The sequence below is a fragment of the Natrialba asiatica DSM 12278 genome, assembly GCF_000337555.1.
Classification (GTDB): Archaea; Halobacteriota; Halobacteria; order Halobacteriales; family Natrialbaceae; genus Natrialba; species Natrialba asiatica.
Window position 1 is genome coordinate 1 of the sequence record NZ_AOIO01000034.1, and the last position, 57,671, is coordinate 57,671.

The 57,671-nt window shown below is 64.5% G+C and carries 54 protein-coding genes (1 of these 54 running past the window's edge); 34 read left to right on the forward strand and 20 right to left on the reverse strand.

The window, feature by feature from the left end; all coding sequences use genetic code 11:
• Positions 1–594 (reverse strand): AMP-binding protein (locus C481_RS14730; protein ID WP_006110058.1); only part of this gene is annotated, 594 nt, incomplete at its 3' end.
• 301 nt (positions 595–895) lie between these two features.
• Here C481_RS14730 and C481_RS14735 point away from each other — a divergent pair.
• The 3 genes from C481_RS14735 (at position 896) to C481_RS14745 (ending at position 6,056) form a co-directional block, all read left to right on the forward strand.
• Positions 896–1,225, forward strand: coding sequence for a DUF7518 family protein (locus tag C481_RS14735; RefSeq protein WP_006110059.1), 330 nt, complete (start codon positions 896–898; stop codon positions 1,223–1,225).
• Between the two features lie 108 nt (positions 1,226–1,333).
• Positions 1,334–4,903 (forward strand): chromosome segregation protein SMC, encoded by a 3,570-nt coding sequence (gene smc / locus C481_RS14740; RefSeq protein ID WP_006110061.1) that lies wholly within the window; start codon positions 1,334–1,336, stop codon positions 4,901–4,903.
• Positions 4,896–6,056, forward strand: coding sequence for a segregation and condensation protein A (locus C481_RS14745; protein ID WP_006110063.1), 1,161 nt, complete (start codon positions 4,896–4,898; stop codon positions 6,054–6,056). The genes smc and C481_RS14745 overlap by 8 nt, the downstream gene beginning before the upstream one ends.
• A 198-nt stretch (positions 6,057–6,254) precedes the next feature.
• On the opposite strand, the gene C481_RS14750 is transcribed toward C481_RS14745, so the two are convergent.
• Positions 6,255–6,887, reverse strand: coding sequence for a DUF7344 domain-containing protein (locus C481_RS14750; RefSeq protein WP_152422191.1), 633 nt, complete (start codon positions 6,885–6,887; stop codon positions 6,255–6,257).
• 96 nt (positions 6,888–6,983) lie between these two features.
• Positions 6,984–7,844, reverse strand: a complete 861-nt coding sequence (mtnP, locus tag C481_RS14755; RefSeq protein ID WP_006110065.1) for an S-methyl-5'-thioadenosine phosphorylase — start codon at positions 7,842–7,844, stop codon at positions 6,984–6,986.
• Between the two features lie 136 nt (positions 7,845–7,980).
• On the opposite strand from mtnP, the gene C481_RS14760 reads away from it, so the two are divergent.
• The 4 genes from C481_RS14760 (at position 7,981) to C481_RS14775 (ending at position 11,695) form a co-directional block, all read left to right on the forward strand.
• Positions 7,981–9,540 (forward strand): MATE family efflux transporter, encoded by a 1,560-nt coding sequence (locus tag C481_RS14760; protein WP_241434691.1) that lies wholly within the window; start codon positions 7,981–7,983, stop codon positions 9,538–9,540.
• A 161-nt stretch (positions 9,541–9,701) separates the two neighbouring features.
• Positions 9,702–10,343, forward strand: a complete 642-nt coding sequence (locus C481_RS14765; protein ID WP_006110067.1) for an ArsR/SmtB family transcription factor — start codon at positions 9,702–9,704, stop codon at positions 10,341–10,343.
• Between the two features lie 85 nt (positions 10,344–10,428).
• Positions 10,429–11,391, forward strand: a complete 963-nt coding sequence (locus tag C481_RS14770; protein ID WP_006110068.1) for a hypothetical protein — start codon at positions 10,429–10,431, stop codon at positions 11,389–11,391.
• Between the two features lie 25 nt (positions 11,392–11,416).
• Complete coding sequence (locus C481_RS14775) at positions 11,417–11,695, forward strand: hypothetical protein (protein ID WP_006110069.1); 279 nt, start codon at positions 11,417–11,419, stop codon at positions 11,693–11,695.
• Between the two features lie 101 nt (positions 11,696–11,796).
• Here the strand turns inward: C481_RS14775 and C481_RS14780 are convergent, their stop codons facing one another.
• Positions 11,797–12,498: a phosphoribosyltransferase gene (locus C481_RS14780; RefSeq protein ID WP_006110070.1), complete on the reverse strand. Its 702-nt coding sequence runs from the start codon at positions 12,496–12,498 to the stop codon at positions 11,797–11,799.
• Positions 12,499–12,633: 135 nt separating this feature from the next.
• Between C481_RS14780 and C481_RS14785 the strand changes: the two genes are divergently transcribed.
• The 6 genes from C481_RS14785 to metG all read left to right on the forward strand — a co-directional run bounded on the left by C481_RS14785 (position 12,634) and on the right by metG (position 22,816).
• Entirely contained in the window at positions 12,634–14,001 is a 1,368-nt protein-coding gene (locus tag C481_RS14785; RefSeq protein ID WP_006110072.1) for a chymotrypsin family serine protease, read from the forward strand.
• A gap of 119 nt (positions 14,002–14,120) precedes the next feature.
• Positions 14,121–15,566, forward strand: coding sequence for a phosphomethylpyrimidine synthase ThiC (gene thiC / locus C481_RS14790; RefSeq protein WP_049904684.1), 1,446 nt, complete (start codon positions 14,121–14,123; stop codon positions 15,564–15,566).
• Positions 15,567–15,632: 66 nt separating this feature from the next.
• On the forward strand, positions 15,633–16,562 hold the full coding sequence (locus tag C481_RS14795; protein ID WP_006110075.1) for a PhzF family phenazine biosynthesis protein: 930 nt from the start codon (positions 15,633–15,635) through the stop codon (positions 16,560–16,562).
• Positions 16,563–16,694: 132 nt separating this feature from the next.
• On the forward strand, positions 16,695–19,049 hold the full coding sequence (ppsA, locus tag C481_RS14800; protein WP_006110077.1) for a phosphoenolpyruvate synthase: 2,355 nt from the start codon (positions 16,695–16,697) through the stop codon (positions 19,047–19,049).
• A gap of 72 nt (positions 19,050–19,121) precedes the next feature.
• On the forward strand, positions 19,122–20,333 hold the full coding sequence (gene mfnA / locus C481_RS14805) for a tyrosine decarboxylase MfnA (protein WP_006110079.1): 1,212 nt from the start codon (positions 19,122–19,124) through the stop codon (positions 20,331–20,333).
• A 347-nt stretch (positions 20,334–20,680) separates the two neighbouring features.
• Positions 20,681–22,816: a methionine--tRNA ligase gene (metG, locus tag C481_RS14810; RefSeq protein WP_006110080.1), complete on the forward strand. Its 2,136-nt coding sequence runs from the start codon at positions 20,681–20,683 to the stop codon at positions 22,814–22,816.
• A gap of 250 nt (positions 22,817–23,066) precedes the next feature.
• Here metG and C481_RS14815 read toward each other — a convergent pair whose 3' ends face one another.
• Positions 23,067–23,279: a GYD domain-containing protein gene (locus tag C481_RS14815; RefSeq protein ID WP_049904685.1), complete on the reverse strand. Its 213-nt coding sequence runs from the start codon at positions 23,277–23,279 to the stop codon at positions 23,067–23,069.
• A gap of 138 nt (positions 23,280–23,417) precedes the next feature.
• On the opposite strand from C481_RS14815, the gene pyk reads away from it, so the two are divergent.
• Both pyk and C481_RS14825 read left to right on the forward strand, forming a co-directional pair.
• Positions 23,418–25,172: a pyruvate kinase gene (gene pyk / locus C481_RS14820; RefSeq protein ID WP_006110082.1), complete on the forward strand. Its 1,755-nt coding sequence runs from the start codon at positions 23,418–23,420 to the stop codon at positions 25,170–25,172.
• A 143-nt stretch (positions 25,173–25,315) separates the two neighbouring features.
• Entirely contained in the window at positions 25,316–25,747 is a 432-nt protein-coding gene (locus C481_RS14825; protein ID WP_006110083.1) for a DUF7312 domain-containing protein, read from the forward strand.
• Between the two features lie 19 nt (positions 25,748–25,766).
• Here the strand turns inward: C481_RS14825 and C481_RS14830 are convergent, their stop codons facing one another.
• Complete coding sequence (locus C481_RS14830; RefSeq protein ID WP_006110084.1) at positions 25,767–26,234, reverse strand: DUF892 family protein; 468 nt, start codon at positions 26,232–26,234, stop codon at positions 25,767–25,769.
• Between the two features lie 145 nt (positions 26,235–26,379).
• Between C481_RS14830 and C481_RS14835 the strand changes: the two genes are divergently transcribed.
• A complete protein-coding gene (locus C481_RS14835) occupies positions 26,380–27,189 on the forward strand; it encodes a hypothetical protein (protein ID WP_006110085.1) in 810 nt (269 codons plus the stop codon).
• Entirely contained in the window at positions 27,186–27,869 is a 684-nt protein-coding gene (locus tag C481_RS14840; protein WP_006110086.1) for a cyclase family protein, read from the forward strand. The genes C481_RS14835 and C481_RS14840 overlap by 4 nt, the downstream gene beginning before the upstream one ends.
• Before the next feature lie 17 nt (positions 27,870–27,886).
• Here C481_RS14840 and C481_RS14845 read toward each other — a convergent pair whose 3' ends face one another.
• The 3 genes from C481_RS14845 to sppA form a co-directional block, all read right to left on the reverse strand.
• Positions 27,887–28,618 carry a diphthine--ammonia ligase gene (locus C481_RS14845; protein WP_006110087.1) on the reverse strand — a complete coding sequence of 244 codons (732 nt, stop codon included), beginning with the start codon at positions 28,616–28,618 and terminating at the stop codon, positions 27,887–27,889.
• Between the two features lie 48 nt (positions 28,619–28,666).
• Positions 28,667–30,121, reverse strand: coding sequence for a DUF373 family protein (locus C481_RS14850; protein ID WP_006110088.1), 1,455 nt, complete (start codon positions 30,119–30,121; stop codon positions 28,667–28,669).
• Between the two features lie 195 nt (positions 30,122–30,316).
• Positions 30,317–31,327: a signal peptide peptidase SppA gene (sppA, locus tag C481_RS14855; protein ID WP_006110089.1), complete on the reverse strand. Its 1,011-nt coding sequence runs from the start codon at positions 31,325–31,327 to the stop codon at positions 30,317–30,319.
• Between the two features lie 381 nt (positions 31,328–31,708).
• On the opposite strand from sppA, the gene C481_RS14860 reads away from it, so the two are divergent.
• Positions 31,709–32,752 (forward strand): hypothetical protein, encoded by a 1,044-nt coding sequence (locus C481_RS14860; RefSeq protein ID WP_006110090.1) that lies wholly within the window; start codon positions 31,709–31,711, stop codon positions 32,750–32,752.
• A 129-nt stretch (positions 32,753–32,881) separates the two neighbouring features.
• Here the strand turns inward: C481_RS14860 and C481_RS14865 are convergent, their stop codons facing one another.
• Positions 32,882–33,763: a coiled-coil protein gene (locus C481_RS14865; protein WP_006110091.1), complete on the reverse strand. Its 882-nt coding sequence runs from the start codon at positions 33,761–33,763 to the stop codon at positions 32,882–32,884.
• A gap of 336 nt (positions 33,764–34,099) precedes the next feature.
• Positions 34,100–35,182: a tubulin/FtsZ family protein gene (locus C481_RS14870; protein ID WP_006110092.1), complete on the reverse strand. Its 1,083-nt coding sequence runs from the start codon at positions 35,180–35,182 to the stop codon at positions 34,100–34,102.
• A 159-nt stretch (positions 35,183–35,341) separates the two neighbouring features.
• Here C481_RS14870 and C481_RS14875 point away from each other — a divergent pair, with 159 nt between their 5' ends.
• The 3 genes from C481_RS14875 to C481_RS14885 all read left to right on the forward strand — a co-directional run bounded on the left by C481_RS14875 (position 35,342) and on the right by C481_RS14885 (position 38,208).
• Entirely contained in the window at positions 35,342–35,767 is a 426-nt protein-coding gene (locus C481_RS14875) for a DUF5791 family protein (protein ID WP_006110093.1), read from the forward strand.
• A gap of 209 nt (positions 35,768–35,976) precedes the next feature.
• Positions 35,977–36,861 (forward strand): SDR family oxidoreductase, encoded by an 885-nt coding sequence (locus C481_RS14880; protein WP_006110094.1) that lies wholly within the window; start codon positions 35,977–35,979, stop codon positions 36,859–36,861.
• Between the two features lie 153 nt (positions 36,862–37,014).
• A complete protein-coding gene (locus tag C481_RS14885; protein WP_006110095.1) occupies positions 37,015–38,208 on the forward strand; it encodes a DHH family phosphoesterase in 1,194 nt (397 codons plus the stop codon).
• A gap of 27 nt (positions 38,209–38,235) precedes the next feature.
• On the opposite strand, the gene C481_RS14890 is transcribed toward C481_RS14885, so the two are convergent.
• From C481_RS14890 to C481_RS22265, 3 genes are all read right to left on the reverse strand, one after another.
• Positions 38,236–39,300 carry a PfkB family carbohydrate kinase gene (locus C481_RS14890; RefSeq protein ID WP_006110096.1) on the reverse strand — a complete coding sequence of 355 codons (1,065 nt, stop codon included), beginning with the start codon at positions 39,298–39,300 and terminating at the stop codon, positions 38,236–38,238.
• Positions 39,297–39,437, reverse strand: coding sequence for a hypothetical protein (locus C481_RS22455; protein ID WP_206537182.1), 141 nt, complete (start codon positions 39,435–39,437; stop codon positions 39,297–39,299). The genes C481_RS14890 and C481_RS22455 overlap by 4 nt, the downstream gene beginning before the upstream one ends.
• A 99-nt stretch (positions 39,438–39,536) precedes the next feature.
• Entirely contained in the window at positions 39,537–39,707 is a 171-nt protein-coding gene (locus C481_RS22265; protein WP_006110097.1) for an HVO_0758 family zinc finger protein, read from the reverse strand.
• Between the two features lie 172 nt (positions 39,708–39,879).
• Here C481_RS22265 and C481_RS14895 point away from each other — a divergent pair, with 172 nt between their 5' ends.
• The 7 genes from C481_RS14895 to C481_RS14925 all read left to right on the forward strand — a co-directional run bounded on the left by C481_RS14895 (position 39,880) and on the right by C481_RS14925 (position 45,652).
• Positions 39,880–41,133: a glycosyltransferase family protein gene (locus C481_RS14895; protein WP_006110098.1), complete on the forward strand. Its 1,254-nt coding sequence runs from the start codon at positions 39,880–39,882 to the stop codon at positions 41,131–41,133.
• An 88-nt stretch (positions 41,134–41,221) separates the two neighbouring features.
• On the forward strand, positions 41,222–41,713 hold the full coding sequence (locus C481_RS14900) for a DUF7109 family protein (protein ID WP_006110099.1): 492 nt from the start codon (positions 41,222–41,224) through the stop codon (positions 41,711–41,713).
• Between the two features lies 1 nt (position 41,714).
• Complete coding sequence (locus tag C481_RS14905) at positions 41,715–42,290, forward strand: NUDIX hydrolase (protein WP_006110100.1); 576 nt, start codon at positions 41,715–41,717, stop codon at positions 42,288–42,290.
• Between the two features lie 247 nt (positions 42,291–42,537).
• Positions 42,538–43,338 carry a DUF7388 family protein gene (locus C481_RS14910; RefSeq protein WP_006110102.1) on the forward strand — a complete coding sequence of 267 codons (801 nt, stop codon included), beginning with the start codon at positions 42,538–42,540 and terminating at the stop codon, positions 43,336–43,338.
• A 62-nt stretch (positions 43,339–43,400) separates the two neighbouring features.
• Positions 43,401–44,165, forward strand: a complete 765-nt coding sequence (locus C481_RS14915) for a creatininase family protein (RefSeq protein WP_006110103.1) — start codon at positions 43,401–43,403, stop codon at positions 44,163–44,165.
• Positions 44,162–45,343: an NAD(P)/FAD-dependent oxidoreductase gene (locus tag C481_RS14920; RefSeq protein WP_006110105.1), complete on the forward strand. Its 1,182-nt coding sequence runs from the start codon at positions 44,162–44,164 to the stop codon at positions 45,341–45,343. Before C481_RS14915 ends, C481_RS14920 begins: the two co-directional genes overlap by 4 nt.
• Positions 45,344–45,409: 66 nt before the next feature.
• Positions 45,410–45,652, forward strand: a complete 243-nt coding sequence (locus tag C481_RS14925) for an Lrp/AsnC family transcriptional regulator (protein WP_049904686.1) — start codon at positions 45,410–45,412, stop codon at positions 45,650–45,652.
• A gap of 118 nt (positions 45,653–45,770) precedes the next feature.
• On the opposite strand, the gene tmk is transcribed toward C481_RS14925, so the two are convergent.
• Positions 45,771–46,364 carry a dTMP kinase gene (gene tmk / locus C481_RS14930; protein WP_006110108.1) on the reverse strand — a complete coding sequence of 198 codons (594 nt, stop codon included), beginning with the start codon at positions 46,362–46,364 and terminating at the stop codon, positions 45,771–45,773.
• Between the two features lie 173 nt (positions 46,365–46,537).
• Here tmk and C481_RS14935 point away from each other — a divergent pair, with 173 nt between their 5' ends.
• The 4 genes from C481_RS14935 (at position 46,538) to cofG (ending at position 50,998) form a co-directional block, all read left to right on the forward strand.
• On the forward strand, positions 46,538–47,467 hold the full coding sequence (locus tag C481_RS14935; RefSeq protein WP_006110109.1) for a complex I NDUFA9 subunit family protein: 930 nt from the start codon (positions 46,538–46,540) through the stop codon (positions 47,465–47,467).
• Positions 47,468–47,650: 183 nt separating this feature from the next.
• On the forward strand, positions 47,651–48,829 hold the full coding sequence (locus C481_RS14940) for a tubulin/FtsZ family protein (RefSeq protein ID WP_006110110.1): 1,179 nt from the start codon (positions 47,651–47,653) through the stop codon (positions 48,827–48,829).
• Positions 48,830–49,065: 236 nt separating this feature from the next.
• On the forward strand, positions 49,066–49,740 hold the full coding sequence (cofC, locus tag C481_RS14945) for a 2-phospho-L-lactate guanylyltransferase (RefSeq protein WP_006110111.1): 675 nt from the start codon (positions 49,066–49,068) through the stop codon (positions 49,738–49,740).
• Positions 49,741–49,801: 61 nt separating this feature from the next.
• On the forward strand, positions 49,802–50,998 hold the full coding sequence (gene cofG, locus C481_RS14950; protein WP_006110113.1) for a 7,8-didemethyl-8-hydroxy-5-deazariboflavin synthase subunit CofG: 1,197 nt from the start codon (positions 49,802–49,804) through the stop codon (positions 50,996–50,998).
• Positions 50,999–51,046: 48 nt separating this feature from the next.
• Here cofG and C481_RS14955 read toward each other — a convergent pair whose 3' ends face one another.
• The 3 genes from C481_RS14955 to cofH form a co-directional block, all read right to left on the reverse strand.
• Positions 51,047–52,081 carry a hypothetical protein gene (locus C481_RS14955; RefSeq protein ID WP_006110114.1) on the reverse strand — a complete coding sequence of 345 codons (1,035 nt, stop codon included), beginning with the start codon at positions 52,079–52,081 and terminating at the stop codon, positions 51,047–51,049.
• Positions 52,078–53,079, reverse strand: a complete 1,002-nt coding sequence (locus C481_RS14960; RefSeq protein ID WP_006110115.1) for a S49 family peptidase — start codon at positions 53,077–53,079, stop codon at positions 52,078–52,080. Before C481_RS14960 ends, C481_RS14955 begins: the two co-directional genes overlap by 4 nt.
• Before the next feature lie 280 nt (positions 53,080–53,359).
• Positions 53,360–54,733, reverse strand: a complete 1,374-nt coding sequence (cofH, locus tag C481_RS14965) for a 7,8-didemethyl-8-hydroxy-5-deazariboflavin synthase subunit CofH (RefSeq protein WP_006110116.1) — start codon at positions 54,731–54,733, stop codon at positions 53,360–53,362.
• 211 nt (positions 54,734–54,944) lie between these two features.
• On the opposite strand from cofH, the gene C481_RS14970 reads away from it, so the two are divergent.
• Positions 54,945–55,964, forward strand: a complete 1,020-nt coding sequence (locus C481_RS14970; RefSeq protein ID WP_006110119.1) for a phosphoribosylaminoimidazolesuccinocarboxamide synthase — start codon at positions 54,945–54,947, stop codon at positions 55,962–55,964.
• 74 nt (positions 55,965–56,038) lie between these two features.
• On the forward strand, positions 56,039–56,245 hold the full coding sequence (locus C481_RS14975; RefSeq protein ID WP_006110120.1) for a hypothetical protein: 207 nt from the start codon (positions 56,039–56,041) through the stop codon (positions 56,243–56,245).
• Positions 56,246–56,437: 192 nt separating this feature from the next.
• Here C481_RS14975 and C481_RS22270 read toward each other — a convergent pair whose 3' ends face one another.
• Positions 56,438–56,611, reverse strand: coding sequence for a DUF7556 family protein (locus tag C481_RS22270; protein WP_006110121.1), 174 nt, complete (start codon positions 56,609–56,611; stop codon positions 56,438–56,440).
• Positions 56,612–56,721: 110 nt separating this feature from the next.
• Positions 56,722–57,671: the 3' portion of a formyltetrahydrofolate deformylase gene (locus C481_RS14980; RefSeq protein ID WP_006110122.1), read on the reverse strand. Its footprint extends 19 nt past the window's final position; only the last 950 of its 969 coding nucleotides appear in the window; its start codon lies beyond the right edge, outside the window; it ends in the stop codon at positions 56,722–56,724.

Genomic DNA, 57,671 nt, shown 5'->3' on the forward strand with positions numbered 1-57,671 from the left:
GCTCAGAGATGTGTATAAGAGACAGCCCGAGAACATGGGCACCGCGATCGCGCCGACCTTGAAACAGCCGTACAGGATCGAGACGACCTCCGGCACCATCGGCATGTAGAGCCCGACCGTCTCACCCGTCTCGATACCCCGCGCTTCGAGCGCGTTCGCCACCTGGTTCGACTGCCGGTGGAGTTCGTGGTACGTGATTTCGCGAACCTCGCCGTCCTCGCCCTCCCAGATGGTCGCAACCTTGTTGCGGCGCTCCTCGTCGACGGCGGCGTGGCGGTCGACGACGTTGTGCGCCACGTTCAGTTCGCCGCCGGGATACCAGTCGGTGAACTGCGGCCCCTCGCCGTCATCTCGGACCGTCTCGTACTCCTCGTAGAACTCGATATCCAGGTAGTCGACGATCTCGTCCCAGAACCAGTCGACGCCCGACGCCTCGACGCCCTCGAGTTCAGTTGTCGTCCGTTCGATCAACGCCTCGTAGTCCTCGATTCCGTGGGTTTGCATGAACTCGGCGACGTTCGTCGAGTCGACGAACGCCTGGCTGGGTTCGTGGACGATCTCGTCAACGTCGTCGAGGCTGGTGTTCGCGGTCATGGTGATGATGACACGCACAGGTTGGCGTCAGCCCCCTATCAAACAACAGGTCGTATCGCGCTGGCTCGCGGACAGTAGTGGCGTCTCCTGGCGTCCAAGCTCCATCTGCCGACAGATCTGTGCGAAGGCGAGTACGGGACCGATAGTAGCCGCTGCAAGTCGGTGCACGCCCGATCGCACGAGGGCTGTACGAGCAGTGTGTCCCCCGTTTCAGGTGTTCCTATAGCCGGCGGCAGTATGTACCAAAACGGGTAGGTGTGTCTGACGTACGTTTATGTGGCAGGCAACAGCCCTAGAACGTATGTCGAATAACCGCGTCGAGCAGCTCGAATCGACGGTCGCAGAACTCGAATCGACCGTAGAGGGCTTGACCGACGAACTCATCGAAGCCAAAGAACGCATCCGCGTTCTCGAAGCCGAACTCGATACGGAGACGCCGACTCGCGTTCCGGAGCGCCGCCAGAACGAAACCGGTACCGGTGCCAGCGCCAGTGCCACCGAACTCGAGGAAACGCCGGAAGCCGCTCCGGAGGAAGTCGAAGAGGCGACGGCCGATGCGGATACGGAAAGCGAGGCCCAATCCGGCGACGAAGCGGAAGACTCAGGTAGCGACGACATTATTGTCGCATAACTGCACGGCGGTTCGCATTCGGGGGGACCGGACTGGCTCGTCGCAGGCCGGTGTCCGCCACGACGCCCCGAGTGCGATCCCCGACGGCACGGAGGGCTCGAGAAGAGAATGTACATCAAGGCAGTCGTTCTGGACAAGTTCAAGAGCTTCGGTCGAAAGACGAAAATTCCGTTCTACGAGGATTTCACCGTCGTCACGGGGCCGAACGGCTCGGGAAAGTCGAACATCATCGACGCCGTTCTCTTCGCACTCGGACTCGCACGGACCCGCGGTATCCGCGCGGAGAAACTCACCGATCTCATCTACAACCCCGGCCACGAAGACGGCGCTGACTCCGGCGGCCCTCGCGAGGCCATCGTCGAAGTTATCCTCGACAACTCGGACGCGACGCTCGATCGGTCGCAGGTCGTCAACGCCGCGGGCAGCGAGGACGTCGGCGATGTCGACGAAATCCGCATCCGTCGCCGCGTCAAGGAAACCGAGGACAACTACTACTCCTACTACTACCTGAACGACCGGGCGGTCAACCTCTCGGACATCCAGGACCTGCTCGCCCAGGCCGGCGTCACGCCGGAGGGGTACAACGTCGTCATGCAGGGCGACGTGACTGAAATCATCAACATGACCCCCCACGCCCGTCGGGAGATCATCGACGAAATCGCTGGCGTCGCCGAGTTCGACGCGAAGAAGGAAGACGCCTTCGAGGAACTCGATATCGTCGAAGAACGCATCGACGAGGCCGAACTCCGCATCGAGGAGAAACGCGACCGCCTCGACCAGCTCGCTGACGAGCGCCGGCAAGCCATGCGCTACCGACGACTCCGCCGCGAGAAAGAGGAGTACGAGGGCTACAAGAAGGCCAGCGAACTCGAGGAAAAGCGCGCCGAACTCGAGACGGCTGCGGCGGCCGTCGACGACCTCGAATCCGATCTCGAGGACCTCCAGCGCGAACTCGACGAGCGCCAGGGGAAAGTCGTCCGCCTCCAGGAGGACCTCGAGGACTTAAACGCCGAAATCGAGCGCAAGGGCGAGGACGAACAGCTCCAGATTAAAAGCGAAATCGAGGAGATCAAAGGCGACATCTCGCGGCTCGAGGACAAAATCGAAGCTAGCGAGGAGCAAATCGAGGCGGCCGAATCGAAGCGGCGCGAAGCCTTCGTCCAGATCGACCGCAAGCAGGAGACGATCGAGGAACTCGACGAGGAGATGCGCGAGCACAAACTCGAAAAGGCCTCGCTCAAGACCGAAATCCAGGAACGCGAGACCGAACGCGACGAACTCGAAGCCGAAATCGACGCCGTCGACACCGAGTTCGACGAACTCAAAGCCGATCTCGCGGCGCGAAAGGACGACCTCGAAGACGCCAAGACCGAGCGCAACGACCTCCAGCGCGAGCAGGATCGACTCCTCGACGAAGCTCGCCGCCGGTCGAACGCGATCAGCGAGAAGGAGACGACGATCGAGGAGCGCCGCGAGGAACTCCCCGAACTCGAAAACCGGCGCAGCGACCTCGAACGCGAACTCGAGAAGGCGACGAAAAATCGTGCGAACATCGCGGAAGTCGTCGACGATCTCAAGGACGAGAAGCGCCGTATTCAGGCCGACATCGACGACGCCGACGACGAACTACAGGCCAAACAACAGGAGTACGCCGAACTCGAAGCCAACGCCGGCGAGAGCGGCGACTCTTCGTTCGGCCGCGCGGTGACCACGATCCTGAACTCGGGGATCAACGGCGTCCACGGCGCGGTGGCGCAATTGGGGAACGTTTCCGGCGAGTTCGCCGTGGCCTGCGAGACGGCGGCGGGCGGCCGACTCGCAAACGTGGTCGTCAACGACGACGTGGTCGGCCAGCAGTGTATCGAACACCTGAAATCGCGCAATGCGGGTCGGGCGACCTTCCTGCCGCTGACCGACATGAGCCAGCGCCGACTTCCGAACGCCCCGAGCGATCCCGGCGTCGTCGACTTCGCGTACAACCTCGTCGACTTCGACGACCAGTTCGCCGGCGTCTTCTCGTACGTCCTCGGCGACACCCTCGTCGTCGAGGACATCGAGACCGCCCGCTCGTACATGGGCGACTACCGGATGGTCACCCTCGACGGCGACTTGGTCGAGAAAAGCGGCGCGATGACAGGCGGCTCCCGGAAGGGCTCGCGCTACTCCTTCACCGGCGGTGGCGAAGGCCAACTCGAGCGCGTCGCCAAACAGATCACGGACCTGCAAGAGGAACGCGAGTCCCTCCGAGAGGACCTCCGGGGCGTCGAGGACCGCCTCGACGACGCCCGCGACCGCAAGACCGACGCCGCAGACGAGGTCCGCTCGATCGAAAGCGAACTCGACTCCCTCGATTCCACCCGCGAGTCCATCGAGAACGAAATCGAAACGCTCGAGGCCGAACTCGACGACCTCCGCGAAGAGCGCGAATCCGTCGACGAGCGGATGAACGAGATCGCCGGCGAGATCGACGAGCAGACGGCCGACATCGAGGCCATCGAGGCCGATATCGACGACCTCGAAGCCGAACTCGCAGACTCGAAGATCCCGGAACTCACCGCCCAGATCGAAGGCCTCGAGAGCGAAATCGACGACCGCGAGGACCGGATCGACGACCTCGACGGCACGCTCAACGAACTCGAACTCGAGAAAGAGTACGCCGAAGACGCCATCGAAGATCTCCACGACGACATCGAGACCGCCCAGAACCGCACGGCCGAACACGAAGAGCGCATCGCAGACTGCGAGGAAACCATCGCCGAGAAACGCGAAACCCTGGAGGCAAAACACGAGGCCGTCGAGGAACTCGAGGCTGAACTCGCCGAGTTGAAAGACGACCGCAGCGACCTCAAAGAGGATCTTTCGGGGGCCCGGACGAAGCGCGACCAACAACAGGACCGCGTCAACGCCGTCGAGAGCAAACTCGAAGACAAACGCGAGCGCGTCGGCGACCTCGAATGGGAGATCGAGAGTCTCGAAGCCGAGGTCGGCGACTACGACCCCGAAGACGTCCCCGACCACGAGACCGTCCTCGAAATGATCGACCACCTCCAAGGCGATATGGCGGCGATGGAGCCCGTCAACATGCTCGCGATCGACGAGTACGACGAGGTCCGCGCCGATCTCGACGAACTCGAAGACGGGAAAGCGACGCTCGTCGAAGAGGCGGAGGGCATTCGAGACCGAATCGAACAGTACGAAACCCAGAAAAAACAGACGTTTATGGGCGCCTACGACGCGATTTCCGGCCAGTTTACGGAGATTTTCGAACAGCTCTCGGAAGGGACCGGCACATTGCACCTCGAGAACGAGGACGATCCGTTCGACGGCGGGCTGACGATGAAGGCCCAGCCCGGCGACAAGCCGATCCAGCGCCTGGACGCGATGTCCGGCGGAGAAAAATCCCTGACGGCGCTGGCCTTCATCTTCGCGATCCAGCGACACAACCCGGCCCCGTTCTACGCGCTCGACGAGGTCGACGCCTTCCTCGACGCCGTCAACGCCGAGCGGATCGGCGAGATGGTCGAAGAACTCGCCGAAAAGGCCCAGTTCGTCGTCGTCTCACACCGCTCGGCGATGCTCGACCGCTCCCAGCGGGCGATCGGCGTGACGATGCAAGACGACAACGTCAGCGCGGTGACGGGGATCGACTTGAGCGAGGGGGTTCCGGCTGATGACTAGCGAGGGCTCCGAGGAACCGACGGCGACCCGGAAGTCCTCGACGGATGCGAGCGGCGAGCGAAACGACTCGCGAGACAGCGACGGGGCCGAAGAGCCCTCGCCGGCACGGGAACCGCCGCCGGACGAGACGGATATCGAGCGAGAGGCCGGACCGGATAACGAGGACGACATCCCCCTCCAGATCGTCGGCCACGACGACCGAGAACGACCCGGAGCAGCAGACGATACGCAAGGCGAGGGGGGCACGGTACTCGAGTTCACCGAACCCGACGACGCTCGTTCGCGGGCGGCCGCCGGAGACGAGAGCGATACTGACGCCGGCACCGGTGACGAAGACGACGAAGTTGAACCCGTCGAACTCCTCGTCCAACTCGCCGAAAACGGCGACATCGACCCCTGGGATATCGACGTGGTCCGGGTCACGGACAAGTTTCTCGAGGCGTTGGACGACGCCGACCTGCGGACCTCGGGGCGGGCGCTGTTCTACGCGAGCGTGCTGCTCCGGATGAAGAGCGACGAACTCTTCGCGACGGATGAACCCGAGGAGGACGAACTCCCGCCGTGGGAGGCCCCGTTCGCCGACGAGGGGGGAATGGGCGGCGGTGCATCCGACCCTGCCGGCGACGCGCCCGGGGCCGGATTCGATCCCGTCGACAGTCTCGAAGCCGAGATGGACCGCCGACTCGAACGCAAGCACGTCCGCGGGAAGCCCGAGACGCTAGACGAGTTGGTCCGCGAACTCCGCAGTGCAGAACGGGGGACCTGGTGGAAGGAATCCCGCAGCTACGACACGAGCGACTCGCCGCACGGCTACGACCGCGGCGTCCAGGAACTGAGCTACCACTCGGGCGATGACTTCCGGGTGGACGACGAGCCGACCAGCGACGACGTGACCCACACCACCCACGAGGAGGACATCGAAACCGTCATCGACGACGTCGAGGCCGAACTCGCCGCGCGCTACGAACGCGGGCGCGGCGAAGTCCTGTACGCGGAGATCGCAGAAACGGGCGGCTCGCGCGTGATGACGTACCTCGCGCTGCTCTTTCTCGCCCACCGCGGCCGCCTGACACTCGACCAGGACGAACTCTTCGGGGATCTCTGGATCCAGGATGCGACGACGGTTCCGGCGAACGACGCAGTCGCCGAGTGATGAGTGATCGCGTGATCGCGGGGTTGCGAGATGAGGGATCACGGAACTCTTCGATTCGAGCGGCCGTCTGATGCCACAGATAACGATATACCGTCCCGAAAAGCCCGTCGTAACCACGAGGCAGCGAAAAACGAGTGCAACACGACATCGTGTGAACGGTACGGAAGTGCCGGTGCCGATCCCAGTCTCGAACCCAGTTCAAGCGAGGTGACTCACGACAGCCAGTGCCAGCGCGACCGTCGCAATGACGGTGCTGCTTGCCGTAAGAGCGGGCGACGCGAGCAATCCCAGCGACGCGATTCCGAACAGACTCACGGTTCCCTCGGCGACGATACTCGACGACTCACCGTCTGCGTTCACCGACGGTTTCTCGGTCGCGGTTGCAGTTGCAGTCCCCGTCTGCTCGTTCGTACTCGCGCCCGTTGGCTCGGGCTCGCTCTCCGCGAACTCGAGGGCGGACTCGACAGCCGTGCGGTCGGCCGTCAAGCGAACGGTTCCGCGAGCTTTGTCGTACTCGACGATGTCTGCGTCGTCGAGTTCAGGGAGCAGCGACTGATAGAGGGCGACGTAGACCGGTTGCCGCTGGTCGGCGGAGAGGGCCGTTGTAGTGGTTTCGTGTTCCGCGGCTGCCACGTGGTCCGTTACGGCACGGATCGTGACGGGGCAGCCAGCCTCGAGGAGGAATTGCAGCGCGTCGCGCTTTCGAGGGGAAAGCGGGGTCTCAAGCGACAGCGAGCGGTCTCGGGCGGGCGGAGTGGCTGTGAGACTGGCATGCGATTGACCGGCCGAACCGTCTGTCGGGCGAGGGTGGCACTCGGAATCGGGGTTCATATCTCATGCTATGTCCTCAGTGGTGATAGTCAGTGTGCCAATTATATTTGGCTCGGGTGATAGTCATGCACACATATTTGTCGTGTAAGTGATGTATTAGTCGAGGTACTCACCGGCCAGTAAATCCACGCGTTCGCGCGTCTCGTCGGGAATTGCCTCCGTCGGCGTGTTGATCGTCCCCTCGAGCGCACTCCAGGCGTCGCTTTCGAAGTCCTCGGGCATCGTTCGAATCGCGCGTTCGATCACGGCGTTGATCGAGTCCTGATTTGCCGCGGCGTTCTCGAGGACTTCGTCGAGCGTCACCTCGTTGTCCTGCTTCCAGACGTCGTAGTCGGTTATCCCCGCGACCGTCGCGTAGCTCAGTTCGGCCTCGCGGGCGAGTTTGGCCTCCGGAATCGTCGTCATGCCGACGACGTCCCACCCCTGCGAGCGATAGAACTCGCTCTCCGCTCGCGTGGAGTACTGCGGACCCTCGATGCAGACGTAGGTGCCGCCCCGCTCCGTCTTCGTCTCCGCGTCGGTCACCGCTGCGGCCGCATCGGCGAGGTGATCGACCATCTCGGGACAGTACGGTTCGGCAAAGCCCATGTGGACGACGATGCCGTCGCCGAAGAACGTCGGCGAGCGGTGTTTCGTCCGATCGAATATCTGATCCGGAACGACGAGCGTCTGAGGCGGCAGATCCTCGCGGAGGCTGCCGACCGCGTTCGTCGAAATGACGCGGTCGACGCCGACCGATTTGAGGGCGTAAATGTTCGCCCGGTACTGCGCGTCGGTCGGCGTGTGCTGATGGTCCTCGCCGTGGCGGGGCAGGAACGCTACCTCCTTGCCGGCGAGTTCGCCCAGCGTCACGTCGTCGCTGGGGTCGCCGTAGGGCGTGGTGACGGTTTCCGTACGTGTATCTTCGAGCGGGAGCGCCTCGTAGATGCCGCTGCCGCCGATAACTCCGATCGTCATGACCGAGCATCGTCGGAGGAACACCGTAAACGGTCCGGATTCTCGGTTACGCACACGCCCGGACCGCTCACCGTCGAGTGCAATACGGTACCACATCTCCCGAGTGGTCAAGTACGCCGCCCGACACTGTGCGGATATGTCCGCTGGCGCGACGGCGGACGAGAACTCCCTTACCGAAGGTGAACTCGTCCGACCGATGTTCAGGTTGGCCTGGCCGCTCGTCGTTATTCAACTGTTGCAGGTCGCCTACAACGTCGGCGACACGCTGTGGCTCGGGGCGCTCTCGCCCGACGCCGTCGGTGCGGTGAGCCTCGCGTTTCCGTTGCTCTTCTTGCTGATTGCGGTCGGAAGCGGGTTTACGACCGCCGGAGCGATCCTGATCGCCCAGCACACGGGGGCTGACAGCGACGAGGACGGGATCATCGCCGGGCAAACGCTGTCGTTTATTTCGCTCGTCGCGGTCGGACTCGGTATTCTCGGGTATCTACTGACCGATCCAATGCTCACCGCGTTACCGTCCGATCCCGACACCGAGGCGGCGATCATCCCGCTCGCCGCGGAGTACCTGGAGGTGTTCTTCCTCGGGTTGCCGTCCGTGTTCGGATTCTTCGTCTTCGTCGCACTCATGCGCGGCTACGGCAACACGCGCGCGCCGATGCGGGTAATGTTCATCAGCGTCGTCATCAACGTCGCGATCGACCCGCTGCTTATCTTCGGCGTCGGCCCGCTCCCGCGGCTCGAGGTTCAGGGAGCGGCCGTCGCGACGGTCATCTCGCGCGCCATCGCGACGGCCATCGGGTTTTACCTGCTGTACTACACGAACACCGGACCGGCGATCAAGGCGTCGCATATTCGGCCGCGGCTCGAGTACATCCGCAAGATTACGCGACTGGGCGTTCCGACGGCGCTCGAGCAGTCAATGACGGCGCTTGCACTGGTTGCGATGATGGCGATCGTCGTCACGTTTCCGTCCGAAGTCGTCACCGCCTACGGGCTCGGGAACCGACTGGTATCGCTCGCGTTCCTGCCGGCGCTCGGTATGGGACAGGCGACGGACTCGATCGTCGGCCAGAACCTGGGTGCAGGGATGACAGATCGCGCAAAGCGGGCCGTCTGGATCGCTGCGGGGGTGATCGGATCGATCATGTTCGTGGCGGGCGTGCTCGCGTTCTTGCTGCCGGAACCGTTCGTCTCGGTGTTCCTGACGGCGGAGGCGGAAGGACGGGCGGCGACGATCGACTACGGTGTGACCTACCTGCGGTTCTCCGCGGTCGCGTTCGTCTTCATGGGCGTCATGCAGGTGGTTCAGGGCGCGTTCCGCGGTGCAGGGAACACGAAGACCGCACTCGCGTTCGCCGTCCTCGGCCTGTGGATCGTCCGCGTCCCCGTCACCTACGTCCTCGCCTTCGTCCTCGACTGGGGGCCGACGGGCATCTGGGCGGGCGTCGTCATCGGCGACATCGTCGGCGCGATCGCGGCGACCGCGTGGTTTACCCGCGGGACCTGGACGGAGTCAATCGTCGACGAGACGAGCGAAACCGACTCCACGGACGCCGCGTCGGCGACTGCAGACGAGGCGGGGACGCTCGGCCCGGACCGCGAAGCGGAAACGCGGACGGAATCGGAAACGGGGACGAGAGCGGAATCGGAATCGGAACCCGATCCCACGCCAGATTCGGAATCGATCGCGGAATAGTTGCAGGTACCGACCGTCGCTGGTACCGGTTTCCATCGCTGGCGAACCGGGTCGTTTCACCGGTCGAAATCGTCGCACTGCGTGGCGTTCACAAACTCAAAGGGATCTTTGAGTTTCACGCACGAATATAGCACCCCGGCGAAAACGGAACTGTAGGTACGATGAGCTCTCTCTTTCCGCTGAAACGATCGTCGGCACTGGACGACCGCGAAACCGAGCCGAAACTCGTCGAGTTCACCGAGACGGAAGCCGAGCAGATACTGTCATCCGTCTCGTCGACGACGGCGCGGACGATTCTCGCGATGCTCTACGAGGAGCCGCGGACAGCGTCGGATATCGCCGATCGCATGGACGCCTCGGTGCAGAACGTCAGCTATCATCTCGAGCGCCTCGTCGAAGCGGATCTGATCGTCGTTGCCGGGACGTGGTACTCGAGCCAGGGACGGGAGATGGACGTCTACGCGCCGGCGAACGGTCCGCTGGTTCTGTATACCGGGGCCGAGCAGACGACGCCGTCGCTTTCGAGTGCGCTGCAGCGAGTGCTCGGTGCGAGCGTGTTCGTGGGTCTCGTGAGCGCGCTCGTTCACACGCGGTGGAACGAGCCGCAACCGGCACAGCCGAGGCTTCTCAGTACCGCACAGCCACCCGAGCCGACGCTTCGCGAGTCGCTTCTCGAGTTCGCAACCGGGCCCGGCGGGTTCGTGCTCGGGGCCGGACTGTTCGCGATCGGTTGTTGGGCGGGCTACTGGTACTGGACGCGGTATCGACCGGCGACGCGGCGACGTGCCGCCGGCGGCGAGTGACCGGAGGGGTCCGGGCGACGAACGGGACTCAAAGACGGTTTTGAGTTTGGGATAGTGGGAAGGACCTACCACCGAACGGGACTGTATGGAACGACGAACCGTTCTGGCATCCATCGGTATCGGACTGACGACCGCGGCAGCCGGCTGTCTCTCCGAAACGGACGCGACGGCCGATCCGGGCTCGGAGTCGGACTCGGAATCAGGACCCGAAAGCGACGGCCGATCGCTGGCGACGCAGGCGGAGTCCGCGCCCACCGCCGTCGAGAGCGGGGCGACCGCGGATCGGCTCATCGGTGACGAGACGCTCGCGGACGGCGGCCTTCGGAAGCCGGTGCAGGTCGCCCTCACGAACCGAGCGAGCGAGACGCACACGCCCGCGCTCGCCATCGAGCGAAACGAAACGACCGTTCTCGAGGAAGCGTTCGAACTCGGCGCGGACGCGGCGGTTCACGTCTCGCTGACGGACCTCGACGAGTACACCGTTCGCGCGACCCTCCCGGACGCCGAGCAGGAAGAAACGGTCACCGTCGGCCGCGATCAGTTCGACTGTAACGCGACGACGGCGACCGTCGCCGTGCGGGACGACGGCACGCTCGAGTCGTCCGTCGTCTCCACGCTCATGGCCTGCCGGGGAGTCGTGACGGCGACCGTCGAACGCGACGAGACGAACTCGACGACCGTCGGCGCCGTGCCGGGTGCTTCCGAACAGGAATCAGCCGACGCCCGACACGGAATCGTCGTTCACAACCCGACGGCGCAGACCTGGACGACGCACATTCTGCTCGACGAGTCGTCCGATCCGACCTTCGACGGCGTGTACGCGCTCGAACCGGGTGCGACCGCCGAGATCGAACTCGCGGAGAGCGGCGAGTACGATCTCGACGTGACCGTCCTCGAAACGGACGCGACCGACCACGAACGCATCGGCGCGACGTCCTTCGATTGTAACGCCTCGACGACGCAGGCCGAACTCGACGCGGCGGGAACGCTTGAACTCGCGACGATATCGACGCAAGTGGCGTGCCCTGATGACGAGTTCAGCGAGTAGCGTGGCCCGGGGGAGGTGGTAATCGATGTCGGCTCCCGTCGCACCAACGGATCGGTCCGGTGGGAAGCGGCTGCAGGAAACTGCCGTCGCCGGTGTGCGTGCGATTGCGTTTTGGATCGCGGTCGTGCTGCCGGCCGCGTACCTGCCGGTGCTGTCTACGCTGCTGTTGCCGGTAGCTCCGACGGCTGTACCGCTCGATCCGTTCTTCGCGCTGGTCGCGTTGCTCGCGGTACACGGGAGCTGCGTGCTTCTCGGACACGAGCACGCGCCCGGGTACGAGCGACGCGTCTCGTCCGTCCGTTGACTCGAGTTCGTGTCCGTCAGTCGACCGTAGTACGGATAACGAGAGCGTGGTTCACCGGGCTGGTGACTGCAATCGGAGACGGCGAGTCGGTCGGCGAATCCCTACGAATCGCCGCAAAGCGCCCACTCTCCGTGGTCGCGCATTTCGAGTAACTCTCGGCGTTCCATCTCCGAGAGGACTTCCGTGAGCCGGTTCGGCTGGGCGATCTCCATCTCGATCCGTTCGATCCCGTGGAACTCGGTGAGATAGTGGCGCAGTTCCTCCTGCGAGAACGTCTCCTGGTCGGCCTGTTCCATCGCGCTCGAGAGCAGGTCGATCATGTCCTCGATGAAGTTCCAGGGGTAGACGACCCAGGTCCAGGTCTCGAGTTGTTCGCCGACGTAGTCCGGCTCGAACTCGCTCGTGCCGAGCAGTTGCAGGGTCGCGGTGCGGACCTCGCCGGCGTTTCGGTCCTCGACGTACTCGTGCGCGCGTTTGATCGAGCCGCCGGTGTCGGCGATGTCGTCGATGATCAACACGTCTTTGCCTTCGACGCTTCCTTCCGGCATCGGATACCGAACGGTCGGCTCGCCCGACTTCTCCGCCGTCCCGACGTAGTGTTCCATCTTCAGACTCGTCAGATCGTTCAGGCCGAGGAAGTCACACAGACACCGTCCCGCGAACCAGCCACCGCGTGCGAGGGCGACGATGACATCCGGTTCGAACTCGTCGCGGCGAACGTCGTCGCTGACGTCGCGACAGAGGCTGTAAATGTACTCCCAGTTCGTAATCGTACAGTCGAAATCGTCCGGTAGATCGGACATCTGGTGGCCACCTACTCGGGACAGAATGGGGCGACCATTATAAGTGGGCTGAAAGACGCCGCGTTTGTCCGTCTTCGCCGATCTTGTAATAATATTCAGCTATAACTAACGGTGTCACGAACGAGTACGTGACCGATGCCCTCGACACCAGACTACGAGTTCTTACTCGAGTGCGAGAACGTGATCGGCGTCGACTACGACGAGGACGCGGAGCAACTCACGGTGTTCGTCTCGCAGAAGCGGCCGAAATCGGCGCTCGACGCCGCGGACGACGTGGAAACCCGCCTGGCCGATGCCGGGGACGACGTGGACGTGACGGTCGTCGACGCGGGCTACGGCGAGACGCGCGAAGGGTTCGACGCGCTGGATGCGAACACCGGGACGGATGCGGGACCGATCGAAGCGGTCCCCGAAGCCGCGCCCGGTCGGCAGGACCGCCACCGGCCCGTTCCCGGCGGGGTCAGCGAAATCAACGCTAACTCGACGGCCGCCACCGCCGGCCCGTATCCGGCCCGCGTCGACGACCCGGAGGCGTCGGCCGCGCGCTGGCGCGAGGACGCGGCCGCAGGCGATCTCGTCCGGTTGGCGAACAACCACACCTACGCCCGCTCGAACGCAGCCGAATTCGGCGAGTTGATCCTCCAACCCTCGCCACAGGACGGCGGCACCGCCGACGCCGACGCGGTCGGCGAACTCGTCGGCTACGTCCCGATCGCGGACGACGGGCGCGTCGACGTCGCCGCCCGCTCGGTCGATCCCGCACGGGAGACGGCGACGTACTACGAACTCGACGAGTCGTGGCCGACCGGCGTCTACCGGGACGACTACGCCGCTCTCCGGGGCGAAACGGTGACGAAAACGGGGCGCACGTCGGGCGTCACGAGCGCCGAACTCGCGGCCACGAGCGCGAGCGTTCGCGTGGACGTCGGCGATCAGGAGCCCGTGTTATTCCGCGAGCAACTCGTCGCCGGCCCCCTGTCGGAACCCGGCGACAGCGGCTCGCCGGTCTTCCTCGACGACGGCGCGCTCGTCGGCCTGCTCTTTGCCGGCTCGAGCCAACAGACGATCTGCAATCGGATCGCGGCCGTCGAAACTGAACTCGGCGTCGAGGTGCTGACCGCCGAACCGGACGAGGAATCCGAAGACGGCACCACCCCGGAGCCGACGGCGTCCGTGCCGGTCTACACGACGACGATGGACCACACCATCGACGTGGATCTGGCGGTCGAGACGCCGTCACCGACGCTCGACTCCCTCGCGTTCGGCGGCGAAATCCGGTCGGGTGACTCCGTCGACGTGACTGCCACGATCGCCGCCGCGCCGGGTACCTACTGGCTCGCGATCGATGGAGAACGAACGACAGTGACGGTTCCAGAAACGGAGCGCGAGGAGAACGAAACGGAGACGGCAACGGCGACGATCACGGTTTCGATACCCGACGAGACCGACGACTCCCTGTCGCTTCGCGTTCGGGGCGGTCCGGTCGGCTCGCTCGACCAGTAGGCCGTCTCGTTTGCGTTCCGACGCGCCACTCATCACGCATATCTACCAGAGATACTCTCTGTCGACCGGACGGGTGAGAGGACAGCTATTTATAACTCGATAGTACAACCTAGTTATCGATGCCATCCACCCAGCTAGCAGCCGCCCGCAAGGGAACGATTACCGACGAGATGGAACGCGTCGCCGACCGCGAGAACCGCGACCCCGAGTTCGTCCGCCAGCAGGTTGCCGACGGACAGGCCGTGATCCCGGCCAACCGACACCACGACGCGCTCGACCCGATGACGATCGGCCGCGAGTTCGCCACGAAGGTCAACGCCAACATCGGCAACAGCGAGACGACGAGCGATCGCGACACCGAACTCGAGAAGCTTCACACGGCGGTTCACTACGGTGCGGATACCGTGATGGACCTCAGTACGGGCACCGGTCTGGACGAGATTCGGGAGATGCAGATCGAGCACTCGCCGGTCCCGATCGGGACGGTGCCGCTGTACGAGGCCGTCAAGCGGGCCGGAAGCCCCGAAGACATCACGACGGAGCTGCTGCTCGACGTCATCGAAAAGCAGGCGAAACAGGGCGTCGACTACATGACGATCCACGCCGGGATCCTGGCGGAGCACCTGCCGCTGACGGACGGCCGCACGACCGGGATCGTCTCCCGCGGCGGGTCGATCATGGCGAAGTGGATGGAAGAACACGGCGAGCAGAACCCGCTCTTTCAGGTCTACGGCGACATCTGCGAGATTTTCGCCGAACACGACGTGACGTTCAGCCTCGGGGACAGCCTCCGTCCCGGCAGTATCGCCGACGCCTGCGACGAGGCCCAGTACGCTGAACTCGACACGCTCGGCGACCTGACCCGACGCGCCTGGGAATACGACGTGCAGGTGATGGTCGAAGGCCCGGGCCACATTCCGATGCACAAGGTCGCCGAGAACGTCGAGCGCCAGCAGGAGGTCTGCGACGGCGCACCCTTCTACGTCCTCGGGCCGCTGGTGACCGACATCGCCCCCGGCTACGACCACATCACGAGTTCGATCGGCGCGGCGATGGCGGCCCAGGCCGGGGCGGCGATGCTCTGTTACGTGACGCCGAAAGAACACCTCGGGCTGCCCGAGGAGGAGGACGTTCGCGAGGGACTGGCGGCGTACCGGATCGCCGCCCACGCGGGCGATATCGGCACCGGTCGGGCGGGTGCTCGCGACTGGGACGACGCGCTCTCGACGGCCCGGTACGAGTTCGACTGGCGCGAGCAGTTCCGCCTCGCGCTCGATCCCGACCGCGCGCGCGACTACCACGATCAGACGCTTCCGGGGGACAACTACAAGGAGGCGCGCTTTTGCTCGATGTGCGGCGTCGAGTTCTGCTCGATGCGCATCGATCAAGATGCGCGCGCAGACGGGGAGATGGATGCCCTCGAGACCGAGACCGATCTCGACGCGTCCCCGGCGGCCGAGGTCAACCTGCCGCCGGTCGGGACCCACGCCGGCAGCGAGGCGTCGGCGACTGAACTCGATTCGAGTGCGCCGCATTCGAAGACCGAGCCGTCGGAGAGCGACTGACGGGGAGCGGACCGCATCGACACGACGAGTCAAAAGACCGAAGACTCCGTGAGCATATCTCCGGGTATGCCCACCGATTCTCCCGCCAGGAGCGCGCGGACGACTCGCGTCCTGCAGGTCGACGCCTTCACCGACGAACCGCTGGCCGGCAACCCCGCCGGCGTCGTGCCGGATGCCGGCGACCTCTCGACGGCCCAGATGCAGGCCATCGCGGACGAGATGGCCCTCAGCGAAACGGCCTTCCTGCAGGAAAGCGACGAGGCCGACTACCGCGTACAGTACTTCACGCCGACCCAGGAGGTCGACCTCTGCGGGCACGCCACGATCGGCAGTTTCGCTCACCTCCACGACGAGGGCCTCGAGTCCGGCACGACGACGCTCGAAACCAACGTCGGCGTGCTCGACATCGACATCGACGCCGACGGGACGGTCTGGATGACCCAGGATACGCCCCAGATCCGCGAGGTCGACGCCGGATACGACCGCGTCGCCGACGTCCTCGGCGTCGAACAGGCCGCGCTCGAAGGTGCGCGAGACGACATCCCGCTGGCCGTCTCCTCGACCGGCCTGCCCTTCCTGATCGTCCCGATCACGTACCTCTCGGACCTCGGCAACGCGACGCCCGATATGGGCGCGCTCGAAGCCCTCACCGACGAGTTCGACGCGGCCGGAATCTACCTCTTCACCTTCGACGCGCTCGACGCCGACTCGACGCTGCACGGACGGATGTTCGCGCCCGGGGCCGGCGTCCCCGAAGACCCGGTTACCGGCACGGCCAGCGGCGCTGTCACCGCCTACCTCGATCGCTTCGGCGCGTTCGACGACGACCTGCCCGCGGAACTCCGCCTCGAGCAAGGTCACTACGTCGACCGCCCCGGATACGTCCGCGCTGAACTCGACGGATCGACGGTCCGGGTTGGCGGTCGTGGTGTACCGGTACTCGACGGATCGATCGCCGTTCCCGAGGACGACGAAGACGAGATTCTCGAGGCCTGAACCGTCCGCTTCTTTGGCGAAAACCGCGGCGAAATTCGCCGCCCTGCGGAAGGGTTCATTCGGTTCTGAGTAGCTAATCGTGCGGATCGTTCGCAACCTTCTTTATCGGGTCCCCTGTCCACACAACTACAGATGGCTGTACTCTGGCTGGACGAAATCAGCGCCGGCGATCTCGAGAAGGTCGGCGGCAAAGGCGCCTCTCTGGGCGAGCTTACCGGAGCCGGGCTCCCCGTACCGCCGGGCTTCGTCGTCACCGCCGGGACCTACCGGTCGTTCATCGAAGCGGCCGGCATCGACGAGGAACTGTTCGCGGCGGTCGATGTCGACGTCGAGGACTCGGCCGCGCTCGCGGACGCCGCCGACCGCGCGCAGGAACTCATCCTCGAGACGCCGTTCCCCGACGACCTGCGCGAGGAGATCCTCGAGTCCTATTCCGAGGTCGGCGACGGGGACGCCTTCGTCGCCGTTCGCTCCTCCGCGACGGCCGAAGACCTTCCGGACGCCTCCTTCGCGGGTCAGCAGGAGACGTTCCTCAACGTCACCGAGGAGGCGCTGCTCGAACGAGTTCGGGAGTGTTGGGCCTCCCTCTTTACGCAACGGGCGATCTACTACCGCCAGGAGCAGGGCTTTGACCACTCCGCGGTCAACATCGCGGTCGTCGTCCAGCAGATGGTCGACGCCGAGAAGTCCGGCGTGATGTTCACCAGCCACCCCTCGACCGGCGATCCGACGATGATCATCGAGGCCGCCTGGGGGCTCGGCGAGGCCGTCGTTTCCGGGGCCGTCTCTCCGGACAACTACATCGTCAGCCGCGACGATCGCTCGGTCGAATACACCGTCGCCGAGAAGAAGGTGATGCACGAAAAAGACGAGGCAACCGGCGAAACCGTCGAGCGGGAGGTTCCCCAGAACAAACGGAACGCCCGCGTCATCGACGATGCGGAGATCGATACCCTCGTCGACCTCGGCGAACGCGTCGAGGACCACTACGACGATCCGCAGGACGTCGAGTGGGCGATCGCCGACGGTGAGGTCTACATGCTCCAGTCGCGCCCGATCACGACGATCGACGACGGCGAGAGCGCGGCCGACGCCGCCACGGGCTCGGGTGCCGGCGGCGCCGACGCGGCACAGGGCCTCACCGACGGCAGCGGCGGCGTGCAGGCGGCCGGCAGTAGCAACGCTGACGACTCGGCCGCGGACGCTGGTACCGGCGACGTCATCGTCGACGGCCTCGGATCGAGCCCCGGCACGGTCAGCGGAGCCGCTCGCATCGTCACGAAACTCGACGACCTGGACAAGGTCAGCGACGGCGACATCATCGTCACCGAGATGACCATGCCCGACATGGTCCCCGCGATGAAACGCGCCGCGGGAATCGTCACCGACGAGGGCGGCATGACCAGCCACGCCGCCATCGTCTCGCGCGAACTCGGCGTTCCCGCCGTCGTCGGCACGACCAACGCCACGACCGTCCTCGAGGATGGCCAGGTCGTCACGCTCGACGGAGACAAGGGCGCGATTCTCGAAGGCCAGGAAGTCGAACCCGAAGAGGAGACCGAACCCGTCGAGGAAGTCCGGCCACAATCACCGGTCAAACCGATGACCGCGACCGAGGTGAAGGTCAACGTCTCCATCCCCGAGGCCGCCGAACGCGCCGCCGCAACCGGCGCCGACGGCGTCGGCCTCCTGCGCATGGAGCACATGATCCTCTCGCTGAACCAGACGCCCGCGAAGTTCATCGAGGAACGCGGCGAGGACGACTACATCACTGAACTCGTCGAGGGCATCCGCGGCGTCGCCGACGAGTTCTATCCGCGGCCGGTTCGCGTGCGAACCCTCGACGCGCCGACCGACGAGTTCCGCCAGCTCGAGGGCGGCGCGGACGAACCCGAGGAACACAATCCGATGCTCGGCTACCGGGGTATCCGGCGCTCGCTCGATCGCCCCGACGTGTTCGCTCACGAACTCGAGGCGTTCCGTCGGCTCTACGAGATGGGCTACGACAACGTCGAGATCATGTTCCCGCTGGTTAACGACGCCGAGGACGTCTATCGGGCCAAGCGGCTCATGACCGAGGCCGGCATCGATCCCGAGAAGCGCAAGTGGGGCGTGATGATCGAGACGCCGGCCTCCGCGCTGGCGGTCGAAGAGATGGCCGACGCGGGCATCGATTTCGCCTCCTTCGGCACCAACGATCTCACCCAGTACACGCTCGCGGTCGACCGCAACAACGAACACGTCGCCGATCGCTTCGATGAACTCCACCCCTCGGTCCTGCGCCTGATCGGCGACGTGATCGAGACGTGTCGCGAACGCGATGTCGATACGAGCATCTGCGGGCAGGCCGGCTCCAAGCCCGACATGGTGCAGTTCCTCGTCAACGAGGGCATCAACTCGGTCTCGGCGAACATCGACGCCGTCCGCGACGTCCAACACGAGGTCAAACGCGTCGAGCAGAAGTTGTTGCTGGATTCGGTCCGATAACCGTCCGAGCCCGGAACGGGTTCGAAATCCGACAACGCAACTACTAAACCGCCGACAGCCGACGTACGTGATATGCAAATCGAGCCCCAAGCGTTCGACCGGGTGCTCTCGTCAATGTGTACGGAGCCCCACCCGGTCGCACGCGAGGCGGCCGAACGATTTCTCGCGACGAACCCCGGCGATCCCGGGACGTATCCCGCGATTTCGTCACTCGAAGACGAGGCTATCGAGCGACTGGGCGAGATCGCCGGTCTCGCGGATCCAGCCGGGTACGTCACGAGCGGCGGGACCGAAGCGAACATCCAGGCCGTCCGAATCGCCCGCGAACGCGCCGAGACGGCGACACCCACCGTCGTCATGCCAGAATCGGGCCACTTTAGCTTTCAGAAGGCGGCCACCCTGCTCGGGGTCGACCTCCAACTCGTCCCCACCGACGACGACCACCGGGCCGACCTCGACGCCGTCCGCGCCTGCGTCGACGACGACACCGCCCTGCTCGTCGGCGTCGCCGGCACCACCGAGTACGGCCGCGTCGATCCGATTCCCGAACTCGGCGACCTCGCCCGCTCCGTCGACGCCATGCTCCACGTCGACGCCGCCTGGGGCGGCTTCGTCCTGCCGTTTACCGACCACGACTGGAACTTCGACCACGCCCCCGTCGACACCATGGCGATCGACCCCCACAAGATGGGCCAGGCCGCGGTTCCCGCCGGCGGCCTGCTCGTCCGGAAACAGTCCCTGCTCGACGAACTCGCCGTCGACACGCCCTACCTCGAATCGACCTCGCAGGCGACGCTCACTGGAACGCGGTCCGGAGCCGGCGTCGCGAGCGCCGTCGCCGCGATGGACGAACTCTGGCCCGCCGGTTACCGCGAGCAGTGTACCCGCTCGCAGGCCAACGCCGAGTGGCTCGCCGGCGCGTTGACGGCGCGGGGCTACGACGCCGTCACTCCCGAACTCCCGCTCGTCGCTGCCGACGTTCCCGCCGCGACCTTCGAAGCGCTTCGCGACGCAGGCTGGCGAATCTCCCGAACCGGCACCGGCGAACTCCGCATCGTCTGCATGCCACACGTGACCCGCGAGATGCTCGAGGCGTTCGTCGCCGATCTCGACGAGCTCGGAAGCCACCCAGGGACAGTCGGAACCGGAACCGAAACCAGCCTCGGACCGGCGGGGACAAACCTGAACTCGACGAACCTCAGCGGGGGCTCCGAGACGGACCAGTCACGGACATGCCAGAACGGACCGACACCGGGCAGTGCCGGCGACTCGAGTAGCGACTGACCGTCGTGACGAGAGCGACGGGAGACGGCCGAATACTGAATCGAACCGGTCCGGCACACGTCAACGTTATAGAGCGCGACCCCGTACGTGTGCCTACCAATGACGACGCGTGCTGTCGACGCTGACTGTTCTCTTCCCATGCGGATGTAGCGACAGCGCCGTCTCCGGGTGGAGTGCCGCGAACGCGACCGGTCATACGGAATACAGGCTTCTCGCGGCGTCGAAACTCGGGTACCCGAGTTCAGCTGTTCGCCGGGTGTGTTCGCGGCTTGTGAGTGACAAGGAACGCGTCCCGGCGAGAAATCGAAACCAGCGGGTTTTACGCCCGCGACCGACTGACCACGCATATGAGCACTACCAACGACGACTTTCCGACGGACCGTCCCGCGGTCGTGACCTGCGGGTTGCCCTACGCGAACGGCGACCTGCACATCGGTCACCTGCGGGGATACATCGGCGCTGACGCGTTCAGCCGTGCGCTCGAAACGCTCGGCCAGGAAACGGCCTACGTCTCCGGGTCGGACATGCACGGCACCCCCATCGCCGTCAACGCCGAGCAGGAGGGCGTTTCGCCCGAAGCGTTCGCGCTGGAGTGGCACGAACAGTACGAGGAGACGTTTCCGAAGTTCAACGTCGACTTCGACAATTACGGCCACACCCACGACGAGACGAACACGGAACTGACCCGGGAGATCGTCCGGACGCTGGACGAGGAGGGCTACATCTACGAGAAGGAGATCCAGGTCGCGTACGACCCCGACGCGGACCAGTACCTGCCCGACCGCTACGTCGAGGGAACCTGTCCCTACTGCGGCGCGAAGGCCCGCGGCGACGAGTGCGACGAGGGCTGTCAGCGCCACCTCGAACCGGGCGAAGTCGAGGATCCGAAGAGTACGGTCACCGGGAACGCGGCGGAGTACCGCGGGCGCACGCACAAGTTCTTCGAAGTCTCGGAGTTCACCGACTTCCTGACCGAGTTCCTCGACGGGCTCGAAGGAACGTCGAACGCGCGCAACCAGCCCCGCCAGTGGATCGAAGAGGGGCTGCAAGACTGGTGTCTCACTCGCGACATGGAGTGGGGGATCGACTATCCCAACGGCGATGACGAGACCACAGAAGATATCGTCCTCTACGTTTGGGTCGACGCACCGGTCGAGTACATCTCCTCGACGAAGCAGTACGCAGAACGCGTCGGGACCGACGAGTACGACTGGCGGCGCGTCTGGGAAGACGACGGCGAGATCGTCCACGTCATCGGCCGCGACATCATCCAGCACCACACCATCTTCTGGCCCGCGATGCTCGAGGGTGCCGACTACAACACGCCCCGCGCCGTCGCCGCGACCGGCTTCATCACGATCAACGGCAAGGGCCTCTCGACGAGTCGCAACCGCGCAATCTGGGCGAAAGAATACCTCGACGAGGGCTTTCACCCCGATCTGCTGCGGTACTACCTGACGACCACCGGCGGCCTCCAGCAGGACGTGGACTTCTCCTGGGACGCCTTCCAGGAGAAGGTCAACGGCGAGTTAGTGGGCACCGTCGGCAACTTCTGGTACCGCTCGCTGCTCTTTGCCTACCGCAACTACGAGGGCACCCCCGAGGCGGATATCTCTGAAGAAGTGTCCGAACGCATCGAGGGTGCGATCGGCGACACCCGCGAGGCCGTCAACGACTACTCGCTCCGGGGCATCGGGCAGGCCGCGACCCAGCTCGCCCAGTTCGGCAACGAGTACATTCAGCGCAACGAACCCTGGAAGCTCACCGACGACGACCCCAAGCGCGCCCAGCAGGTGATCCGCGACTGCGTCCAGATCGCCAAGGCCGTCGGCGTCCTCATCGAACCCATCACGCCCGACAAGGCCCAGGCACTCTGGGAGCAACTCGGCGAGACCGGCGACGTTGCGGACGCCCACCTCGAAGACGCGCTCGAGGCACCGCCCCGAACCTTCGACGAACCCGGTGAACTCTTCGCGAAGATCGAAGACGACCGCGTCGACGAACTCAACGAGAAACTCGCAGAACGCGTCGCGGCGGCGGGCGGCGATGAAGACGAAGATGAAGGCGAAGGCGAAGAAACGGAGACCAAAAACGAAACCGACGACACCGCCCCGGACGAATCGGCTGCCATGGCAGACACCGACGCCCTCGAACCGCTACTCGAGGACCGCATCGGCTTCGAAGACTTCCAAGAACTCGACATTCGCGTCGGGCGTATCGAGTCGGCCGAGGGAATCGACGGCGCGGACGACCTCGCGAAACTCGAGGTCGACATCGGCTTCGAAACCCGCCAGATCGTCGCCGGGATCAAGCAACTCCACGACCTCGACGAACTCCCCGGCGAGAAGTGCATCCTGCTCGCGAACATGGAACCCGCCGAGCTATTCGGCGTCGAATCCAACGGCATGATCCTCGCTGCAGGTGACGAGGCGGATCTGCTGACGACCCACGACGACGCCGTCGTCGGCGAAAAGGTGCAGTAGACGGCCGTTCGAGTTCACGTTCTCGATTTCGTGGGCTTTCGCTTCTGCGCTCGCGCTTGCTTACTCTCGCTTTCGAGACGAACCAGCGGCGATAACGGAAGCGATGCCAACAGTACCGATTCTCGGTTCTCGGTTCTCGGTTCTCGATTCCTGCTCTTCGATCCCTCGATCCCCACCCCCGATCCCCAATTTCCGATCACACTTCGTCCACTAACTGCAAGAACTGCGACGTATCGATGAGTTCCATCGTCTACGCGTTCAATCCGTGGCGACGAAGCGTCAGCGCCGATTTGAACGCGGCCTCCCTGTCTTCGGTCTCGAAAATGGCCAGAAAATCGCGCTCGCCGAGGATCGTGTACGCATCGCGTAACGCAGCGCCGTACCGGTCGAACTCGACCCTCACCTCGCCCCAAGTCGATGCGAGTTCCTGCGCGTTTCGTCTGTCCCGGTTTTCGAGTTCGATGGGAGAGGCATACGCTAGCCTATCACGTCACTACGCGTGAATGCTGAAAACGGTTGCCGTGGCACATGATGGAAACAGAAACACTCGCCTTCGAGTAAGTCACCTATCTTTTTGGCCGTGCTCGCGATAGCACAAGGCATGAGAAACGCAAAGATCGTCTGTACGCTCGGTCCTGCCTCGAGCGATCGCCAGACGATCCGGGACCTCGCGGACGCCGGCATGTCGGTTGCTCGGCTGAACGCGAGTCACGGAACTCGCGAGGATCGTGCCGCACTCATCGACCGCGTTCGCTCGGTCGACGAGGAACGAGAGAAACCCGTCTCCGTCATGCTGGACATGCAGGGGCCGGAAATCCGGACTGCGCCGCTCCCCGAGGGAGAGACGGTCACGCTCGAAACCGACTCGGAGATCAGGTTCGTCGAAGGGGACGATGCAACACCCGAAACCGTCGGCCTCTCGCTGCCGGTTGGCGCCGTCGAACCGGGCGATCGAATTCTGCTCGATGACGGACTGATCGAAACGACCGTCCGTGAACGCGACGGCGACGCCGTGGTGGCACACGTCGATACGGGCGGCGAACTGGGCGGCCGAAAGGGCGTCAATGTCCCCGGCGTCGACCTGGACCTCGACGTCGTCACCGAGTCCGACCGCAAGGATCTCGAACTCGCCGCCGAGAAGGAAGTCGACTTCGTGGCGGCGAGTTTCGTCCGAGATACGGCGGACGTCTACGAGGTCAACGAGGTCATCGAGGACGCCGGCGCGGAGATTCCGATCATCTCGAAGATCGAACGCGCCGGCGCCGTCGACAACCTAGACGACATTATCGACGCCTCGGACGGAATCATGGTCGCCCGCGGCGACCTGGGCGTCGAATGTCCGATGGAGGACGTACCGATGATCCAGAAACGCATCATCCGCCGGTGTCGCGAGGCCGGTCTCCCGGTTATCACGGCGACGGAGATGCTCGATTCGATGGTCCACGCCCGCCGACCGACCCGAGCGGAGGCTTCGGACGTAGCAAACGCCGTCCTCGACGGTACCGACGGCGTCATGCTCTCCGCGGAGACCGCGATCGGCGACCACCCCGTCGCGGTCGTCGACGCGATGGACAGCATCGTCCGCGAGGTCGAACAGTCCGAGGAGTACGCCGAACTCCTCGAACAGCGCGTTCCCGCCGCCGGCGAGGCTCGAACGGACGCCCTGGCACGCTCTGCGCGTTTCCTCGCCCGCGACATCGGTGCCGATGCCATCGTCGCGGCGACCGAATCCGGCTACACGGCGCTGAAAACCGCAAAGTACCGTCCCGGCGTCCCGGTCGTCGCGTCGACGCCGAGCCACCGCGTCCGCCGGCGGCTCGCCCTCTCGTGGGGCGTTACACCGCTGTACGCCGAAGTCTCCGACCAGGGAGCCGACGCCGTCGTCGAGAAAGCCGTCCAGGCCGCGCTGGAAGCCGGCGTCGCCGAGAGCGGCGATACCGTCGTCGTCCTCTGTGGCATGATGACCGAACTCGAGGGTGCGAATACGACGAACATGCTGAAGGTCCACGTCGCGGCGGAGGCGTTGACGACGGGCCGCGTCGTCGTCGAGGGTCGTGCGACCGGGCCGCTTGCCCGAGTTCAGGATGGCGATCTCACCGACGTACCGGAGGGGGCGATCCTCGCGCTGCCGACGGAGTTCGACGCGGAGTTTACGGGTGATGTCTCGAAGATCGGCGGCATCGTCAACGCTCGGCGAGGGATGACGGGGTATCCGGCGCTGGTGGCACGAGAGATGGACGTGCCGATGGTAAGCGGTGCGACGATTTCCGAGATGGAGACGGGAACGGTCGTCACCATCGACGCGGAACGAGGGGTCGTCTACGAGGGTGACATTCGGGATCGAACGGATCGGTAGGTAGCGAGAACGGGAACGGCGCTCGGGCGGTCGATTCTGGCCGCTGACCGTAACGTCGGGCCGAAGAACGCGAGACGGAGCAGACCAGGATCACCCGCGTTCGGGACGGCGGATTTTTGACGCCGCGGCAAGTACGACACTGTATGGCAGATGAAACGTCCGGACCCGACAGCCGCGAAGACGACTGGAGCACGTCGGAGACGAGTGCAACTGGGTCGGACGGATCGAAGAGAACGGCCGACGAGCCGACCGATGGCGAGCACGGGGAGGCGGACGAGTGGGGGACAACTGCTGGGGCTGGAGGTGACCGGGCCGGTGACGGAGAACGGAGTGGAGCCGGAACGGGATCAACCACCGAACGGATTCCGATCGACCTCTCCGCGAGTGGGACCGACGGGGAGAAACGAGATGGCGAGCGCCACGCCGGTGACGATACGGACGACCCGTACGCACCCGAACCGAGCTCAGCGCCGATCGAATCCGGCGATCCGTCCCTCGAACACATCATCTTCGTCGCGCTCGGAGCGGCGGCGACGATTCTCGTCCTCGCTCGCGTCGTGTTGGTTACGTTCTAGTATCCCCCGTCCGGGCTCCCTATACTTCCGTGCGTTCCTGCGCTCGTTCGAGACCCGTCGTCGCCTCCGCTTTCGTCGTTTCGAGCGGCCCAACGACTTCGTCCGGCAGATTCATTCGATCCGCAAGCGCGAGCAACGTCTCTAGCTTCGTGATCTCGAGTCGCTCGATCGACCGCCCGAGTTCGGCTTCGACGAGGTCGCCGAGGACCGGGTCCCGAATGTCTCCGACCAGGTCGTCGCGCTCGCTTCGGAGCGCGTCGAGGGCGTCACTCTCGATGACACCCGGGTCGGCCTCGATCGCGTCGAAGATCGGCTCGATGCGCCCGAGTTGCTCCGTTGTCGTCTCGCTGTGGGCCATGTAAAACTCCTCGAGTTCTTCGTCGGTGGCGGCGTCGGCGAGTTCCGACTGGAGGTCCTCGAGTTCGCGTTCGATGTGATAGAACTCGCGCAGCGTCCGGATGAACAGATCGTGTTCGTTCTCGATCATACCAGAGGTGGGAGTGCCGAATCGCAAAGAGATTGGGCCGTCGTGTGAAACCCGGCGCTTGCGGTCACGCCGGGACGCCGCTCATCTCAGTTAGTCTACCGAACGCCTATGTGATCGCGGCGTGACCGTCGAGGTGACGACACCAATGCGTCGCCTCGCCACCGCCCTCCTCGTCGCTTTGCTCGTAACGGCTGCGGGCTGTAGCGCGTTCGAATCGTCGCCGGACGCCGGGGAACGGGAGCCACTCACCGTCGACGACGAACTCGCTCCCGGCCTTAGCGAGAGCGGGATCACCGACACCGTTGCGCTTTCGACCGCTCACCGCAGTGTACTCGAGAGCGCCACTTTCGAGCGGACGCAGACGACGTATCGGTACGACGAAACCGAGACCATCAGCAACGTCGCGAACAGGACACAGACCGTCACCGACGACGCAGCGTACTCCGTCCGAGAGAACGATCCCGACTATCTCGAAGCGAACGAAACGCAACGGCCCATCCGCCGCCAAGAGTGGCGCTCGGCCGACGACGACCTCGGTCGCGTCATCGACGCAACTGGAGAGACACACGTACTCTCTCGGACGGCCGGACCCGACTCGCCGAGTCTTCCGGTATCGATCCACAGATTCGACGAAGTCGAGCACTCGGTCGCCGTCGAACAGACCGCCGGAGGGGCCGAGCGCTACCGACTCACAGGAGCCGGAAATCTATCCGATGGGGCGTTCATGGAGTTTAATATCACCATTACACCATCCGGGGCTATCGAAACCTACGAGATCGGCCTCCAATGGACGGTTGACGGCAACCAGCGGACACGAACGACCGTCGGCGAGTTCACCCGCGGCGACGACATCGAACTCGAAGAACCGGCGTGGGTCGACGACGCGCGGGCTGCACTCGAAGCCGAAACACGGTCGTTCGAGAGCGAAAGCGAAATGACCGACAGCGACCCATGACCTACTACGACCTTAGCCACTCGATTCGGTCCGGTATGCCCGTCTTTCCCGGCGATCCGCCGGTCGACATCACGCCGGCGGCAACGGTCGAAGATGACGGCTATCACGTTGCCGCACTCCACTGTGGCAGCCACACCGGGACGCACATCGACGCGCCGAGTCACGTCTTCCGCGACGGATCTGAACTCGACTCGATCGCCGTCGACGAGTTCGTCTTCGACGCCCGACTCGTCGACTGTACCGATAAATCGCTACGGGAACCGATCGGGGCGGCCGAATTACCCGTCCCGGACGGCACTGCGGACCTCCTGCTCTGTCACACCGGCTGGGACGAGTGCTGGGGCACGGATCGGTACTTCGATCACCCGTACCTGACGCCGGGAGCCGCCGAACGCTGTCGCGAGGCGGACTGGAGCGTCGGTCTGGATACGCTTAATCCGGACCCGACGCCGACCGAGAACGCGACGGATTCGGAACCGGCGGGATTTCAAGCCCACCACACGCTGCTCGGGAACGGATTGTTCGTTATCGAGAACCTCACGGGCCTCGAATCGCTGCCAGCGGGCGGTTCGGTTGTCACGCTCGTCGCCTTTCCCCTCCCAATCGCGGAAGCCGATGGAGCACCGATTCGAGCCGTCGCGATCGACTCGGACGGCCAATTGGACGACGGTCCGTTCTGACGACGACTCGGAGTAGACTACGCGAGTTCGGCGTTCAGAATCCGTATCGTTCCACGCGTCCCGTCCCAGTCGGTCTCGTACTCGAGGTCGATCCGCCGATCCATATGCGGCCCGTCGACGACGAGCGTTTCGAACTCGCCGCCCTCGCCGAGAACGTGGACGCCGTACTCCTCGTTGAGCGTCTCGAGTGCGGCGATAGCGTCGCGGTCGAGCGTGCGCCCGAGCCACGACTCGTCGAGTCCGTAAGCCGCGGTTTGGATGATCTTTATCTCGAAGCCGGCGTCGAGCATCGCCTCGGCGAGCGCTCGCGGGTCTTCCTGCCACAGCGGTGCGAACAGTTCACAGTCGAGTCGGTCGCACATCGCTTCGATGCGGTTCGTCTGGAACTCGCTCTCGACCGCCCCCGCCGTGACGCCCGCGATGCCCCCGTCGAGATCCGCGTCCAGTTCTTCGAGGGCCGCTTCGAGGGGTTCGAGTTCGGCGTCGCCCTGGGCGCTCGAATCGCGGGCGGTGTCGGCTTCGAGATCTGCAGGGTCGACATCGACGAGGTCGATACCGATGCTCTCGGCCGCCAGCGCGGTGAGATCGGTCGCGGGGACGTGGTACATGTAGGACTCTTCGGAGGGGTGGACCGTGACGAGTCGTTGGACGTCGAGGCCGGTTTCGAGGGCTCGGTACAGCGCCCACGACGAGTCCTTCCCGCCGGAAAAGAGGCTCACCCACGCGCCGTCTGCGTCGCTGTCGCTCATAGCAGACGGTGGGAGCGGGGGAGTAAATGCGTGACGAGTCGCGGGCGATTAGCGGTCTTCAGCATCGCGTTCGGACGCGGCTGTCGTGGTGCGCTCGCGGTCGTCGTCAGATTCGCCCTCGGACTCGCGCTCCGAGTCGGCGTTCGAATCATCGCGGGTATCCGAACTGCCAGCCCCAGCGTGCTGTCCGGTTTCGGTTTCACCGTCGCTGCACTCGGTGCTGTCGGCGTCGGTTACAACCTCGACATCGGCTGACGGCGGTGTCGTGGACGCGGGTTGGTTCGATCCTGGTCCGCCGTCCGTGAGTTCTGATCGGGGACGGGTGCCCGGGTTCCCGTCACCGGTTCCTGGTCCTGGTCCTGGTCCTGATCCTGGGGACGAGCCGTCGTCCGAACTGCTCACTGCGGTTGCGATCCAGGCACCGATCAGGCTCACCAGAATCGCGCTGATGACGAAGACGGCGAGCCGTTCGCCCGGCGCGAGCGAGAATCCCTCGACGGTCAGCGGCCCGAGTTCAGTCTCCACGATCGCAATCGAGGAGAGTAGCTGCTGTTGTTCGAGGAAGTACGCGGAGAACCCGCGGATGACGAGACCGACGGCGACGGCGATAAACGGCAGGTTGAGGTAGGACCGTCGAACCGGGTCTTCGCCGATGATCTCGTCTAACAGTCGCCCGGCGCTTGCGGTAAGACCGGCCATCGTCAACCAGGGAACGCTGTCGAACGCGAACTGTACCGCAGGAATGCCGATTCCGGTGGAACCATCGAGATTCGAAACGCCGAGTGCGCCGACGAAGAAGCCAACGAGCGTGAGCCCCGCCGCAACGACGTAGGTGACGACCGAGACCTGTCCGGAGTAAAGCGACTCTCGCACCTGGTGTGCGAACCCGGTTATGATTTCGTCGATGCTGAACCCCTTGTAGAGCAAGAAGAGTCCGATAACGGTCGTAATCGCGGCGGCCCCCTCGGCCGGAGCGACGACCATCGCAAGGATCGGGAAGACGAGCAACGTTAGTCCAAGCGGAACCAGAATCGTCTGTCGGAGTTCTTCGTCGGCGAGAAACTGCTTGAGCAGATAGTACGTCGACTCGATATCCCGGGCCTGCCGAACGACGACCCGATCGACCGAGTCGACCTGAACGCGACTTTCGACGATCGGAACCAGCCGTTCGTCCTCGCCGCTGTCGATGACGACGACCGCCGAATCGGGGTCGTGCTGTGCAATGAGGTCGTCGAGCTGGCGGGCGACCGCCCTGTCCGCCGAGACCATCGACTCCCGGTCACCGGAGACGACCGCGACGATCGCCTCCTCGTTCTCGTCGCGGAGGTTCTGGCCGACCCGCAGCGTCTCGAGGAGCGTATTGACTCCCGAGTCCTCCGGGTCAGCAAGTCCGATATCGGTAACGAGAGCCCGAACAGCCTCCCAGCCGACGATCGGCGACTGAAGCCCAGTCTTCCGACCGACGTCGTCGGTCCGGTCGAGACAGACGACCAGCGTTGTCACGGTTATCCGTGCATTCCGTACGACGATAAAACCACTTATCGCCGCGTGCCTGTGGGCTGCTCGCGGACATACCCCCTGCCTACCGCAGCACTACGCACCACGCGAGTACCGAGCAGCAACACCACACCGAGTGGCGAGCAGCCGAGCAGCGAGCAGTAAGCAGCGAGTACCGAGTACCGAGTTCAGCTCACCAACTCAGTTTCGCAACCGAAGTCTGAACTCGCGATCGTCTGCAATCCCAGCAACCCCGGCTCCAAACGCGTATGCAACCCGCTGTGCTCCCGTTCCGAGACGTGCCATCAACGGCTGATCCGGCTCGAACTCTTCGACGGTCACCTCGTCCGTCCCGAGTCGCTCCGCCAGCTCCGATTCGAGTTCGCGTCGCGTCCCGAGCGTATCGACGAGCCCCAGTTCGTGGGCCTGCTCGCCGAGGTAGATCCGGGCTTCCGTCTCGCGGATGAACTCGGGTTCCAGATCGCGGCCGTCGCTGACTCGGTCGACGAACGTCTGGTAGTAGTCGTCGATCAGTCCCTGGAGGTAGTCGCGTTCGTCCTCGTCGAGTTCTTTCAGCGGCGTACCGGCGTCCTTGAACTCGCCGGCGGCAAAGCGCTCGTAGGAGAGGCCGACCTTCTCGGCGAACTCGCTGGCGTTGACCCGCGAGCCGATGACGCCGATCGAGCCGACGATCGAGCCGTCACGCGCCCAGAGTTCGTCGCAGCCGCTTGCGATCCAGTAGCCGCCGCTCGCACAGACGTCGGTCGTGTAGGCGATGGTCGGGCCGTCGAAGCGCTCGGCTGCGAGGCGAATGTCCTCGCTTGGAACGACCTCGCCGCCGGGCGTGTTCAGCTTCAGGAGTAACGCGTCGACGTGGCCGTCCTCGTCGGCCCGATCGATCTGATCGACGATATCGTCGGCCGGCGTCGACTGCGGGCGTGACGGAAGCGGTCCGCCGCCGCCGTCGCGAGTGATCGGTCCGTCGACCGCAACCTCGGCGACGTCGTAGTCCGGAAACAGCGACGCTGCGATCGTCCCCGCAAACCGGATCCCGACGAGGATCACGCCGAGTGCGATCACGATACCGAAGAGTTCGGTGAGCGTGTCCGGATAGGCGAGGAACAGCCACAGACTGGCGATTGCAACGACGACGGTCCCGGCGACGACGACGGCGAGTCGATTAGCTCGCTGCGCCTCGACCAACGGCTCCACCTCGATTCATACTGCTCTGTGTGTGTGCTGTCCTGTTAACCGTTGCCGTCCGCCGGCGAGCGTCGGCGATCGCGCCTTTGTTCTGTTGTTCTCTTGCGCTCTTTCACCAGCGTGGTCCCTCCAGATCCAGTTTCCCTGAAAGAACAGTTGATATCCTCCGACTCCGGAGCGGAGTTCTTCACACCTTGGATCGCCGTTTTGGTCGACACAGAGCCGATTGAGGTTATGTTTCGGCAACCAACGCAGTGAATACGGTCGGAACGCCGTTTAGTATCGAGTTTGAGAACTGTCGCTCCTATCCGGACAAATTGCGCGAAGAGACTCTCCCTGACAGGGAAGTCTCTAGGCCGCTATTTTTGCAGGCCGTGGTGAAGAACAGATATGGCGATTGATGACCAACAGACGGCGGACGAAATGGAAGAGCGGGTCGGAGGTCCCGTCGCTCGAGTTCGACTTTGGGTACAGATGGATGCGAACCGGTGGCTTCTGGCGGGGATGATCGCGCTCGTCTTCTTCGGGGTTATCTTCGGAATCGGGCTCTTAGATGCCTCTCCGTTCCCGGAGACCTTCGAATCGGAGCCGCCGACCGTGCCATTGTTTCAGGCACTTATTATCAGTCTGATCACTGGCGTCACGCTCATCGTTGGGATCAACCTCCTGGTTATTTCCGAGGAACTCGATCCGCTCGGCGACCTCCGTGATCAGGTCGCGGAGTCGACGGCGTTTCGCGGCGAGGTCGAGGAGTTGCTGGGATCGACGAGTCCGCCCGAGCCCGCGGCCTTCCTACGGGCGCTCCTCAAAACCAACGCGCTCCAGGCAGGGTCACTCAAGGAGTCCGTCGCGGAGTCTTCGGACGAGGCGTTTCGAGAGGACGTAACGTCCTACGCCGACGAAGTGCTCACGAACGAAGCGCGGGTTTCGGACCGGCTTTCGTCGGCGCAGTTCGGAACCTTCGCGGTGGTTCGTGCGGCGATCGACTACAACTACTCCTGGAAGATCTATCAGGCGCGGAAACTCCGCGAGGAATACGAGGGTCAGTTCGATGATGAGATGGACCGAACGCTCGATGATTTGATCGATACGCTCACGATGTTCGGTCCGGCGAGAGAACACGTCAAAACCCTGTACTTCCAGTGGCAGTTCATCGACCTCTCACGGGCGATGCTCTACACCTCCCTCCCGCCGCTGGCCGGTGCGATCCTGATCATACTCTACATGAACGCGGAGTTCGCGTCGGGAACGTTGCTCGGCGTCAGCAACGCGACCTGGGTGGTCCCGATCGTCATCACGCTCGCGCTCTTCCCGTTTTGTCTACTCCTCTCGTATGTGGTCCGCATCGGAACAGTTGCGAAGCGGACGCTCGCTCCCGGGCCGTTTATCCTCCGGGAGACGGATCACGACCGGGATGCCGAGACGGAATGGTAACCGGCGGCTAGAGTCACAGAGCGCGGAGCGCAGAGTGTAGAGCGCAAAACGTGGACGTAAATCGTGACGTTCGAAACGCAAAACATGCCGTACTCGACCGTGAGACGAATCGAGCGAGCGCAGACGACCTTAGAGCAGGCCCGTCTTCTGGAGCTTCATCAGGTCCTCGGTATCGAGGGTTTCGCCTTCCTTGAACTTCTGATAGATCTCCTCGGCTTCCTCTTTGGCTTCCTCTTTCTTCTTGTCGCGTTCGGACTTGCGCTCTTCTTCTTCCTGCTTGTCGAGTTCGCGCAGGCGCTTCTGGACGCGAACGAAGTCCTCGTGGTGCTGGTCGGCCGCTTCCTGGGCCTCGACGAACTTCTCGTGCATCTCGTCGGCTTCATCACGGATGTCGTCGGCCTCGCGGTAGGCCTCGATCATCTGGTTGTGATGTTCCTGGGCCTTGTCCGCAAGCTCCGTGACCTTCTGGTGGTGTTGGGAGGCCTCAGAGCGAACTTCCTCGGCTTCCTCGACGAGTTCTTCGAGATCCTCGTTCTGCTCGAGCTTTCCCTTGCGCTCTTCGTACTCCTCGCGCTTGTTCTCGATCTTCTCGATGAGTTCCTGCTCTTCCTCGCTCGAGAGGACTTCGGTCTGCTGTTTGAACTCGAGTTGCTCGATTTCTTCTTCGAGTTCTTCGAGGTCCTTGCCCTCGTCGAGTTCCATATCCGACTTGAGCTTCTCGACCTTGTCGAAGAGTTCGTTGGCCTCGGCGTTGAGTTCGTTGCGGCTCTCCTTGTGTTCCTGAACCTTCTCGTTCAGTTCGTCGCGTTTTTCGCGGTGTTCCTGGGCTTCGTCGACCTTTTCGCGCGTCTTGGCGTTTAGGTCGTCTCGGCTGGAAGCCCGTTCGGAGGCCATCTGGTTCAGATCGTTTCGCCGGTCTCGAAGCTGGCCGGCCATCTTGATGAGCTGTCCTTTGGAGTTGTTTTCGAGGTCGTCGTCTGTCAGTTCGATGTTTTTCGATTCGTCTACCATGTGTTAGTCAAACCTCTGTGCCATACCCGCACCGGAGTAGCGACGGTCGGAGCGGGGCGACAGCGTGTCGCCGCGGCTCCGATCGTAGTCCTGTATACAGCGATCGCTCACAATCTGCGAAATCCCGGTGAATAAGATTTCCTGTCATCGATCGTCGAGCGATACGCGCCCCGGTGGCGTTCTGGTATCGGTGTCTACTGGTGCTTGCAATTTAAATGTACCGGTCGTAGACCCCGTGAAAACCGTTATCAGGGGTCGTATTCCGCCCGCGCTCGTTCGTACGTTGCGATCGTCGCGGCCTATAAATGCCGCCGAGTCCGCAGGTTGGCGACGGGGTTAAAAGAGGTTCTCGAGCCGGTCGTCCGTGAACTGCTCGACGTGATCGGTCTCTTCGCACTCCTGTTCGCGCTTCGCCTCGCGTGCGCGCTCCATGAACTCCTGAATGCGGGCGGAGCGTTCGGCCCCGCCGAGGAGGACGAGCGCGCCGAGGCGGTCGCTTTCGAGCGGGAAGTCCCCGCCGCGAACCTGCATACTGCCGGTTTCGTCCTCGAGCCAGCGCCGCGACTTCTCGACGCCTTTCCGCGGGATCTTCTCGGGATCGCCGGCGATGACGAGCAGTGCGGAGTCGGCCGTCGTCGCGTCCGGGAGACTCGTCCCGGTCAACAGCGCCTGGCGCGAGACCGTCATCGCCGTCCGGACGTTCTCGGCGCTGTCGTCGCTCGCGATTTCGCTCGCGTATCCGAGGGTCGCGATGCCGCCGCTACGGAGCGTGTTGATGACCTCGCTCGAGTCCACGACGCTTTCGCCGACGCCCTCGACGGCCTCGCCGGAGGCGAACAGCAAGCCCACTCGTCGGGCGATATTCTCGTTGATCGTCTCGAAGGCATCCTCGACGCTTTCGCCCTGTTCGTGCCAGGCGTCGTTGTCGATCAGGAGCGTCGCGTCGGCTTCGCGCACGATGGTCTTCAGTGAGCGGCCGGCGTTGGCCTGATAGAGCGCGCCTTCGTTGCGCCCCGGTAGGACGCCGAGGGCGTACACCGGGACGTCATAGACTTGCTGGAGGTGATGGACCAGGACGGGCGCTCCGCCGCTACCGGTTCCGCCGCCGAGCCCGGCGACGACGAAGATGCCCTCGGCGCTCGAGGTCACGCGGCCGTCCAAGGACCCGAGTACCTGCTGGATGTCCGACTGCATGATCTCGGTTCCGAGTTCGTTATCGCCGCCGACGCCGTGGCCGTTGACGCGGTCCGCACCGATCAGTTGCGTGTCGACGACCTGGAGGGACTGGAGGTCGGGTTTCGCGGAGTTGACTGCCAGTGCACCACGGACGGCACCAAAGCCCATGTCCGCATCGAATCGAGCGAGCCGTTCCGTGACCTTCCCACCGGCCTGACCGACTCCGATCAGGGCAACTTTCATACAGATATCGTATAAGTGCACCGTGTTGAACGTTCCGGTGTACGTACCCGTTTCCGGGCCCAGTGCCGTCCAACGTCGCCGTTCGTGACGATCATCGCACGATCACCGAAAAACGCCCGAATGGCAATCCACTTGTGCCAGCCCGCAGTCACACCCGGTATGTTCCACGAACAGCGGATGACGGTCCCCGACACGCCCGCCGATCTGCGCGCCGAGTACGCCGCCGATCTCGCCTCGATCGTCGACCGACACGGCGCGGACGAACTCGCCGACGGGACGGCTCTCGACCGCGAGACGATCGCGAACCTCGATCGCGAGACGGTCGGTACCCTCTCACTCGAGGACGCCGCCGAGATCCAGGCCCGCGCCGAATCCGCCCCCGACGCCGACACCGTCGTCACGATGGCCTGCGAACACCTGTTGCTCGGCATGTCCACCGCCGTCCTCGACGTGGACGCCGTCGAGAGCGAACTCGAACTCGAGTTAGATGCAAAGGAGATCCAACAGAAACTCGAACGGCGCGCGCCGATGTCGTTCGAGGAGTACGTTCACCTTCAGTTCGTGATCGTGGACGCTGCCCCCTGATACGGGCCGCCGTCAGGCAGTGCCGGCACAGCCGCGACCGTGCTGCGGCGTCTTGTGGGTGTGCCGGAAACCCGGTACAGCAGACCGTCTGAGTCCGGCTCCCGCGGTGACTCGCATCGAGTGCAGTCACGAGCGCGATCACACTCACAGACGCAGCCCCAGTCACAGTCATTATACCTCCGCACCCGCGAGTTCATCGTATGACCGCAATGCGTGTTGCACTGCTCGGCTGTGGCTACGTCGGTCTCGAACTCGGCCGACAACTCGCGGCCAGCGGCCACGACGTGATCGGCGTGCGACGCTCCGATGCGGGAATCGACGCCATCGAGGCCGCCGGCTTCGAGGCCGTCCAGGCGGACGTGACCGACCGCGCTGAACTCGAGGCGGTTCCGGACGTCGATGCGATCGTCTTCGCGGCGAGCAGCGGCGGCCGGGGAGTCGACGCGGCGCGCGAAATCTACGTCGACGGGCTTCGGACGGCGATCGAAGCCTTCGGGGAGCGCGAGACGCCGCCGGACCGACTCGTCTACACCTCCTCGACGGGCGTTCACGGCGATCACGGCGGGGACTGGGTCGGCTCGGACACGCCGATCGAGCCGACGACGCCCAAGACCGAGGTGCTTGCCGAGGCAGAGCAGCTTGCACTCGAGTATCCCGGCGAGTTCGGTATCGACGGGACGGTCGTTCGCTATGCGGGTCTGTACGGACCCGACCGGTACCGTCTCGAGCGGTATCTCGAGGGGCCGGTTACGGCGGGGTACCTGAATATGGTTCATCGGGACGATGCCGCTGGTGCGGTTCGCGTTCTCCTCGACGCGAATCTCGCCCGCGGCGAGGTCGTCCAGGTCGTCGACGATGAACCCGTCGACAAGTGGACGTTCGCCGACTGGCTGGCCGATGCGTGCGATCGGGAGCACCCGCCGAAACGGACGAAAGCGGAGCGACTCGAAGCGGGCGACCTCTCGGAACCGGCTCGTCGTCGGATTCTGACGAGCAAGCGCTGCGGAAACGACCGGCTCCGAGAGCTGGGGTACGAGTTCAGCTATCCGACGTTCCGAGAGGGGTATCGGGAGGCGGTCGAGGCAATTCGCTAGGCAACGTGCTGGCGAGGCCGATCAACCGGCGTGAGACGGCGGGTCGAGTGTTGGAGCCGTTGACCGGTCGATTGCGATCCCTGCGGCTGTACGCGAGCCGAGAACCGTCACGAATGGGGGAAATTTCTTGGTTGTTGAATTTGAGTGTCCGGTATGGTCTACCAGGACGCCTCGACAGACGTGGCGTTCGTCGAGGCGGAGCCGCTGGTCGCGGCCGTCGAGCGCGCCATCGACTCGGTACAGGCGCTCGACCCGCTCGTGCTCTCGCTCGTCGTTCTCGCAGCCGTCGGACTCGTCCTCGGTGGCTGGTGGTTCGTCCGCTGGGTTCGCCGTCCACCGGGCGTTCGATTCCAGTCCGTCCTCGCGGATTACGACGACGTAACCGTCCTGATGCACCCGAACCCCGACCCGGACGCGATGGCGTGTGCGATGGCCGTCGATGCCATCGCCGACGCGGTCGACACGGACACGACGTTACAGTTCCCCGGGGAGATCCGCCATCAGGAAAACCGCGCGTTCCGAACCGTTCTCGGCCTCGATCTCGATCAGATCGCCTCGAGTTCAGCGCTCGCGAGTGAGGCGGTCGTCCTCGTCGATCACAACACGGCGCGTGGCTTTACCGGGGCACAAACGGTCGAACCGGTCGCCGTCGTCGATCACCACCCCGGCAACGGGACCGGGACGAATTTTACCGACGTTCGAACGGACTACGGTGCCGCTGCGACCCTGCTGGTCGAGTATCTCGACGATCTCGGCGCTGGCGCGGACGACGATACCGACACCGGCCCCAATTTCTCGGCCGAACTCGCGACCGGCCTCCTCTACGGCATCCAGTCCGATACGGACCACCTGACGAACGGCTGTTCGCGGGCCGAGTTCGAGGCCTGTGGCACCCTGTTCGGCGAACTCGACGAGGATCTGCTCGAACGGATCGCGAACCCGCAGGTGAGCGACGACGTGTTACAGATCAAGGCGACGGCGATCACCGAAAAGCGCGTCGAGGGTTCGTTTGCGATCTGCGATGTCGGAGCGGTCTCGAACACCGACGCGATCCCGCAGGCGGCGGACGAACTCATGCAACTCGAGGGGGTTACTGCTGTCGTCGTCTACGGCGAGAACGACGGGACGATCCACCTCTCCGGGCGCTCGCGAGATGACCGCGTTCACATGGGTGAGACGTTGCGACACGCGGTCAGCGACATTCCGATGGCGAACGCGGGCGGCCACGCGCGGATGGGCGGTGGCCAGCTTTCGGTCGAGCACATGCACGGACTCGGCCCCGCTGGCGGCATCGACAAAACCGAATTCGAGGAAGAACTCTTCTCGGCGCTATCCGGCGAGCGATAGTTCGCCCTCGCAGGCACAGACAGCCGATCATCGTCTTCCGTGGTCCGCGAGAGCCGCGCGGAGCGCCCCCGGCGTCGCCGTTTCTGCAGTCGCCACGAAGTGTGCAGCGCAGGCGTTGGCGAGTGCAAGCGCGAGTTCGGTCGACCAGCCGCGCGCCAGCGCACAGGCCAGTGCGCCGGAGAAGCGGTCGCCTGCGCCGGTCGTCCGTTTCGTCGTCGCCGTCTCGAGCATGTCGACGGAGACGACGCCGTCCGGCGTCGCCGCACGGGCTGCCTCGGGGCCGTGGATGACGACGCTGTGAACGCCGAGTGCAGTTCGCGCTGCGGCGAGTCGATCGAGGTGTGACCGGTCGCCGTCGACGTCGAGAACCGCAGCGACGCGGTCGAACTCCGTCGGGTTGACGCTGCAAACGACATCGAGCGGGCCGACCGCGTCCGTCTCCGCGAGCGTTCGAAAGAACGCTTCCACGGCCGTCTCGTCGGGGACGCCGATCGCGCCGGGATCGACGATTATCGGGAAGGAATTGGTTTCGGGCGGATCCGACGCGAGTCGGTCGAAGACGTCGGTGAGGCCGCGGACGGAAACCCAGTTGACACAACAGAACGCGTCCGCGCGAATCAGGTCGGGCCAGTCGACGACGGCGTCGAGAGCGGCTATCGTCCAGTCAGCCGTCGGTCCCGGCTCCGGAAGCAGCACGTCGCCGTCGCCGAACTCGAGGACGTTGATCGTCGCCGGCGTTCCCATCGAGTACGTTTCGAATCCGAACTCGTCGAAGACGGGATGATCGAGGTGGCCGACGAGCGTCGCCCGCTCGCCGAGTTCGTGGATTTGCATCGCTGCGTTGGTCGCCTGACCGCCGGGTTGGGTATCGGTTGGAGTGAGCGGGAACGTCGCCTCGCCGTCGGTGAGCCGCCGACCGAACGCGGCGGGCGTGTCGAGCCGTCTTCCCTGCGGGTCCTCGACGCTGTAGAAGTAGTCGACGCTGCCATCGGGGAGCGAAACGACGCGGACGCCACTCTCGTCGCTCTCTCCACCGGCGTCCTCGCTGTCGAAGGCGACCGAGAGTCGCTCGGAGAGCGCATCGTAGCTCACGCTACATCCATACCACCGTTGACGACGAACGACCCTAAAAGCAGTTTCCCGGCAGTCGCTCGCGCGCGATCACCGCTGGCGACGGCGAACGGAACCCGCTGGAAGTCGAGGGAGTCGAGATCGAAATCGGACTCCACAGCGACATCGAACCGGAACCGGGACCGGGACCGGAATCAAAGCCGACTCCAACGAGACTGGACCGAGCATCCCGAACCGCGGTCGAACCGACCCGGTCGCTACCGAATTTCCTTCCACTCCACGTCACAATCTGGACAGATTCGAACCGTCTTGATCTGATTCGGATCGTTCTCGGTCTTCAACGGTTTCTCGCAATCGGCACAGACGAGCCGATCGTACGTGTCTTTGTCGAGTTCGCCCTCGCGCAGCGCCTTCCGGACAGATTTCATGTTCACTACGTAGGAAGGTCTAGAAGAAAAAGACCAGGGCTTCGCGGGGCCGTATCGAACGCCGTGAGTGGGGCATTGGCCCGGATTTCTGTAGGCGCAGAAACATGACTCCTGGGAACAGGCCCCAGCGAGAGTCGTGGGCGTTTTATCGATTCGGCCGAACACCCTACCGATGGAGTACGTCCAGGAGCGAATCGCGACGCTCCACGATTTCCGCACCCAACCCACCCGCCGGCCCCAGCGCGCCCGCGGGGGACAGCGTGCGGAGACAGCGCGCGAGTCCGCGGAGCCCGCTCCCGCCGGTGAGCGCGAGTACGAGCGCGAACACGATCGGCAACTCGAGTTCGACGACCACCTGCGCGAGACCGCCATCGTCGTTCCCATGGCCGGGCGCGAACACGACAGCCCCGCCGCCGGCCGCGTTCTGGCCGAACTCGAGCGTCTCGACCCCACGCCCGCCGCCGTCTTCGTGCCCGTCCGTGCCGACCCCGATCGGATCGAGCCGTTTCGCGAGTGGCTCGCCTCGTTTTCGCTGCCGATTCGGGTTCTCTGGTGTAACGCACCCGCCGTCGAAGCCTCGCTCGCCGACGCCGGCCTCCCGAACGGCGAGGGAACGGGCAAGGGCCGCGACGTGTGGCTCGCGCTCGGACCCGCAGCCGAAGCCGCGGAGTTCATCGTCGTCCACGACGCCGATGCTCGGAGCTACGAGGCGGATCACGTCCGCCGACTGGTCGCGCCGCTGGCGATGGACCAGGAGTTCGAGTTCACCAAGGGCTACTACGCGCGCATCGAGCAGAATCGCCTCTACGGGCGACTGTTTCGACTGTTTTATCGCCCGTTGCTTCGCGCAGTGGGCGACGATCACGACGCGGCTCTCCTGGCGTACCTCGACTCGTTCCGGTACGCGCTAGCCGGCGAGTTCGCCATGACCGATTCCCTCGCGCGTCGTATCCGTGCGCCGCGGGCGTGGGGACTCGAAGTCGGTATTCTCGGTGACGCGTTCGAACACGCCGGCTTCGAGGGGAGCGCACAGGTCGACCTCGGGCGACACGTCCACGATCACCGCGCAGTCGCGGGCGATACCGGACTCGAAGGGATGAGCCGCGAGGTCGCGGCGACGCTCTGTCGCGTCCTCGAGGAGGGTGGCGTCGAACTGAACTACGAGACGCTTCCCGAGCGCTACCTGGCTGCCGGCCGGCAACTGATCGACCAGTACCGCGCCGACGCCGCGTTCAATGGACTCGCGTACGATCCGGCGGCCGAACGGGACCAACTCGAGCGCTACGCCGACTCGATCGAACTGCCCGGTCTCGACCGGCGACTGCCGGAGTGGACGGACGCACCGGTCGAACCGGCATCCGTTCTCGCCGCGTCCCGGCCCTGGCTCGACGGCGCGACGCGACTCGAACCGAACGCGGACGATTAACACGATCGATTACTATCGACTCAGGCGCCGCGCTGTGGCCGACTGACGGCTATCAATCTTTATCAGCGAACCACCCGTTACACCGCGTATGGATGCGACCGCCGACGAACTGGCCGGCGTCGTCGACCTCTTCGGCGGGTTGACGAGGACAGAACTCGACCGCGCCCTCTCGGAGGCCGCCTTCCGTGCGGACGGCCAGTCCGTCAACGAGACGGCACTCGAGGAGACGATCGACGGCGCGCTCGCGTCGTTCGCACTCGTTCGCTCCCCGCCGACCGCCGTCACCGCTCCGTCGGAACCGACGGCACCCCTTCTGGTCGCCGGTCCGACGGCGTTTCCGACCGTTCCGGACCACGCCGAGGACGTTCCCCACATCCTCGACGTCGAGCGACGAGAACTCGACCGAACTGCACTCGGCGAGAGCGCCCGCGAACGGTTCTCCGATGCAGTCGAGGAGGCCACCGAATCGTCCGACGAGGAACGACTGTCACGCCTGCTCGACGTGAGCTACGATCTCGAAGCCTGGGCACCGCTCGATTTAGCGCCCGCGCGCCGGACCATCTCGGAGGCGCTCGAGTGAGATGAGTCGGCGGCTCACTCTCGATCCGATTGCCGCTCACGAACCCGTCGGGATCGACGACCAGCAGTTCGACGCCGCGGTACTCGCGCCGATTATCGATCGCAACGGCGAGGACCACCTCCTGTTCACCCGCCGCGCCGACCACCTCGGCGACCACCCCGGGCAGATGAGCTTTCCCGGCGGCGGGGCCGAGTCGATCGACGACTCCATCCTCGATACCGCACTCCGCGAAGCCAACGAAGAGATCGGCCTCGACCCGACCGAAGCCGAACTCGTCGGCCAACTCGACGACATCCGCACGGTCAGCGAGTACGCGGTCACGCCGTTCGTCGCCCGCGTTCCGGACCGGGAGTACGAACGCGACGATAACGAAGTCGCCGAAATCGTGCTCCTGTCGCTGTCCGACCTGCTCGACCCGGAGAACTACGAGTTCGATCGGCGCGATCACCCCTACTACGGCGATATCGTGGTCCACTACTTCCACGTCGATGGCTACACCGTCTGGGGAGCCACGGGCCGGATTCTCGTCCAGCTACTCGAGTTGGCGACGCCATTCGAGGCACCAGCGGACGCCTGAGCGGCCCACCGGGTCTCGAAAGATCCGCATCGAGCGTCAGGTTTTTGCACGCGCCGGACCCAGGAGTCCTATGGTCGCACAGACGATGGGTCGAGTTCCGCACGGGCGATAACGACACCGCTTCCACAGGCAGTCGTCATCGCCGCCGTCACCCGACCCGATTTCGATCCGGTCGCGTTCAGTTGTACTGTTCTTGCCGTTTCCGAGACGAAGTACCCACTATCAGCTACATGCGAGGTGTCCGTCGATGCTAACAACGAGTACAGTTGCCCGCGCCGGCCTGGATGCGGTCGCGCTCAAACCGGCCGAGTGTAACGTCGAGCGAGCGACGTCGCTCCCGGTCGAGACGATCGCGATCGATTACGAGGGGCACGATCACGTCCCGGACCGGCGGACGATAGAAGCGCTTTCGGCCGACGCGACAGTTCGGCTGACGACCCCCGTTCGCGCCGACGGATTCGACCCGCTCGGTGACGATTCGCTCGCTGCCGAACTCCCGTCGGGCGTCGAGCGCATCCTCGTCGCCGGCCACCCCGCCTACCTCACCGACGACGAGCGGGACCGCGCCGTCGCGCCCCGGTTGGGTGCGGCACTCGAAACGGCCCCCGACTCCTGGGTCGGCACCGAGAGCGTCGAACGAATCGCGATGGCGACGGGCGCAACCCAGTACGACCTGCTCTCGCGAACGACGATGCGCGAGTTGCGGGCGCTTCGTGCTGCGACCTTCGACGGCGACATCGCAGTCTACGCACCGACGGTACTCACGGCCGACGAAGACGCGATCCTCGACGCCGTCGGGGACTACGTCGCTCGCCGGCGACCGGTCGCCGCGGCGCTCCCGGACGACGGAGACGAAGACGGAGACAGAACCGTCACCGATTCGCGCGCGACGGGCCGAACCCGTGAAATCCTGCTCGCCGCCGCCGAGGACTACACGCTCGTCGGCACCGAAACTGCGGTCCGCGAACGGACCGACGCGCTCCGCGAGGCCGGCGCAACGACCGTCGTCGGCTACCCCGCTCGCGAACTCGAGGCGTTCCTCGAGTAGGACCGCTATTTCTTCGAAACGAACGGCAGACGTATAAGTCACTCCGGCAACCAGAGGACGGCATGACACTGCTCGCCGAACGAACGACGACCGACGCCGCCGACGAACTCGGGTCGGCCGAGGTCGCCGTGCTACCGACTGGGAGCACCGAACAGCACGGACCGGCGTTACCGCTCGGGATGGACTTCATGGCGGCCGAGGCGTTCGCTCACACTGCAACCGATCGCGAGGATACCGTGGTCCTCCCGACGATTCCGATCGGCGTCAGCGGCCACCACCGGCAGTTCGACGGCACGCTGTACGTCTCCGCGGCGACGTTCGAACGCTACGTCGAGGAAACGATCGCGAGCCTCGCCGACCACGGCGTCCGCAAAACGGTCGTCGTCAACGGCCACGGCGGCAACACGGGGGCGCTCCGACGGGCCGCACGGACCCTGCGAAACGAGGAAACGGCGTTCGCGCCCCCCTGGAACTGGTGGGACAGCGTCGACGACCTCGCGGCCGACCTGTTCGACGAGGACGGCGGTCACGCCGACGCGATGGAGTCGAGCCTGCTCTGGCACCTCCGCGAGGACCTCGTTCGGCCGGACGAGTTCGCGGCCGCGGAAGACGGGGCGAGCGACTCCTGGGGCGAGTTCAGCCACGGCGCGCCGATCGGGTTCGATACGATCGACTTCTCGGAGAGCGGGGCGGTCGGCCGGCCGACCCAGGCCGACCCCGAGAAGGGCGCGGCGTTGTTCGAGGCCGGGCGCGACCACCTCGACGCGCTGCTCGACTGGCTCGCGGCGCAACCGCTCGCGGATTGCTGGCCGCGTGATCACAAATGAGCGACGAAGCCGAACTCGCCGTCGGTGCCGATGCCTTCACCGACCGGGGTGCGGGGCGCTCCGTCGCCGTCGTCGGTGCGGGAGCCGTCGGCGCGACCGCGGCCTACGATCTGGCGCGCGAGGGCGCGGACGTGACGCTGTACGACCGCGGCGGCGTCGCACACGGCTCGAGCGGCCGCGCGGCCGGCATCTGTTATGACGCCTTCGCGGACTCGCTCGACGCCGAACTCGCGAGCGATGCGATCGAACGCTTCCGGGCGCTCTCGGGCGACGACACGTTCCCCTTCGTCGAGTGTCCCTACGTTTGGCTCGCCCGCGAAGGGGACGACCGGCGTGCCGACGCCATCCGCGACCAGGTCGAACGGATGCAAGCACAGGGCGTCGTCGCCGTCACGATGGACGGCGATGAACTCGCGGACCGGTTCCCGACCGTGCGGGCGGACGACGTGGCCGTCGCGGGCGTCGCCGGCGGCGCGGGGTACACGGACCCCGGCCAGTACACCGCCTGCCTCGCCGCCGCAGCAACTGGGGCGGGCGCGACGCTCGAAACTGACACGCCCGTCAGCCTCCGAACCGACCCGGCTCGGATCGTCCGCGAAGACGGGACCGTCGACGAGTTCGACGCGGTCCTCGTGACCGCCGGCGCGCACACGAAGCGACTCCTCGCGGACGCCGGCATCTCGATCGCCGTGAAACCCTACCGCGTCCAGGCGCTCGTCGCGAGTTGCGACCACCCGGAACCGACGTGTTACGACGCCAGCGACGGATTCTATCTCCGCCCGCACCCGGAGGGGCTGCTCGCGGGCGACGGCACCGAGGAGTGGGAGGCCGACCCGGACGATTACGACCGGGACGCAAATCCCGAGTTCGCGTCGGACCTGCTCGAACGCGTGCGCCATCGGTTGCCTACCGCCGACGTTGAACTCGAGCGGGCCTGGGCCGGCCTCTGTACGGCGACGCCGGACCGCGATCCGCTGGTCGGGCAACTAGCGGACGGACTGTACGTCGCGACGGGGTTCCAGGGCCACGGCTTCATGCGCGCGCCGGCGATCGGCCAGCGGCTCGCCCGACAGGTGCTCGGCGGCGACGGTATCGACGCCTTCGACCCGACCCGATTCGACGGCGACGAAGAGTTCGACGTGGTCGAAGGGATGACCGTCCCGGACGAGTTCGACTGACGCCCGCGTCACCTTCCGGAGAGGCAAAGGCTTTAGTCGTGCGGGGGTGTACCACACCGGCGAACGATGGTCCACGCGTTTATCATGGTCAAGACGGCCGCCGGCAAGTCGGAGGGGCTGCTCTCGCAGGTGACCGCGCTCGAGACGGTCGCGAACGCCCACATCGTCGCGGGCAACTACGACATCATCGTCGAGATCGATGCCCCGGAAGTCTACGACGTTCTCAAGGCCGTCTCCTCGGACATTCAGGGTCTCGAGGGTGTGACCGACACGAAGACCTACATCGCGATGGACCGGAACGACGGCTGACGTGCGCTCGGCTCCCGATCGATACCCCGCTGTTTCTGAACTCGACACCGGCTGTCCGAGTGGTTGTGAATCGGCCGGTCGTGTTGCGAGTTCAGCGTTTAGTACTCAGTGTTCGCGTTCAGCGCTCAACGGTAGCCGCGAGGATGTCCCGCACGTCTTCGAGCACTGCGGCGGGTGATTGGGCGGCGTCGATGCGGACGAACCGGTCGTCGTATCGCTCGCACAGCCGTTCGTAGTTCTCCCGGACCGCGGCGAGGTACTCGACGCGTTCGAACTTGTTCGTCGAGCCGGCGCGTCGGGCGGCCGTCTCGGGATCGAGGTCGAGATAGAGCGTCAGGTCGGGTTCGACCGAGAACGCGTCGTGAACGTCGATAACGTACTCGAGGGGGTTCTCGACGCGCTCGGTCTCCGCGAGCGTCGCCCCTTGGTAGGCGAATCGGGAGTCGGCGTAGCGATCGGAGATGATGAGTTCACTGCGCTCGAGGGCCGGTTCGATCTTTCGGGAAAGGTGGTCGGCGTGGTCGGCGGTGTAGAGGAAGAGTTCGGCGAGCGAGTCGGCGTCGTCGTCTTCGATCGATCGGTAGACGGCGTCGCCGTACCAGGAGTCGTTGGTGGGTTCGCGGGTGAAGACGGCGTCGGGGTAGGATTTCTGCAGGGCCTCCCAGACCGTCGTTTTACCGCTCCCGTCGAGTCCCTCGAGCGTGACGAGCATGCTCGCACGTCGTCGGGTGAGGTATTACAATCTGTCGAGTGGCCGTTGTCGACCGCTCGAGCGGTGACGACGTTCGTGTTTGCTGTCACGGGTGAATGGGACCCTCGTACCGACGGCTACGGTGACTCTCCGCGGCAGCTACTTATTTGGGGAATCGAGTGCATGTCTCACCTATGCAGGTCCTCGTCGCCGGCGGCACCGGCTTCATCGGCACGCACCTCTGTACCGAACTCGCCGAACGCGGCCACGAGGTCACGGCGCTGTCTCGAAATCCGGCGACCGAAGACGCCGCTGAACTCCCCGACGAAGTCGACCTGTCGACGGGCGACGTGAGCGCCTACGATTCGATCGTCGACGCCGTCGCGGGCCACGACGCCATCGTCAATCTCGTCGCCCTCTCCCCGCTCTACCAGCCCCCCGACGGGACCGACCACGAGACGGTCCACCTCGGCGGCACGGAAAACCTGGTTCGAGCGGCCGAGGAAAACGGCGTCGATCGATTCCTCCAGATCAGCGCCCTCGGTGCCGATCCCGACGGGCCGACGGCGTATATTCGCACCAAGGGTCGCGCCGAATCGATCGTCCGCGAGGCGGCATTGAGCTGGACGATCGTCCGTCCCGCAGTCGTCTTCGGCGACGGCGGCGAGTTCCTCACCTTCGCAAAGCAACTCACGACGCCGTACCTGACCGGCCTGCCCGGCGGCGGGAAGACGCGCTTTCAGCCGATCTGGGTCGGCGACTTCGCGCCACTTCTCGCCGATGCGCTCGAAGACGACTCCCACGTCGGACGCACGTACGAGCTCGGCGGTCCGCAAGTCGTCACCCTGGCCGACGCGACCGAACTCGTCTACGAGGCTGAGGACCGGCCAGTGACAATCCTCCCGATACCGATGGCGCTCACAAAGCTCGGACTCGCCGCCGCCGATTCGCTGCCGTTCGTCCCGTTCGGGGCGGACCAGGCGCGGTCGCTCGAGTTCGATAACACCGTCGCGGAGAACGACGTGCAGGCGTTCGGTGTCGAACCAACCGATCTGTTGACACTCGGTGCGTATCTCGGCGTCCGACCTGGAACACCACACGAGGAGAGCCGACCGCTCGCATAATCGGCCGCCGTTTACGTCTCAAGTTATGGACGCATATCTGTTGGTTATCGAATAGTTATTTCTTCAAACCCGTCCCCGTCTATCGATTTATGGAGATATAGAATTATGCAAGAAATTCACTTCATAGAAAGACTTATGGTCCTAATCGCTCTGGTCCAAATCAACGGAGCCCCCTGACAAAGTATGAAGCTGGCGATGATCGGATTTGGACAGGCCGGTGGCAAAATCGTCGATCGGTTCCTCGATTACGACGATCGGACTAACAGCGGTATCGTCCGTGCGGCGATCGCTGTGAACTCCGCGAAGGCGGATCTGATGGGTCTCGAGCGGATTCCAAAGGACAATCGCGTTCTCATCGGTCAGGCCCGCGTCAAGGGCCACGGCGTTGGAGCGGACAACGAACTCGGCGCGGAAATCGCCGAAGAAGACATCGACGAAGTGCAAAACGCGATCGACTCGATTCCGACTCACGAGGTCGACGCGTTCCTGATCGTCTCCGGCATGGGTGGTGGGACCGGCTCTGGCGGTGCGCCAGTTCTTGCGAAGCATCTCCAGCGGATCTATACGATTCCCGTCTACGGTCTCGGCGTTCTTCCCGGCACGGACGAGGGTGGGATCTACACGCTCAACGCGGCACGCTCGTTCCAGACGTTCGTTCGCGAGGTCGACAACCTGCTCGTCTTCGACAACGACTCCTGGCGACAGACCGGCGAGTCCGTCGAAGGCGGCTACGAACAGATCAACGAGGAGATCGTCCGCCGGTTCGGGCTCCTCTTCGGTGCCGGCGAAGTCGCCGGCGACCAGGAAGTCGCAGAGAGCGTCGTCGACTCCTCCGAGATCATCAACACGCTCTCGGGTGGGGGCGTCTCTACCGTCGGCTTCGCGAGCGAGGAGGTCGAACTCAACACCAGCGGCGGACTGCTCTCCCGATTCACCGGCGACGGAGCCGGCGACGAGGGACTCGACGCCGCAAACACGACCAACCGGATCACCAGTCTCGTCCGCAAGGCCGCCCTCGGTCGACTCACGCTCCCCTGTGAGATCGAAGGCACCGAACGCGCGCTGCTCGTCCTCGGCGGCCCCTCGGAGTACTTAAACCGAAAAGGCATCGAGCGCGGGCGTAAGTGGCTCGAAGAGGAAACCGGCAGCATGGAAGTCCGCGGTGGCGACTACCCGCGCGAAAAACCGGAAGTCGCCGCAGCGATCCTGCTCTCGGGCGTCACGAACGTCCCCCGGATCAAACGTCTTCAGCAGGTCGCAATCGAGGCCCAGGACAACATGGACGATATCCAGGCCGAAAGCGAAGAGAACCTAGAAGAACTCGTCGAGGACGACGAGGACGAACTCGAGCCGTTGTTCTGACGGCGGCGAGTTCACCGACGCGCTATCGAACTGCACTCGCGATAGCGGTCCGTCGTAGTTACGGTCACTGCTCACAAACGAATCAACGAATACACGTGCTGTAGCGACCACCTCGCGTCGCTTCGCGGCGTTCGTGTCGGGGGGCACGAACGAAAGGGCTAACCGAGTGACACGGGGTGTGCTCCCGACCCGGGAGTTCGACGTGTTTTTGGATGCCTGTTACTAACCACTGACAAATGCAGGTCGTCGTTCCGTTCGCTGCCGAGACGCCGAAGACGCGTCTCAGCACGGTACTCGCTCCCAGCGAGCGACACGCTGTGGCCAGAGCCATGCTCGCGGACGTTCTCGATGCAATCGCCGAGGCCGATCCGGAACTCGATCCGCTGATCCTGTCGACAGCACCGATCGAACTCGACGAGTACGACGAGTTCACCGACCGCGTGCCACGCCCCGTCGTCGCGGTCGACGACCGGCCGTTGACTGAGGCAGTTAACGACCACCTCGTATCGACGGCGGAGCCGGTCGCAATCGTCATGGCCGATCTGGCGCTTGCAACCCCCGAAGCGATTACGGACGTCGTCGAGACGCCGGGAGATGTCGTCATCGCGCCCGGACGGGGCGGCGGAACGAACGCGCTCGCGGTTCGCCACCCCGAGTTCAGAGTGGACTATCACGGGGCCTCGTATCGCGACCACCGGGCGCGCGCCCGGGAGGTCGGCGCGACGATCGAGACGGTCGACTCGTTTCGGCTGGGAACGGATATCGACGAACCGGCGGATCTGGCCGAGGTATTGCTCCACGGTCGCGGACGGACAGCGGCGACGCTTCGAGAGTGGGGATTCGAACTCGAGACGAGCGACGGACGGGTCGGCGTCGATCGCTCGGCTGCCGATTCGGCGTCCGATTTCTGACCGGGAGAAGGTACCGCTCGAAGTGAAACGCTTTAGGTCGGCGCAACGACACACCGAGGTAATGATTCCCGGGGCGACGGAGTACGATGTCGAACTTACGATCGACGAAGCGGCGATCACCGACCTGCTGGCTGTCGAACCCGACCGCGTTGGACCGCCGTCGGAGCTGAGTTTTTCGCGGAACGTCTTCGTCCCGCTGACGACGGCGTGTCGGTACACCTGCACCTACTGTACGTACTTCGATCCGCCGGGACAGGCCTCCTTGCTCTCGCTCGAGGAGGTTCGGGACATCTGCAAACGGGGAGCCGACGCCGGCTGTACCGAGGCGCTATTCACCTTCGGTGACGACCCTGACGACCGCTACACGGAGATTCACGGCCAGCTCGATGCGTGGGGCTACGACTCGATCCACACCTATCTGCGGGCGGCCTGCGAGGTCGCCCTGGAGGAGGGGCTGCTCCCGCACGCGAATCCCGGCGACCAGACCCGCGAGCAGCTGGCGGCGGTCGCCGACGTCAACGCCAGCATGGGCGTGATGCTCGAGACGACCGCCGACGTCGACGCCCACGGCGGCCCCCGACAGAAGGACCCGGGCCAGCGCCTGCGGACGATCGCGAACGCAGGTGAACTCGACGTGGCGTTTACGACCGGTATCCTCGTCGGCATCGGCGAGGACTGGCGCGACCGGGCCGAGAGTCTGCTCGCCATTCGCGAGCTACACGAGCGGTACGACCACGTTCAGGAGGTCATCATCCAACCCGTCGTGAGCAACGAGCGCTGGAACGACGGGTCCCCCAATCTCGAAACGATGCGCCGCGTCACGGCGATGGCGCGGGTCGCCCTCCCCGAGGAAATCTCCGTTCAGGTCCCGCCGAATCTCACGGCCGCCCGCGAACTCGTCGACTGCGGCGTCGACGACCTCGGCGGCGTCTCCCCCGTCACCGACGACCACATCAACCCCGACTACACCTGGCCGGCACTCCGCGAACTCGAGGACATCGCGGCCGACGCCGGCCTTCCACTTTGCGAACGGCTCCCAGTGTACGAGCGATTCCTGCCGGCTGACCTGCGCACCGACGAGTTCGGCGGCGTGCCAGCAGCGGGAACCGGTTCGGATGGGGCCGGCGCTGAATCGGAGACACGCGAGTGGCTTTCACCGCAGATTCGGGCGGCGCTGACGGCGGACGATGCCGGCGGACAGCGGTACCGGTCGGTGCTTCGGGGTGAGGCAACGATTTCGACAGCGACGGACGACTGAGATGAGAGACGGGAGGTAAAAAGAACGCAAAGAGCGGTACAGACGTACTTAGGGTGTGATCGTCGCGCCGCCGGTCTGTCCCGTTCCAACCTGCCCGCCGGCCGCTCCCTGTCCGCCAGTCGCGTCGTCGGGAACGCTCGGCTCACCGGGCGTCTTCTCTCCGCCGACGAGGAATTCCAGAAGGTTTCCGATGAAGACTTCGTTATCCGCGATGGTAGCGGTCTCAGAGGACATAAAGCCCGTGTCGCCGACCGCGACCGCGTTATCGCTTCGGACGGCGACGCCGAACTCGCCCGAGTGGCGACTCTCTTCGTGTTCGGCCGTCTCGCTCGTCGCCAAGAGCGTCTCTCCATCGGCGACGACCGCCGTCGGGCTATCGAGAACGACCTGGTCGACGCCGTCTGTCAAGGCCGTTTCCGACGCCGGCGTCACGTCGATCGTCCGATAGTTCGAACCGACGGAGTCCATATCGTAGAGGGTGCCGGTATCGTAGGCGATCCCGAGCGGCGACGTGACCGCGGCGAACTCGCCCTGGCCGGCTTCGGCACCGCTGACATCGCCGAGCAGGCCGCCGACGGCATCGCTCACGCCACCGCCGCTCGATCCGGCAGCGAACATGACGCGGCCGCCGGCGTCGGCGAACTCCGTGACGGCGTCGGCCTCGCCTGCCGTGTATCGCTGCGTCGGCTCCGCGACGATGAACGCGTCCGCATCCTGTAAGTCACTCCTGAGCGCAGCGTCCGGGCTGTCGGCGAACTGACCGGCACCCTCGTGGTACGTGACGGTGTGACCGGCCGCAGTCAGCGCCGAGACGACCGGCTGTAAATCCGCTTCCGAGACGCCGTTTCCGTGAGCCACGTCGATCAGCACCGTCTTCGACCCGGTCGAACTGAACTCGATCTCGCCGCTCTGGTCGAGTTCATCGACGGCGGTCGCGTCCGGCTGGAAATGGGGCTGGTCGACGGTCGGTTTCGCCGTCTGTCCCTGGTCGGTCACGACGCCGGCGGCGGTGACGGCGGCGACGGTGAGGAGGACGACGGTGACGAACAGCGCGAGTCGTGAACGGAGCGGGCCTGCACTCATGGCGAGACACCTCCCTGTGTGGCCGCTCCCAGTGATGGTGTCGGTCCTGCCGTGTCGGCTGCGGTGCGTTCGCCACCGGTCTCGGCGATGACAGTCTCGCCGTCGACGCTCCCCCAGAGCGCGAGGAACGCGGGTGTGGACACGTCGCCGTACTGGCCGAACGTCTGCGGGTGGTGGTGCGGCCCGGTTGCAGCGGTTTCGCCGCCGCTGTCGTCGCCCTCGAGAAGGATCCCGGTGTCGAGTGACGAACTCCGTTCCATCGTGACGGTTTCGTAGTCGCCGAGTCCGGCTCGATCCGCGGCCTCGCCCACTGCGACTTCGGTATCGCCGATTTCGTCTGCGAGCCCGTTGTCGACGGCCTCGGTGCCGGTGTAGACCTTGGCGTAGGAGAGTTCGGTTTCGGAAAGCGAGAGGACGTCGCCGCGGTGTTCGAGGACCGAGCCGAGGAACGTCTGTTTCATCAGTTCGGTCTGTTCTTTGACCTGCGTCTCGCTCATCGTACCCTTGTCGGGACCGGTCGTAATCTCGTTCGCGGCCGAGCTATCGGTGTAGGTTGCGCGGACGCCGATGCTGCCGACGGTCGAACTCGGGGAGACGTAGATGTCGTCCGTCGGGGCGCTCATGTAGTACGCGCCGGAGGCACCCATCGACTGGATGCTGGCGATAACGGGCATTTCTGCGGCGGTGCGCTCGACGGCGAGATAGAGGCGTTCACTCGCGGTGACGCCGCCACCGGGGCTATCGATTTCGAGAACGACCGCATCGATCGAACTGTTCTCGCGGGCCGTCTCGAGATCGGCTGCGATTTCGTCGGCGGATGCCTCGGTAATCGACTGATCGACTTCGATAACCGCAACGGACCCATCCGGACCGCTCGTGGCTCCCCAGGCGATCGGCGCGACCGCAGCGCCGACGAGGAGGGCAGCGACGACGACGGTCACGTACGACCGTGCGATCGTCCCGAATAGCTCTCGGACGGCAGTGAGTATTCCTGTCATTTCAGTGTGGATAACTCTCGTTACTGGATATATAAAAATTCCTTGCTTTAAACTAGGTAATTTATAGGTAGAAGCGATGCTATCGGCGATAGTGACCGTCCGACGGCCACCACCCCGGTTCGTCACGACTGCCGATCCGACTCCCCCATTCGTCGCTGGCAGTTAGTCCGTCGAACGCCGGTATAAAAGACCCCGCCGAGCGTTTTCCACCCTTGAAACTTCACCGTTCGACCGTCCGCTAGAAACCTGCCACGCAGTCGTCCGCTAGAAACCCCACCGCTCAGTCGTCCGCCGAAACCGGTCGCTCTCCGCCGGCAAGCAGCGGCGTTCCGTCGGCCTTCGGCCCGAGTTCAGGACCGAACGATGAGGCGGCCGGATCGACCACCCGCCGCGTCTCGTAGTCCGTCGACCGCTCGACCGGCACCCGCCCGATCGAAGAGATCAACTCGACGTAGTCGGCGACCGATCTGAACTCGCCGAACTCGCCGCCGGCCCGCTTCGTGATCTCCTCGGAGAGAATCGTCCCCATAAAGTCGTCCGCGCCGCAGTGAAGCATCTTGAGTCCGGCTTCGTCACCGTACTTGACCCACGAGGACTGGATGTGGTCGATGTTATCGAGGAAGAGCCGCGAGACGGCGATCATGAGTTCGTCTTCGGCCTGGGAGGCTCCACCGTCGACCACGCCGTGTTCGAACAGCGGCGTATTCTGGTGGATAAACGAGAGCGGGACGAACTCCGTGATCGCGCCGTCGACGCGCTCCTGGAGTTCGCGAACTCGTTCGAGGTGCATCGCACGGTGCGCCTCGTTCTCGACGTGGCCGTACATGATCGTCGCCGTGAGGCCGAGGCCGACGGTCGCCGCGGCCTCCATCGCTTCGAGCCAGCCGTCGGTGGTGATCTTGCCCGGACAGATCACGTCACGCACTTCGTCGACGAGGATTTCGGCGGCGGTCCCGGGAACGGTGTCGAGGCCGGCGTCTGCGAGGCGACTGTACACCTCCTCGTAGGACCAGTCCGTGCCGCGTTTGGCGTGGTAGGCCTCTTCCGGTGTCATCGAGTGGACGTGGACGCCGTCGACGCTCATCGCCTCGAGTTGCGCTGCGTAGGTTTCGGGATCGGTTTCGTAGCGCTCGGGCGGTTTGTAGTTGATCTCCTTCGGATCGGGATGGGAGTCGAGGATTTCGCGGTGTTCCTCGTCGAGTGCGAACGCCGGGTGAAGCCCGGAGACGGACGTGACCTCGTAGATTCCGCGCGAAACGGCGTCTGTGACGATCTCCCGCGATTCCTCGGGCGTCTTCGTAAAGCCCGCCGTCTGGACCGCCGTCTCGCGTTCGAACGTGTGTGCGGCGTCCTTGAAGTTACAGAACAGACAGCCCACGTTACAGGCCGTCGTGACGTTGTTGTTCAGATTCGCGACGAAGGTCACCTCCTCGCCGACGACGTCCGCTCGACGGTGATCCGCCGCCTCGAGCACCAGTTCCTTGCGCGCGTCGTCGATGCCGTCGGTATCCGTCCCTGTCGTGAGCAACTCGATCGCGTCGTCGACCGTCAGTCGCTCGCCTGTCCGTGCCTTCTCGAGTGCGTTCTCGAACGCCTGGTCGGTCTCGGGAACGTGCTCGAACGTGAGATCAGCCTCGGTCACCGGGCGCTCCATCGAGGTAACGATACGCACACAGCGAGAAAAACGTGATGGAACCGGTCAACCCGCCGTCCCGACTGACCGCTTTCCTCGTCACTCGACGCCTCTCTACGCATCTCCACCTCGGACGGTTGGCAAGCGATATTGAAACCTTCTTGACCCGCCGTCCCGGCAACTGAGGTATGGACGACGGTGACCGGCTCCATGCCCATACGAGGTGGCGAGCGTGACGAGCGTCAAAGAGTTCCAGATCGACGACGCGGCAACCGACACCGAACTCGGCCGCGGGTCGTTCGTCTTCACCGACGACTACTCCGTCTTCGACTGGGGGAAGATGCCCGATCAAATCCCCGAAAAGGGCGCGAGTCTCTGTACGATGGGCGCGTTTAACTTCGAACTACTCGAGTCCGAGGGCGTCCCGACGCACTACCGCGGCGTCGTCGAGAACGGCGAAGTCGTCCCGCTCGAGGACGCCTCTCGCCCACCCTGGCAGATGGCCATCGACCTCACCCAGGTCCCCGACCTCCCGAACGACGGTCGCGAATACGACTACGAACACTACCACGACACCGCCGGCACGAACTACCTCATTCCGCTCGAAATCGTCTTCCGCAACGAGGTCCCGATCGGCTCCAGCCTTCGCAGCCGCACCGAGCCGGCCGATCACGGCCTCGAGTTCGACACCTGGCCCGACGAACCCGTCGACCTCGACGACCCGATCGTCGAGTTCTCGACGAAGTACGAGGAGAGTGACCGCTACCTCGACCGCGCGGAAGCCGACGCCATCGCCGGCCGCGCCGACATCGACGCGCTCGCCGAACTCGCACGCGAGGTCAACCGGATCATCACCGACCAGGCTGACTCGGCCGGACTCGACCACCAGGACGGCAAGATCGAGTGTCTCTACTACGACGGAGAGATTCGCGTTGCAGACGTCGTCGGCACGTTCGACGAGAACCGATTCAGCTACGAGGGCACGCAGCTCTCGAAGGAAGTACTCCGCCAGTACCACAAGCGCACCCAGCCGGAGTGGGTGCAGGCCGTCGAGGCTGCAAAGGTCGAGGCAAAACAGGACGGCGTCGCCGACTGGAAGGCACTGTGCACTCGTGAGCCAGCATCGCTCGACGACGATGTCCTCGAAACCGCCCGAGACATGTACTGTGCAGGTGCAAACACCTACACTGGACGGGAACTCTTCGATGCTCCGCCGCTCTCGTCGGCGATCGGTGCGGTCCGCCGGCTGTAACTCGCCGCGATCAGCATCTCGGTACAGAAAGTAACGCTCATATTCGACGGGTCCCGAGTGCAACACGACCTCGCATGACGGTTCCCACGAGTATCGTTTCGAGTATCGTCCCGTTTGACCCTGTTATCGGGTTCACTATCGTCGCTGGCGCTATGCTGACCGTCTTCGTCGCGACCATGGTCGTCCTCGCGTTGGCTCCGGTCGTCTCCAATTCGTGGACGGATCGAGTTGTCTCGTCCGCACAGGGCGGGCCCTCCATCGATCCGACGGACGCGGATTGAGCGTCTCGGGAGTCCGGTCGTCTTGGTGGTTATTATTCGTTGGCGGTGTCAAAGGCCCAGTCGCTCTTGCTGTCGCTGATAGCGTCGTAGTCACAATCGTTTCTACAGCACACTGTCTCCGGTCTCGAGTTCGGTAAGCAAACGCCGGAACCGGCAGAGTCAGAGCGAGTGTCGGTCGTCGCTCGAACGACCCTATCGCCACGCCTCGAGCGGTTCGGCGTCGGGTTCAGCGATCGAGAGCCAGGCGTCATCCCGCGAAATATCGGCGATGATGTAGTGTGGCTCGCCGTCGAACTCGTCGATTGCGCCAACGACATCGCAATCGGGAGCCCGTTGCCGGCCGACCGGCTCCGTTCCGGGAGACATAGTCTCAAATCCGTCCGTCGAGTAGATGAACGTTTCGGAAAGTGGGTGAGCTGACTCAGATTCGGGGACCAGAATTCAAAATAACCGAACGATTCGCTACTGCGTGTCGGTCAGGGTTCGTGGGCGCCGGAGTGGTCGTCTGCGACTGCACTGCCGATGCCGTCGACGGGGCGGTCGGGGGTGACATCGTCGATTTTCGTTGGCAGGCCCAGCTGGTACCCGGTTCCGTTCTCGCGGACCGTCGTTCGGCCGCGGTGGACGGAAACGTCGCCGTTGAGGTGGAGTTTAACCGCTTCGAGGAGGGCGTCGGCTTCGAGCGGCTGGCCGCGTCGTTTCATCTCCTCGATATCGGCGTCGTCGGGCACGTCGAAGGCGCGCTGGGTGATGATCGGTCCCTGATCGAGGTCCGTCGTGACGTAGTGGGCGGTTACACCGGCGACGCGGACACCCTCTTCGACGGCCTGGCGGTAGGCCTCTGCACCGGGGAACGCGGGCAGCAACGAGGGGTGGACGTTGATGATCCGGTCCTCGTAGCGGAAGACGACGTTCGGGCTCAGGATGCGCATGTAGCGGGCCAGAACGATGAGGTCGGCGTCGTACTCCGCGAGGAGGTCGATGAGGTGCTCCTCGTTTTGCTGGCCCTTCTCGTCGCCGATGTCGTGGAACGGGACCCCGTAGTGTTCGGCGAGCGGCTGGAGGTCGTCGTGGTTGCCGATGACGACCCCGATGTCGGCACCGAGTTCGTCGTTGGCCCAGGCTTCGAAGAGGGCTTCGAGACAGTGGCTCTCCTTCGTTCCGAGGACGGCGATTTCCTGGGTTTCGCGGTCCGCGGGGAAGCGAACTTGCACGTCGAGGCCGAGGTCGTCGCCGAGGGCGTGTAGGTCCTCGCGAAGCGTTTCCTCCGTACAGACCATCTCGCTCGTATCGACGGCGAGGGACATCCGGAAGACGCCGTCTCGAACCGCCTGATCGAGGTCCTCGATGTTGATCCCGCGCTCGAACAGAAGGCTCGTCACCCGGGCGACGAGCCCGGTGTCGTCGTCTCCGATCACCGTAATTT

Excerpts from the sequence above, each read along its gene's own strand:
- C481_RS14735 (WP_006110059.1), top strand. The coding sequence starts at position 896 with ATGTCGAATAACCGCGTCGAGCAGCTCGAATCGACGGTCGCAGAACTC.
- smc (WP_006110061.1), top strand. The coding sequence starts at position 1,334 with ATGTACATCAAGGCAGTCGTTCTGGACAAGTTCAAGAGCTTCGGTCGA.
- C481_RS14745 (WP_006110063.1), top strand. The coding sequence starts at position 4,896 with ATGACTAGCGAGGGCTCCGAGGAACCGACGGCGACCCGGAAGTCCTCG.
- C481_RS14750 (WP_152422191.1), bottom strand. The coding sequence starts at position 6,887 with ATGAACCCCGATTCCGAGTGCCACCCTCGCCCGACAGACGGTTCGGCC.
- mtnP (WP_006110065.1), bottom strand. The coding sequence starts at position 7,844 with ATGACGATCGGAGTTATCGGCGGCAGCGGCATCTACGAGGCGCTCCCG.
- C481_RS14760 (WP_241434691.1), top strand. The coding sequence starts at position 7,981 with ATGTCCGCTGGCGCGACGGCGGACGAGAACTCCCTTACCGAAGGTGAA.
- C481_RS14765 (WP_006110067.1), top strand. The coding sequence starts at position 9,702 with ATGAGCTCTCTCTTTCCGCTGAAACGATCGTCGGCACTGGACGACCGC.
- C481_RS14770 (WP_006110068.1), top strand. The coding sequence starts at position 10,429 with ATGGAACGACGAACCGTTCTGGCATCCATCGGTATCGGACTGACGACC.
- C481_RS14775 (WP_006110069.1), top strand. The coding sequence starts at position 11,417 with ATGTCGGCTCCCGTCGCACCAACGGATCGGTCCGGTGGGAAGCGGCTG.
- C481_RS14780 (WP_006110070.1), bottom strand. The coding sequence starts at position 12,498 with ATGTCCGATCTACCGGACGATTTCGACTGTACGATTACGAACTGGGAG.
- C481_RS14785 (WP_006110072.1), top strand. The coding sequence starts at position 12,634 with ATGCCCTCGACACCAGACTACGAGTTCTTACTCGAGTGCGAGAACGTG.
- thiC (WP_049904684.1), top strand. The coding sequence starts at position 14,121 with ATGCCATCCACCCAGCTAGCAGCCGCCCGCAAGGGAACGATTACCGAC.
- C481_RS14795 (WP_006110075.1), top strand. The coding sequence starts at position 15,633 with ATGCCCACCGATTCTCCCGCCAGGAGCGCGCGGACGACTCGCGTCCTG.
- ppsA (WP_006110077.1), top strand. The coding sequence starts at position 16,695 with ATGGCTGTACTCTGGCTGGACGAAATCAGCGCCGGCGATCTCGAGAAG.
- mfnA (WP_006110079.1), top strand. The coding sequence starts at position 19,122 with ATGCAAATCGAGCCCCAAGCGTTCGACCGGGTGCTCTCGTCAATGTGT.
- metG (WP_006110080.1), top strand. The coding sequence starts at position 20,681 with ATGAGCACTACCAACGACGACTTTCCGACGGACCGTCCCGCGGTCGTG.
- pyk (WP_006110082.1), top strand. The coding sequence starts at position 23,418 with ATGAGAAACGCAAAGATCGTCTGTACGCTCGGTCCTGCCTCGAGCGAT.
- C481_RS14825 (WP_006110083.1), top strand. The coding sequence starts at position 25,316 with ATGGCAGATGAAACGTCCGGACCCGACAGCCGCGAAGACGACTGGAGC.
- C481_RS14830 (WP_006110084.1), bottom strand. The coding sequence starts at position 26,234 with ATGATCGAGAACGAACACGATCTGTTCATCCGGACGCTGCGCGAGTTC.
- C481_RS14835 (WP_006110085.1), top strand. The coding sequence starts at position 26,380 with ATGCGTCGCCTCGCCACCGCCCTCCTCGTCGCTTTGCTCGTAACGGCT.
- C481_RS14840 (WP_006110086.1), top strand. The coding sequence starts at position 27,186 with ATGACCTACTACGACCTTAGCCACTCGATTCGGTCCGGTATGCCCGTC.
- C481_RS14845 (WP_006110087.1), bottom strand. The coding sequence starts at position 28,618 with ATGAGCGACAGCGACGCAGACGGCGCGTGGGTGAGCCTCTTTTCCGGC.
- C481_RS14860 (WP_006110090.1), top strand. The coding sequence starts at position 31,709 with ATGGCGATTGATGACCAACAGACGGCGGACGAAATGGAAGAGCGGGTC.
- C481_RS14865 (WP_006110091.1), bottom strand. The coding sequence starts at position 33,763 with ATGGTAGACGAATCGAAAAACATCGAACTGACAGACGACGACCTCGAA.
- C481_RS14870 (WP_006110092.1), bottom strand. The coding sequence starts at position 35,182 with ATGAAAGTTGCCCTGATCGGAGTCGGTCAGGCCGGTGGGAAGGTCACG.
- C481_RS14875 (WP_006110093.1), top strand. The coding sequence starts at position 35,342 with ATGTTCCACGAACAGCGGATGACGGTCCCCGACACGCCCGCCGATCTG.
- C481_RS14880 (WP_006110094.1), top strand. The coding sequence starts at position 35,977 with ATGCGTGTTGCACTGCTCGGCTGTGGCTACGTCGGTCTCGAACTCGGC.
- C481_RS14885 (WP_006110095.1), top strand. The coding sequence starts at position 37,015 with ATGGTCTACCAGGACGCCTCGACAGACGTGGCGTTCGTCGAGGCGGAG.
- C481_RS22265 (WP_006110097.1), bottom strand. The coding sequence starts at position 39,707 with ATGAAATCTGTCCGGAAGGCGCTGCGCGAGGGCGAACTCGACAAAGAC.
- C481_RS14895 (WP_006110098.1), top strand. The coding sequence starts at position 39,880 with ATGGAGTACGTCCAGGAGCGAATCGCGACGCTCCACGATTTCCGCACC.
- C481_RS14900 (WP_006110099.1), top strand. The coding sequence starts at position 41,222 with ATGGATGCGACCGCCGACGAACTGGCCGGCGTCGTCGACCTCTTCGGC.
- C481_RS14905 (WP_006110100.1), top strand. The coding sequence starts at position 41,715 with ATGAGTCGGCGGCTCACTCTCGATCCGATTGCCGCTCACGAACCCGTC.
- C481_RS14910 (WP_006110102.1), top strand. The coding sequence starts at position 42,538 with ATGCTAACAACGAGTACAGTTGCCCGCGCCGGCCTGGATGCGGTCGCG.
- C481_RS14915 (WP_006110103.1), top strand. The coding sequence starts at position 43,401 with ATGACACTGCTCGCCGAACGAACGACGACCGACGCCGCCGACGAACTC.
- C481_RS14920 (WP_006110105.1), top strand. The coding sequence starts at position 44,162 with ATGAGCGACGAAGCCGAACTCGCCGTCGGTGCCGATGCCTTCACCGAC.
- C481_RS14925 (WP_049904686.1), top strand. The coding sequence starts at position 45,410 with ATGGTCCACGCGTTTATCATGGTCAAGACGGCCGCCGGCAAGTCGGAG.
- tmk (WP_006110108.1), bottom strand. The coding sequence starts at position 46,364 with ATGCTCGTCACGCTCGAGGGACTCGACGGGAGCGGTAAAACGACGGTC.
- C481_RS14935 (WP_006110109.1), top strand. The coding sequence starts at position 46,538 with ATGCAGGTCCTCGTCGCCGGCGGCACCGGCTTCATCGGCACGCACCTC.
- C481_RS14940 (WP_006110110.1), top strand. The coding sequence starts at position 47,651 with ATGAAGCTGGCGATGATCGGATTTGGACAGGCCGGTGGCAAAATCGTC.
- cofC (WP_006110111.1), top strand. The coding sequence starts at position 49,066 with ATGCAGGTCGTCGTTCCGTTCGCTGCCGAGACGCCGAAGACGCGTCTC.
- cofG (WP_006110113.1), top strand. The coding sequence starts at position 49,802 with ATGATTCCCGGGGCGACGGAGTACGATGTCGAACTTACGATCGACGAA.
- C481_RS14955 (WP_006110114.1), bottom strand. The coding sequence starts at position 52,081 with ATGAGTGCAGGCCCGCTCCGTTCACGACTCGCGCTGTTCGTCACCGTC.
- C481_RS14960 (WP_006110115.1), bottom strand. The coding sequence starts at position 53,079 with ATGACAGGAATACTCACTGCCGTCCGAGAGCTATTCGGGACGATCGCA.
- cofH (WP_006110116.1), bottom strand. The coding sequence starts at position 54,733 with ATGGAGCGCCCGGTGACCGAGGCTGATCTCACGTTCGAGCACGTTCCC.
- C481_RS14975 (WP_006110120.1), top strand. The coding sequence starts at position 56,039 with ATGACGGTTCCCACGAGTATCGTTTCGAGTATCGTCCCGTTTGACCCT.
- C481_RS22270 (WP_006110121.1), bottom strand. The coding sequence starts at position 56,611 with ATGTCTCCCGGAACGGAGCCGGTCGGCCGGCAACGGGCTCCCGATTGC.